Below are 52,033 nucleotides of genomic sequence, written 5' to 3'. Positions count from 1 at the left end.
TTATTCGATAATCGAAGAAACAATCCCTGCTCCAACCGTGCGGCCACCTTCACGGATAGCGAAGCGCAGCTTCTCTTCCATGGCGATCGGCACGATCAGCGTCACATCGACTGCGATGTTGTCGCCGGGCATGACCATTTCCGTGCCTTCCGGCAAAGTCACAACACCCGTCACGTCGGTCGTGCGGAAGTAGAACTGCGGACGGTAGTTGGAGAAGAATGGCGTGTGACGGCCACCTTCGTCCTTCGTCAGGATATAGGCTTCTGCCTTGAACTTGGTGTGCGGCTTGACCGAACCTGGCTTGGCAAGGATCTGGCCGCGCTCGACGTCTTCACGGCCAACGCCGCGGATCAGCGCACCGATGTTGTCGCCGGCCTGGCCCTGGTCGAGCAGCTTGCGGAACATCTCGACGCCGGTCACCGTCGTCTTCGTCGTCGGCTTGATGCCGATGATCTCGACTTCTTCACCAACCTTGACGATACCGCGTTCAACGCGGCCCGTTACAACCGTACCACGGCCCGAGATCGAGAAAACGTCTTCGATCGGCATCAGGAACGGCAGGTTGATCGGACGCTCTGGCGTCGGAATGTACTTGTCGACTTCCGCCATCAAGGCACGAACGGCGTCTTCGCCGATTTCCTTGTTGGAATCTTCGAGCGCTGCCAAAGCCGAACCCTTGACGATCGGAATGTCGTCGCCGGGGAAATCGTACTTCGACAGAAGCTCGCGTACTTCGAGCTCGACGAGTTCGAGCAGCTCGGCATCGTCAACCTGGTCGACCTTGTTCAGGAACACGACAATCGCCGGAACGCCAACCTGACGGGCAAGCAGGATGTGCTCGCGGGTCTGCGGCATCGGGCCGTCGGCAGCCGAAACAACCAGGATCGCGCCATCCATCTGCGCCGCGCCGGTGATCATGTTCTTCACATAGTCGGCGTGGCCGGGGCAATCGACGTGCGCATAGTGACGGGCTGGCGTCTCATATTCGACGTGTGCCGTCGAAATGGTGATGCCGCGCGCCTTTTCTTCCGGCGCTGCGTCAATCTGGTCGTACGGCTTGTACTCACCGAAATACTTCGTAATCGCGGCCGTCAACGACGTCTTGCCATGGTCAACGTGACCAATCGTGCCAATGTTGACGTGCGGCTTGTTACGTTCAAACTTGCTCTTAGCCATCTGAGCTCTCCGTTATATGTTCGCCTGCTCAGGCTTTACTTCAACTGTCACGCGCAACCTTATGGTTACGCAAACTTCTTCTGAATTTCCTGCGCGACTGCTGCCGGTACAGGTTCATAGTGATCGAACTGCATGGTGTACTGTGCACGCCCCTGGCTCATCGAACGCAGGTTGCTCACATAACCAAACATATTGGCCAGCGGCACCTGTGCATTGATGACGGTCGCAATACCACGCGGTTCCGTACCGAGGATCTGACCACGACGTGAGTTCAGATCGCCAATCACGTCACCGACGTAATCTTCAGGCGTAACGACTTCGACCTTCATGATCGGCTCGAGCAGCTGGGCACCAGCCTTCTGCGCACCTTCGCGGAACGCAGCGCGAGCTGCGATTTCGAAGGCGAGAACCGACGAGTCGACATCATGGTATGCACCGTCGATCAGCGTGGCTTTCACGCCCAGCATCGGGAAGCCTGCGAGCGGACCCGCACCCATGACGCTCTGGATACCCTTTTCAACACCCGGGATGTATTCCTTCGGAATCGCACCGCCGACGATCTTCGATTCGAAGATGAAATCGTCGCCGTCATGCGGCTCGAAGATAACCTTGATGCGGGCGAATTGACCCGAACCACCGGACTGCTTCTTGTGGGTGTAGTCGATCTCGGCCTTGCGGGTGATCGATTCACGGTAGGCAACCTGGGGGCTACCGGTATTTGCCTCGACCTTGAACTCGCGACGCATACGATCAACGAGAATGTCAAGATGAAGTTCGCCCATGCCCGAGATGATGGTCTGGCCGGACTCTTCATCAGTCCGAACGCGGAATGAAGGATCTTCAGCAGCAAGACGATTGAGCGCGAGGCCCATCTTTTCCTGGTCGGCCTTGGTTTTTGGCTCGACCGAGATCGAGATAACCGGCTCGGGGAATACCATGCGCTCGAGGATAACCGGCTTCAACGGATCGCAAAGCGTATCACCCGTTGTGGTTTCCTTGAGGCCTGCGAGAGCAACGATGTCGCCGGCAAAGGCTTCTTCGATGTCTTCACGCGAGTTGGAATGCATCTGCAGCATGCGGCCGATACGTTCGCGCTTTTCCTTGACTGTATTGTCGAGCGAAATGCCCTTGGTCAGCTTGCCGGAATAGATACGGCAGAAAGTCAGCGAACCAACGAACGGATCGTTCATGATCTTGAAGGCGAGCATGGAAAGCGGCTCGTCGTCGGACGACTTGCGGGTCGTTTCCGCATCGGTCTTCGGATCGATGCCCTTAATGGCAGGAACGTCTACCGGCGAAGGCAGATATTCAACAACGCCGTCAAGCAAAGGCTGTACGCCCTTGTTCTTGAAAGCCGATCCGCAGAACACCGGATGGAAGTCAACGCGGCATGTGCCGATGCGGATCAGAGCGCGCAGAGCGTCATTGTCCGGCATGTTGCCTTCGAGATAAGCCTCGGTGGCAGCTTCATCGACTTCTACAGCAGTCTCGATCAGCTTTTCGCGATACTCTTCAGCCTGGTCCTTGAGGTCGGCAGGGATTTCAACAACGTCCCACTGTGCGCCGAGCTGTTCGTCGCGCCAGACAAGTGCCTTCATCTCGATGAGATCGACAACGCCTTTGAACTCTGTCTCGGCGCCGATCGGCAACTGCATGACGAGAGCCTTGGCACCAAGACGGGTCTTGACCATCTCGACGCAGCGATAGAAATCGGCGCCGGTCTTGTCCATCTTGTTGACGAAGATCATGCGCGGAACATGATACTTCTCAGCCTGACGCCAAACGGTTTCAGTCTGCGGCTCGACACCGGCATTGGCATCGAGAAGCGCAATCGCGCCATCGAGAACGCGCAGCGAACGCTCTACTTCAATGGTGAAGTCGACGTGGCCAGGCGTATCGATGATGTTGAAACGGCGCATCTTGCCGTCACGGCCCTTCCAGAAGGTCGTGGTGGCAGCTGACGTGATCGTGATGCCACGCTCCTGCTCCTGCTCCATCCAGTCCATGGTTGCGGCACCATCGTGGACTTCACCGATCTTGTGCGACTTGCCGGTGTAATAAAGAATACGCTCGGTAGTCGTGGTCTTGCCGGCGTCGATGTGCGCCATGATACCGAAATTCCGGTAGTCTTCGATTTTATATTCGCGAGCCATGATATGGTGCCTCTGGGACTAATGTTTTCGCAATTACCAGCGGTAATGCGAGAATGCGCGGTTGGCTTCTGCCATGCGATGCGTGTCTTCACGCTTCTTCACAGCCGAGCCGCGGTTGTTTGCAGCATCGAGAAGTTCACCGGACAGGCGATCGATCATCGTCGTCTCATTGCGGCCGCGTGCTGCATTGATCAGCCAGCGGATGGCAAGAGCCTGACGACGCTCGGGACGAACGTCGACCGGAACCTGATACGTTGCACCACCGACGCGGCGCGAACGAACTTCAACGTGCGGCGCTACATTGTCGAGAGCCTGATGGAACAGGGCAACCGGCTCCTGCTTGCTCTTGCTCTCAACTGACTCAAGCGCACCGTAAACGATACGCTCGGCAATCGACTTCTTGCCATGATGCATGACTGCATTCATGAACTTGGTCAGAACGAGATCGCCGAACTTAGGATCCGGATTGATCTCACGCTTTTCTGCACTATGGCGTCTGGACATATTCTTTGTCTCTTATCTGCATCGGGTTGACCTACCTGGTGGCCAAAGTCCCGGAAAATCTTACTTCGGACGCTTCGCACCGTACTTGGAACGGCGCTGCTTGCGGTTCTTGACGCCCTGGGTATCCAGAACACCACGGATGATGTGGTAACGAACACCCGGCAAATCCTTTACACGGCCGCCGCGGATCATCACGACAGAGTGTTCCTGAAGGTTATGCCCCTCACCCGGAATATATCCGATGACTTCAAATCCGTTCGTCAGACGCACCTTGGCGACCTTACGCAGAGCCGAGTTCGGCTTCTTCGGGGTCGTCGTGTAGACGCGAGTGCAAACGCCGCGCTTCTGCGGGTTTTCCTGCAGAGCAGGGACTTTATTGCGCTTGACCGGCGCAGTGCGCGGCTTGCGGATCAACTGGTTTACGGTAGGCATTCAACCTTCCCTCTTTGTAATGCGTATCAAAGCGCTAGGCACTTCGGCACAAATCTCGTATCTTCGCCCGTCAGGGCCGTTTCAGCGCCATGCTCATGCACGAATTCGGGCAACTAAACCACCGCAAGGGTGGTTGCCCGAATAAAAGCAGAGGAAGCCCTAAAGGCCTCATGCGAGCGGCAAATTGCATTTCGATCGTAAAACGAACCCTGTTTGAGATGATCTCCAGAGCGTGTCGCTCCGAAACGGCCAATCTCACATCGGCTCAGATGGGCTGCTGATACTGTGTCCCCAGGCTTTCGTCAAGCCTGAAGCCACAATATTATTAAGGTTTGCAGCGTTTGCAGGCTCTTGCGGGCCCGAATGTAAGATAGTTTCGCCGGACGCGCATTAATTCAAGCAATATTTCGTCTCTTGCACAGGGATTTGCCCAGATTGATGACAGTTAGCCGCCTCATGCATACTCCGCCCGACATCACAGACCAGAATCGGGGAATCAGCGATCAATTCAGTACTAGGGACAATGCGAAGTAATTCACGCTACGGCTATTCAAACAAAACGAGTCCGCCTCTGCCTCTTAGTTAGTGATTCCAGAGAACCTTTGCCATCGGAGGTCATTTCAAGACCGTCAACCCACTAGGTGTATCCAGCAGGGCGCTAAAACAGGGGCGTGCGCCTTCTCTGACTTTTGGTGGCTCAACGATCCCCATCTCATTATAGAGCGCAATGATCTTGGATGGAGTCGGATGTTCAAGCACGAATTCTCTTAGTCGCACTCCCTGATCTACCAAGCTTGTCGCTGTGGGTGGATTATCACCTACGTCTATTACGGAAGGCAGAATCCCCCCCATTGGTAACTCTCCGCCCGCTGGCACCGAGAAATTAAAATGGTCGTCGAGCCATTTCGTGGACCCGAGGAGGTGGCCGTGCAACCTAAGAACCTTGTCAATTTCATTGGTCCTTGCAACCCAACCCCGAAGGCGTGCGCCTTTCGACCATTCAGTACGGACCGCCTCAATCTCATCAAGGCCAAACCACCGTGGACAGCTTGGTGAAGGCGCGTCAGGGTTAATGGCAATCACTTCGAGATAGCAGCTCTCTCCCAATTTGACTCGCCTATTGTGTGTACACATATCGGTATGGGTCGTTCCATTTATCAGATCGATTTCCAGGCAGTTAGAAACGTACTCAATGCCCTCTTCCAATGTCGGTGCGATGACTGTCATGTGATCGAATTGTAGCATTTACGCCCTCTCTCAAATGCACCAACGAATATTCTGATTTCATGAACGGCACGATTTCAGATAGACATAGAGCATAAAACTAGGAACCAATTCTATGCCATCGGACAATGCGGAAATAAAAACAGTTCATCTCATCGTTGCGGATGTCTGGAAGGACAAAGACGGCGAGCCGCGCCAGGTTCACCTGCTGCTGATGAACGACGATGCCGACGGGCTGGTAGAACTGGCGCTAAAGATCCTCGCCAATTCCGGCTATGAGGAAGCCGAGCTTCTGGAGATCGGTACGCTGACCGAAGAGCCCGAAGACGAACCGCACCTCTCCGCCTGGAAGAGCGCCCTCACCGGCCAGGCGGCGCTCATCGAGTTCAACGATTAAGATCGGGCTTTCTCGTCATACGTTCAATTATTTCTACCGCAGTCTAGGGTTGAGCTAACGGCATGGCGCCTCAGCTGAGTGCCCTTGGCCGACGCCGCAATTTATCTCCGCTTCGAACGGTTTGATTTTTGGATGACTCAAATCGATCCCTGCAAAGCTTTTGCATGAAAAGACTCAAATCTCACATAAGAACCGCCGAAACCTCCACAAGAAATGCCGAATCTGGTGCAAGAATTTCCACTCTCAGTAGAATTTTAGTTGCACTCGATTGAGACCGTCATGAAAAAGGCCGCCCGGGATTGCTCCGGGGCGGCCTTTTGGTTTGGTGTTGGCTACCAGCTTATTCGGCCGGCTGGCCTGTCATGTCCGTCAGCATCGGGCCGGCTTTCGCGGCGCTTGCTCCGGCTTCCTTGCGACGCTCGTCGATGATCAACTCGTCGCGGGCTCCGGCAATGCGGCGGATCTGCTTGACCGTTCCGCCGGTACCTGCCGGGATCAGACGTCCAACGATGACGTTCTCCTTCAGGCCCTGCAGAGCATCCATCTTGCCGGCAACAGCGGCTTCCGTGAGGACGCGCGTTGTTTCCTGGAAGGATGCTGCGGAGATGAACGACGGGGTCTGGAGCGAGGCCTTGGTGATGCCGAGCAGCACCGGAGTGCCGTAGCCTGGCTTCTTGCCATCCTCTTCCAAACGCTCGTTAATTTCGTCCAGCTCGATCCGGTCGACATGATCGCCGGCGATGAAGCCGGTGTCGCCTGACTCGGTGATCTCAACCTTCTGCAGCATCTGACGAACAATCACTTCGATGTGCTTGTCGTTGATCAGAACGCCCTGCAGACGATAGACTTCCTGGATTTCGTTGACGAGGTAGGAAGCCAAAGCCTCCACGCCCTTGATCGCCAGGATGTCGTGCGGTGCAGGATTGCCGTCGAGGATATAGTCACCCTTTTCAATGGCATCGCCGTCCTGAAGATGGAAAGGCTTGCCCTTGGGGATCAGATACTCGACTGGCTCCACGGTTTCGTCGTTCGGCTCGATGACGATGCGGCGCTTGTTCTTGTAGTCGCGGCCAAAACGAACCGTACCATCGATTTCGGCGATGATAGCGTGGTCCTTCGGACGACGGGCCTCGAACAGTTCCGCAACGCGCGGCAGACCACCGGTGATGTCCTTGGTCTTGGCGCTTTCCATCGGAATACGGGCAAGAACGTCACCCGCCTTCACATGCGAACCCGGCTCGACCGACAAGATCGATTCAACTGACAGCTGGAAGCGAGCATCGCCGCCCTTTGCCAGTTTCAGAACCTTGCCGTTCTTGTCCTTGACGACGATCGCCGGCTTCAGATCGGAACCGCGCGGTGTCGAGCGCCAGTCGATAACCACGCGCTTCGTGATACCGGTGGACTCGTCCGTCGTTTCCGTAACCGAAAGACCATCGACCATGTCTTCGAACTCGACATGACCTTCGACTTCCGTCATGACCGGGCGGGTATAGGGGTCCCACTCGGCAACACGCTGGCCGCGCTTAACATTATCACCATCATCGACATAGATGCGCGAACCGTAGGTGACACGGTGTGTTGCGCGTTCCTTGCCGGTCGCATCGACAATGACAACAGCCATGTTGCGGCCCATGACGACCAGATGGCCATCCGAGTTGCGCACCACGTTGCGGTTGCGGATCTGCACCGTGCCTTCATAGCTGGCTTCGAGGAACGACTGATCGACCACCTGCGCAGTACCACCAAGGTGGAACGTACGCATCGTCAACTGCGTGCCTGGCTCACCGATGGACTGAGCAGCGATAACGCCGACAGCCTCACCCTGGTTGACCGGGGTACCACGGGCCAGATCGCGGCCGTAGCACTTGGCGCAGATGCCGCCACGGGTCTCACAGGTGAGAGCCGAACGGATGCGGATCGACTGAACACCAGCCTTTTCGATGGCATCGATATCGAACTCGTCGATGATGTTGCCGCCCTTGACAAGCACGTCACCCGAAACCGGATGCAGGATGTCTTCAAGTGCCGTACGGCCGAGAACACGCTGGCCGATGGTCGCAACTACCTGACCGGCATCGACGATCGGCTGCATCGTGAGGCCCGTTGTCGTGCCGCAATCAACCGAAATGACGATGCAATCCTGAGCGACGTCAACGAGACGGCGTGTCAGATAACCGGAGTTAGCCGTCTTCAAGGCGGTGTCGGCAAGACCCTTACGGGCACCGTGGGTCGAGTTGAAGTACTCGTTCACGGTCAGGCCTTCCTTGAAGTTCGAAATGATCGGCGTTTCGATGATTTCGCCTGAAGGCTTGGCCATCAGACCGCGCATACCGCCCAGCTGGCGCATCTGGTTCGGCGAACCACGAGCACCCGAGTGCGACATCATGTAGATCGAGTTCATCTGCTTCTGGCGGCCAGTAACAGGATCGAACTCGACGGCCTTGATGCGCGCCATCATTTCGTCGGCGACCTTCTCGGTGCACTTGCCCCAAGCATCGACGACCTTGTTGTACTTCTCGCCCTGAGTGATCAGGCCGTCATTGTACTGCTGTTCGTACTCCGTCGCCAAAGCTTCGGTTTCAGCAACCAGCTTCGCCTTGGTTTCCGGAATGACCATGTCGTCCTTGCCGAACGAGATACCGGCACGGCAAGCATGACCGAAGCCAAGCTGCATGATGCGATCGCAGAAAATGACCGTCTCTTTCTGTCCGCAATGGCGATAGACCGTGTCGATCATCTTGGAGATGTTCTTCTTGGTCATTTCCTGATTGCAGATGTCGAAAGGCACGTTGTGGTGCTTCGGCAAAAGCTCGCCGATGATCATGCGACCAGGTGTGGTCTCGTAGATCTTCGACGTCGGCTTGCCGTCTGCATCGATGCTCTTGAAGCGGCCCTTGATCTTTGTATGCAGGGTCACTGCACCGCTGCCGATAGCATGGTGAAGTTCGCCCATATCGGCAAAGGCCATGCCCTCGCCCGGCTCCTTCGCCGCAACGATCGACAGATAGTACAGGCCGAGGACCATGTCCTGCGACGGAACGATGACCGGCAGACCGTTGGCGGGGTGCAGGATGTTGTTCGTCGACATCATCAGAACGCGGGCTTCAAGCTGCGCTTCCAGAGAAAGCGGAACGTGGACAGCCATCTGGTCGCCGTCGAAATCCGCATTGAAAGCGGTACAGACGAGCGGGTGCAGCTGGATTGCCTTGCCTTCGATCAGGATGGGCTCGAACGCCTGGATGCCAAGACGATGCAGCGTCGGAGCACGGTTCAGGAGAACCGGATGCTCGCGGATGACTTCGTCGAGAATATCCCAGACTTCCGGCTTTTCCTTTTCAACCAGCTTCTTCGCCTGCTTGACGGTCGAGGAGTAACCCTTTGCGTCAAGACGCGCGTAGATGAACGGCTTGAAAAGCTCGAGCGCCATCTTCTTTGGCAGACCGCACTGGTGCAGCTTCAACTCCGGACCAGTCACGATAACCGAACGGCCGGAATAGTCGACGCGCTTGCCCAGAAGGTTCTGACGGAAACGGCCCTGCTTGCCCTTGAGCATGTCGGACAGCGACTTCAGCGGGCGCTTGTTGGCACCGGTGATGACGCGGCCACGACGGCCGTTATCGAACAACGCATCAACCGATTCCTGAAGCATGCGCTTCTCGTTGCGGATGATGATGCCAGGAGCGCGCAGTTCGATCAGGCGCTTCAGACGGTTGTTACGGTTGATAACGCGGCGATAAAGGTCGTTGAGGTCGGACGTCGCAAAACGTCCGCCATCCAGCGGAACCAGCGGACGCAGGTCCGGCGGGATCACCGGAACGATCTTCATGATCATCCATTCCGGACGGTTGCCCGATTCCAGGAAGTTCTCGACGATCTTCAGACGCTTCATGAGCTTCTTCTGCTTCAGATCGGAAGTCGTTGTAGCAAGTTCCTCACGCAGATCGCCGGCGATCTTTTCCAGATCCATCGAAGCCAGAAGTTCATGTATAGCCTCGGCACCGATCAGTGCGGTGAAGGAATCCTCACCATACTCATCGACCGCGATCATGTATTCTTCTTCCGAAAGTAGCTGATGCTCCTTCAGCGCAGTCAGGCCCGGCTCGGTCACGATATAGTTCTCGAAATAGAGAACGCGCTCGATGCCCTTCAAGGTCATGTCGAGCAATGTGCCGATACGGCTAGGCAGAGACTTCAGGAACCAGATGTGCGCAACCGGGGCTGCGAGTTCGATATGGCCCATACGCTCACGGCGAACGCGTGACAGCGTGACTTCCACACCGCACTTTTCGCAGATGATGCCCTTGTATTTCATGCGCTTGTACTTGCCGCACAAGCATTCATAGTCCTTGATCGGCCCGAAGATCCGAGCACAGAAAAGACCATCCCGCTCAGGCTTGAAAGTGCGGTAGTTGATCGTCTCCGGCTTCTTGATCTCACCGTATGACCAGGACAGAATCTTCTCAGGGCTGGCGATCGATATCCGGATGGAATCGAATGCCTGCACAGGCACCTGAGGATTGAAAAGATTCATGACCTCTTGGTTCATGCCGTTTCTCCATGGGGCAAAAAGTGCCCTCTACTTGCGATGGATATCCGCCGCCGCGGGTCCATCTAGATCAAATGCCGCTTCCTCAGCGGCCCGAAAAACTGGTCGGGTGCGCGAACAATGCCGCGCACCCTTCCCTTTTTACTCTGCAGCGTCAGGCAATGCCTGCTGTTGCTGTTCTTGGGCACGAGTATCGTCCAGCTCGACATTGAGACCGAGCGAGCGCATTTCCTTGACGAGAACGTTGAAGCTCTCCGGAATGCCGGCTTCGAAAGTATCGTCGCCACGGACGATTGCTTCGTAAACCTTCGTACGTCCGGCAACGTCGTCGGACTTGACCGTAAGCATTTCCTGCAGCGTGTAAGCCGCACCGTATGCTTCCAGAGCCCAGACCTCCATTTCACCGAAGCGCTGACCGCCGAACTGGGCTTTACCACCCAGAGGCTGCTGCGTAACGAGCGAGTAAGGTCCGATCGAACGAGCGTGGATCTTGTCGTCGACCAAATGGTGCAGCTTCAGCATGTAGATGTAGCCGACGGTCACCTGACGATCGAAAGTCTCACCCGTACGTCCGTCATAAAGCGTCGACTGACCCGAAGAATGCAGGCCCGCTTGTTCCAGCATCACATTGATGTCCGGTTCATGCGCACCGTCAAACACCGGCGTTGCAATCGAAACGCCACGCTTCATCTGTTCGCCAAGACGAATGATGCTCTCATCGTCATAGTTGCGAACCGGCTCGTTGCGGTCATTGTCCGGAATGATCGATTCAATCGTCATTCTCAGCGGAGCAATATCGCCCTGTTCACCCTGTGCGTGCTGTGCCTTGTAGGCTTCGATCAGTTCCCCGATCTTCCTGCCCATTCCGGCGCAAGCCCAGCCCAGATGCGTTTCGAGGATCTGCCCGACATTCATGCGGCTTGGCACGCCAAGCGGGTTGAGCACGATGTCGACATGCGTTCCGTCTTCAAGGAACGGCATATCCTCAACAGCGGCGATACGCGAAACAACGCCCTTGTTGCCGTGACGGCCAGCCATCTTGTCGCCTGGCTGGATCTTGCGCTTCACAGCGACAAAGACCTTGACCATTTTCATGACGCCTGGGGGCATCTCGTCGCCGCGCTGGACCTTTTCGACCTTGTCCATGAAACGCTGCTCGAGCAATTTCTTGGAGTCGTCGTACTGGTTGCGCAGAGCTTCGATTTCGCCCTGGATCTTCTCGTCCTCGACAGCAAACTGCCACCACTGGGAACGCGGGTATTCACCCATGACGTCCTGTGTAACGACAGTGCCCTTCTTGAATGCCTTCGGTCCGGCAACAGCAGACTTGCCATCGAGAACGTCAGCCAGACGGCCATAGACGTTGCGGTCAAGGATCGCCTGTTCGTCGTCGCGGTCCTTGGCCAAACGCTCGATTTCCTCGCGTTCGATCGCCATGGCGCGTTCGTCCTTTTCAACGCCGTGGCGATTGAAAACGCGAACTTCCACAACAGTACCGTAGGTCCCGGGCGGCATGCGCATCGAGGTATCACGTACGTCCGAAGCCTTTTCTCCGAAGATCGCTCGCAGAAGCTTCTCTTCCGGCGTCATCGGGCTTTCGCCCTTCGGTGTGATCTTGCCGACGAGGATATCGCCAGGCTGTACTTCCGCGCCGATATAGACAATGCCGGCTTCGTCCAGGTTCTTCAGCGCTTCTTCCGAAACGTTCGGAATGTCGCGCGTGATTTCTTCCGGTCCGAGCTTCGTGTCGCGGGCCATGACTTCGAACTCCTCGATATGGATCGAGGTGAAGACGTCATCCGAAACGATCTTTTCAGAAAGAAGGATGGAATCTTCGTAGTTGTAGCCATTCCACGGCATGAACGCGACGAGCACGTTGCGGCCAAGCGCCAGATCGCCCAGATCGGTCGAAGGACCATCAGCGATGATGTCACCCTTCTCGATCCGGTCGCCAACACGAACCAGCGGACGCTGATTGATGCAGGTGTTCTGGTTCGAACGCTGGAACTTCATCAGGCGATAGATATCGACGCCCGACTTGCCCGGCACCAGATCTTCCGTCGCACGGATAACGATACGGGTCGCATCGACCTGATCGACGATACCAGTACGGCGAGCACCGATAGCGGCGCCGGAGTCGCGAGCGACGACCGGTTCCATACCCGTTCCAACGAACGGCGCTTCGGCACGAACCAGTGGAACGGCCTGACGCTGCATGTTCGAGCCCATCAGAGCGCGGTTGGCGTCATCGTTTTCCAAGAACGGAATAAGCGCTGCTGCAACCGAAACAAGCTGCTTTGGCGAAACATCCATCAGATCCACGTTTTCACGCGGCGCCATCAGAACTTCACCCGCATGACGGCAGACAACGAATTCATCCGTGAATGCACCGGAAGCATCCAGTTCCACATTGGCCTGGGCCACGTGATACTTGGCTTCTTCCATCGCAGACAGATAAACCACATCATCCGTGACCTTGCCGTCGATGATCTTGCGGTACGGGCTTTCAATAAAGCCGTACTTGTTGACCCGGGCAAAGGTTGCAAGCGAGTTGATCAGACCGATATTCGGGCCTTCCGGCGTTTCAATCGGGCAGATACGGCCGTAATGCGTCGGATGAACGTCGCGGACTTCGAAGCCGGCGCGCTCGCGGGTCAAACCGCCGGGTCCCAATGCCGAAAGACGACGCTTGTGCGTGATCTCGGACAGCGGGTTGGTCTGATCCATGAACTGCGACAACTGCGAGGAACCGAAGAACTCACGAACGGCAGCGGCTGCCGGCTTCGCGTTGATCAGGTCCTGTGGCATGACGGTATCGATTTCGATGGACGACATGCGTTCCTTGATGGCGCGCTCCATGCGGAGCAGACCAACACGGTACTGGTTTTCCATCAATTCGCCGACCGAACGCACACGGCGGTTGCCGAGATTGTCGATGTCGTCGATTTCGCCGCGGCCATCGCGCAGATCAACCAGCATCTTGACGACAGCCAGGATGTCTTCCTTGCGCAGGATACGGACAGTGTCTTCCGCATCGAGATCGAGGCGCATGTTCATCTTGACGCGGCCAACAGCCGAAAGATCGTAGCGCTCACTGTCGAAGAACAACGACTTGAACATTGCTTCGGCGGAGTCGATCGTTGGCGGTTCACCCGGACGCATGACGCGGTAGATGTCGAACAGTGCGTCCTGGCGGTTCTCGTTCTTGTCAACGGCAAGGGTGTTGCGGATATACGGTCCGATATTGACATGATCGATATCGAGAATGTTGATCTCGGAAACGCCCGTGTCGAGCAGAACCTTGAGTGTCTTCTCGTCAAGCTCGTCACCGGCTTCGAGATAAACTTCACCCGTCTCCATATTGACGATATCTTCGGCGAGATAAGTGCCGAGCAGATCGTCTTCTGTCGCCTTGATGAACTTCAAGCCCTTTTCAGCGAGCTGCTTGGCACTGCGTGCCGTCAGCTTCTTGCCTGTTTCGAGAACAACCTCGCCCGTATCGGCATCCACGACGTCCGTGGTAGCCTTGAACCCGCGGAAGCGATCCACGGAGAACGGAATACGCCAGGTATCGCCATCGCGGTTGAATGTGAGCATATTGTAGAACGTCGACAGGATTTCTTCCGAATCCATGCCAAGCGCCATCAACAGTGACGTCGCAGGGATCTTGCGGCGGCGGTCGATACGCGCATAGACGACGTCCTTGGCATCGAATTCGATGTCGAGCCAGGAACCGCGATAAGGGATGACGCGCGCAGCAAACAGCAGCTTGCCGGACGAATGCGTCTTGCCCTTGTCGTGATCGAAGAAGACGCCCGGCGAACGATGCATCTGCGATACGATCACGCGCTCGGTGCCGTTTACAATGAACGTGCCGTTATCGGTCATGAGCGGCATATCGCCCATGTAAACGTCCTGTTCCTTGATGTCCTTGATCGACTTCGCGCCTGTATCCTCATCGATATCGAACACGATGAGGCGCAGCGTCACCTTGAGTGGCGCAGCATATGTCAGATCGCGCTGACGGCATTCGTCAACGTCGAATTTTGGAGCTTCGAACTCGTACTTGACGAATTCGAGCATGGAAGCACCCGAGAAATCCTGGATCGGGAAAACAGACTTGAACACAGCCTGCAGACCTTCATCCAGACGCCCGCCCTTGGGCTCTTCCACCATCAGAAACTGATCGTAGGAAGCTTTCTGAACCTCGATGAGGTTCGGCATCTCTGCGACTTCCGGAATCTTACCGAAAAACTTGCGTACGCGCCTACGACCATTGAAAGAATGGGTCTGAGCCATCGTCGCTCCTCGTCTTTATGCCAGAAACTGGCCTGTTTCTTAAAACCGCTCATGCGGCCCCGTGAACGGGACAAAACCCGTTTCCTGAAAGCAGTGAAATTGCCATCAGGAAAAGGGTTGAGTACCGGGCCCTCCGTGGAGGGTAGCCGGCGGACAGGTTGCCCTGCCCGCCAATAGTGCAAGGTTTACTTGAGTTCGACCTTGGCGCCAGCTGCTTCGAGCTGTGCCTTGATCTTGTCAGATTCTTCCTTGTTAACGCCTTCCTTGACTGCCTTAGGAGCAGCTTCAACGAGGTCCTTGGCTTCCTTGAGGCCGAGACCGGTGATAGCGCGGACTTCCTTGATCACGTTGATCTTGTTAGGTCCGGCTTCGGTCAGAACGACGTCGAATTCAGTCTTCTCTTCAACTGCAGCAGCAACTGCACCACCGCCAGCAGCGGCAGCAGCAGCAACCGGAGCAGCAGCAGAAACGCCCCACTTCTCTTCCAGAAGCTTCGAAAGTTCAGCAGCTTCGAGAACAGTCAGGTTGGACAGGTCATCTACGATCTTTGCGAGATCAGTCATTTTGGTATTCCTTTACAAGGTTCGATATATTGACAGCGAGAACGGCCTTATGCCGCTTCGTCCTTCCGGGCATAGGCGCCAAAAACGCGGGCGAGCTGAGCTGCCGGTGCGTTGACGACCTGAGCAATGCGAGAAGCCGGTGTCTGGATCATACCAACCAGCTTTGCGCGCAACTCGTCGAGCGATGGAAGTGCGGCAAGTGCCTTTACCCCATCCGGGTCGAGAGTTGTTGCTCCCATCGAACCACCGAGGATGACGAGCTTTTCGTTACCCTTGGCAAATTCAATGGCGATCTTTGGTGCCGCTATCGGATCGTTGGAATAAGCAACGAGTGTCTGACCTGTGAACAGGTCAGCGATGCCTTCCGAATCCGTGCCCTGAAGAGCGATCTTGGCAAGGCGGTTCTTCGCGACTTTAACGGTGCCACCAGCATCACGCATCTTCGAGCGAAGATCGCTCAGTTGCGCAACGGTGAGACCGGTATAGTGGGCCACGACAACTGAACCAGAGTCCTTGAAGACCCCATTCAGCCACGCGACGAATTCGCGCTTTTCCGCTTTTTCCACTGTCTCTCTCCATTTGGCAGAAACGCGAGATTGCGTCACTGCCGGGTTGCCTTTTGCTGCAAGACTTCAGTCCGAAGACCGAAACCACACAGCACTTGAGGATCCTGTCCCCCCTGCTTCGCCGAGATCGGCTGCAAGCGAAAGGCAACTACGGTTCGAACCTTGTTCATCGGGCTAAGCCCTCTAAGCAAAGTTTTTCCACGTCTCATGCGGGTTCTGACGAATTAAGGCGAACCACCCGCAATCTCGGACAGGATAACCGGACTTGCATCCGGTTATCCAGGCCCCGAAGGGCCTGGAATTCTTTTCGTTTCAAACAGCTAAGCTTGAAACTTCAATCAACACTTACGCAATGCGCACTGTTGCTGGATCGATCTTTACGCCAGCACCCATCGTCGATGAAATCGCGACGCGCTTGACGTAGTCACCCTTGGCGCCAGCTGGCTTTGCCTTGGTGACGGCATCAGCGAATGCCTTGATGTTCTCTTCCAGCGCCTTGGCATCGAAGGATGCCTTGCCGACGCCGGCGTGAATGATACCGGCCTTCTCGACGCGGAACTCGACTGCACCGCCCTTGGAAGCCTTCACGGCAGCTGCAACATCGGTTGTAACCGTGCCAACCTTCGGGTTCGGCATCATGCCGCGCGGGCCGAGAACCTTACCGAGACGGCCAACGAGAGGCATCATGTCCGGGGTTGCAATGCAACGATCGAAATCGATCTTGCCGCCATTGACGATCTCGAACAGGTCTTCCGCACCAACGATGTCTGCACCTGCGGCCTTGGCTTCATCAGCCTTCGGACCACGAGCAAATACGGCGACGCGAACTGTACGGCCAGTGCCATTCGGCAGATTGACGACACCACGAACCATCTGGTCCGCATGGCGAGGATCAACACCGAGATTCATTGCAACTTCGATCGTCTCGTCGAACTTGGCAACAGCACGCTCCTTGACCATGGCAATCGCCGAGGTCAGGTCATACAGCTTGTTACGGTCAACGCCTTCACGAACTTTCGCTACACGCTTTGATAGTTTTGCCATCGTCTTAGCCCACCACTTCCAGGCCCATCGAACGGGCAGAACCTTCAACCATGCGCATGGCGGCTTCAACGTCCGCTGCGTTCAGGTCTTTCATCTTCGCCTGAGCGATTTCACGCACCTTGTCGCGCGAGATCTTGCCGGCAACGACCTTGCCCGGCTCTTTCGAACCCGACTTCAGGTTTGCGGCCTTCTTGAGAAAGTAAGACACCGGCGGTGTCTTCATCGCAAATGTGAAGGACTTGTCCTGATAATAGGTAATTACGACCGGAATGGGGGAACCCTTTTCCAGTTCCTGCGTGGCCGCATTGAAGGCCTTGCAGAATTCCATGATGTTGATGCCACGCTGACCAAGCGCCGGTCCGATCGGCGGGGACGGTGTTGCCGATCCTGCCGAAACCTGCAGCTTGAGCTGGCCTGCTACTTTCTTAGCCATAACTTCCTGCCTTTAATCAAAGTGCCGGATAACCGGCGGTTGCAGTTTGGTGGTGCGGATCGAAAGCCCGGCTAAAGGCTGCCTTACCTCCCACCATGTTTGCCGCTGACGCAGCAGGCGACTTCAGAGAGCCGCCGATTGATCAGACTTTTTCAACCTGACCAAATTCCAGATCGACCGGCGTGGCGCGGCCAAAAATCGAAACTTCTACCTTGAGGCGCGAACGCTCTTCGTCGACTTCCTGTACAGTGCCGTTGAACGAGGCGAACGGACCATCGGCAACGCGAACACTTTCGCCGATCTCGAACGAGATCGAAGCCTTGGGACGCTCGACACCTTCCTGAACCTGCATCAGGATGCGGTCGGCTTCCTTATCGGAAATCGCAATCGGCTTGTTGTCCGAACCGAGGAACCCCGTCACCTTCGGTGTGTTCTTGATCAGATGATAGGCATCATCCGTCAGATCGGCACGAACCAGGACATAACCCGGAAAGAACTTGCGCTCGGCATCGACCTTGCGGCCACGGCGCACTTCGACCACCTTTTCAGTCGGCACGAGAATCTTCTCAAAAAGATGCGACAGACCCTTCTGTCTTGCCTTTTCTTCGATCGACTCGGCGACCTTCTTTTCAAAGTTCGAATAGGCGTGAACGATATACCAGCGCGCGGTCATTGCTATTTCCCAATCCCGATTTTCTTGTCAGCCTGCGTTAACGACCAAGACCGAGAATCATATCGATTCCGTATGCCATCAACTGATCAGCTGCGAAAAAGAAAATCGCAGCAAAAAACGCCATTACCATCACCATTGCGGTGGAAATGAGCGTTTCGCGACGCGAAGGCCATGTGACCTTTGCGGTTTCAGCGCGCACTTGCTGAAAAAAAGTTATTGGATTCGTTTTGGATGCCATTTACCGCTCGTGCATGTCATGTTGCTGTAAACATGCTGTGCTGCAAACTAAACAACACCATCTGTCCACACCATTGCGGCCCGTAAAGCTGATCGTTCAGCTCCACGCACCGCGTGTCTGTTAAGCCTACATAGAACCGATTCCGGAAAAACACAAGGCCCCCGGATTCGTTTCTTTCCAAACATCTGCCCATTGCACCATCCAATCGTGCACCGGCAGACTATGTGTTGGCAGGGGAGACAGGATTCGAACCTGCGACCTACGGTTTTGGAGACCGCCGCTCTACCAACTGAGCTACTCCCCTATGTTCGGGGCGTACATTCCACAAAGCGGAGAGCTTTTCAAGTCCCAAAGGTATGATCAAGCTGTCATTGACAAACTTCTCGAACTGATCCCACTGCCGAGACGCTCGATAATCGTTTATTTAGTGACGATTGCGCTTAATTCAATACAGTTTGCAGGTTTTGGCTCTTGTGCGCAGGTGCTCGCGCTGGAGAAATCGCCCACATCGCCGGGACCAGTTGTCATTCGAAAATTCAACAACTCGTCATGGTCCAGAATGGAAATATCGCTTGCCGGAATTGAAAGCATTTTAGCGACAATGCCAGCGTCGACACCCATTTCATTGAAGTAAGCGTTGAGTCGTTTGCGATAACCTTTGGATAATTCGGTTGTCTTATACGTTCCGGCCGATCTACGCCCGATGATTCTCGTATCGACGATTTTCTTTTTGCCTTTTACGATCCGGTAGCGTGTCTGATATTTTACCATCGTTTTGGTAACCGTGGTGGTGATTTGGTGGACACCCAGCTCTGCCCACAAACCGACAAAACGTTTGGTGCCGCCGGCAACGATAAATGGGCAAGCTGACATGCAGGCTGCCCAGCCGGGATAGGCGAAGCCGGCATATGCGCCATCCGAATATTTTGGCTTGCACCCTTTCTGGTCAGGATCACATTCATAGAAGCTGGTTTTTCCAACCGCAACGTCGAGCCCCCGCTTTCGGATCAAACGTCCTATTTCCATGGCCGCGTCCACCGCACCGCCATTCGATTCGATCACAATGGGCAATCGCCGCTTGCCCAGCTGTCGCAGGACCTTGCGCAATCTTGAGGGGCTATCCGCTGTAATCGTACCCGAGGCCATTATCCACTCGGGACAGGCTGGTTCGCAGCTTGCGGAAGCGTTCCGCACGATAGCAAATCGCATGGCCTGATCGGCGAGCTTGAAGGGCTTGGGAGCCTTGTCTGGGGTCGAAAGCTTCGCAGGAGCTTGCGGCTCAGAAGGTACAGCACTTTTTGTCGGGAGATCGGGTAGTCGAACCGGCGCATAGGGTACAGAAGAAATCCCATTACTCTTGGGGAGATCCGGAAGCCGGACGGGTGTATAGGGCTCAAAAAGCACCACGCCATTTTTTGGAGGCCGAACCTGCTTGTGGGGACGATTGGTCTCGGAGGGCACGAAGGAACGTCCCAATAGTCCGCCAGGAGTGTAAGGGCGGCTGATATTTCCTGGTGTGGTAAAGCCTGGCTGATCCTCCGCCATGGCAGCAAGCGCCGGCACCGTCGCAATGTACTGCAGAACAGGGATCATCAGGAAGACGAGGCAGAAAAACGCGTAGCGATATTTAACGGGTACTATCTGGAACACTCTAACTCCGCAAATATCTGGACTGGCTTTGCGTCAATTAGATACCAGAAGCTGTAACGGAGAGAAGTTAGACTTTGGTGCTAAGGCCAGCATAAAAAAAGGGCGGCCCGATGGACCGCCCTTCCCGATTCTAACGATCAGAAAATCTTATTCGATAATCGAAGAAACAATCCCTGCTCCAACCGTGCGGCCACCTTCACGGATAGCGAAGCGCAGCTTCTCTTCCATGGCGATCGGCACGATCAGCGTCACATCGACTGCGATGTTGTCGCCGGGCATGACCATTTCCGTGCCTTCCGGCAAAGTCACAACACCCGTCACGTCGGTCGTGCGGAAGTAGAACTGCGGACGGTAGTTGGAGAAGAATGGCGTGTGACGGCCACCTTCGTCCTTCGTCAGGATATAGGCTTCTGCCTTGAACTTGGTGTGCGGCTTGACCGAACCTGGCTTGGCAAGGATCTGGCCGCGCTCGACGTCTTCACGGCCAACGCCGCGGATCAGCGCACCGATGTTGTCGCCGGCCTGGCCCTGGTCGAGCAGCTTGCGGAACATCTCGACGCCGGTCACCGTCGTCTTCGTCGTCGGCTTGATGCCGATGATCTCGACTTCTTCACCAACCTTGACGATACCGCGTTCAACGCGGCCCGTTACAACCGTACCACGGCCCGAGATCGAGAAAACGTCTTCGATCGGCATCAGGAACGGCAGGTTGATCGGACGCTCTGGCGTCGGAATGTACTTGTCGACTTCCGCCATCAAGGCACGAACGGCGTCTTCGCCGATTTCCTTGTTGGAATCTTCGAGCGCTGCCAAAGCCGAACCCTTGACGATCGGAATGTCGTCGCCGGGGAAATCGTACTTCGACAGAAGCTCGCGTACTTCGAGCTCGACGAGTTCGAGCAGCTCGGCATCGTCAACCTGGTCGACCTTGTTCAGGAACACGACAATCGCCGGAACGCCAACCTGACGGGCAAGCAGGATGTGCTCGCGGGTCTGCGGCATCGGGCCGTCGGCAGCCGAAACAACCAGGATCGCGCCATCCATCTGCGCCGCGCCGGTGATCATGTTCTTCACATAGTCGGCGTGGCCGGGGCAATCGACGTGCGCATAGTGACGGGCTGGCGTCTCATATTCGACGTGTGCCGTCGAAATGGTGATGCCGCGCGCCTTTTCTTCCGGCGCTGCGTCAATCTGGTCGTACGGCTTGTACTCACCGAAATACTTCGTAATCGCTGCCGTCAACGACGTCTTGCCATGGTCAACGTGACCAATCGTGCCAATGTTGACGTGCGGCTTGTTACGTTCAAACTTGCTCTTAGCCATAACTGTCGTTCTCTCGTCATCACAACCGGTCTAGGGCCGGCACCATGTTTGTAGCTCAGACGAGACAGCGCGCCGTCCGTCAGCAAATCTGGAGCGGGTAGCGGGAATCGAACCCGCATATTCAGCTTGGAAGGCTGCTGCTCTACCACTGAGCTATACCCGCATATCTCGCTGATCTGTGCATCCTTCTGGGCGCGGCAGAATACAGCAATACATAGATAGCGCATAACTGTTCCAAAACCGAATCGGGCTTTGGCCTATGCGCCAGGCGGTCGGTTCCGGCAGTGGTGGAGGAGGTTGGATTCGAACCAACGTAAGCCAAGCTAACGGATTTACAGTCCGTCCCCTTTAACCACTCGGGCACTCCTCCGGTCACTGCCGATGGAACCGCGCCATTTGGCACTCTGCAAACAGCTTTCCGGAAGTCGTATCTGGGCCGCTGCTTGCGGAGGGCCTTATGCCGACTAGCCTCCATGGTGTCAACACTTCCCTGCAGAAAATGAACGGCATGTGGAAATAGACTAAAGAAATATGACGGCGGAGCAGCCAGCACGCGCAAATTCAGCCACAAGCATGTATCGCCCGGGGCCGTGAAAGGTTATATGTCGCGCCATGGCCGATCAAAAACCCACACACACACAAAAAGATTCACACTACGCGACACTGCGTCGCCAGTTCCGCGATCAAAAGGCTGGGGGACCACCGCAGCAGGCCGAACGCGCCTCACGACCAGCTGTCAGCGGCACGCCTGCGCCGGAAGGACTCGTACGGCTTTACGGCCTGCATACGGTGCGTGCAGCGCTGGACAATCCCGCCCGCAAGATCAAGCGGATGCTCGTTACCAAAAACGCGCTGGACCGGCTGGAAATCAACAACACCGACGCCCTGCCCTTCGATGTTGACATCGTCGAGCCTCGCGCCATCGACAGGGAGACCGGCTCGGAGGCAGTGCATCAGGGCGTGATGATCGAAGCTCAACCGCTGAAGCCACAATCGCTGAAGGCGCTGAAGGAAAGTCCGCTGCTACTCATTCTTGATCAGGTAACCGATCCGCACAATGTCGGCGCCATCATGCGCTCGGCCGTCGCCTTCGGTGCCGGTGCCATCATCACCACGGCTCGCCACAGCCCTCAAGAATCGGGTGTTCTGGCCAAAGCCGCTTCGGGCGCCCTCGAACTCATCCCCCATGTCGAGGTACGAAATCTAGCTGACGCCATCGCTGAGCTACATGAAATCGGATTCATCACCATCGGCCTTGATTCGGAAGGCCCGCTGGAGCTGGAAAACACCATGTCCAATGGCCGGATCGCCCTGGTCCTTGGCGCCGAGGGTAAAGGCCTGCGGCAGAAAACACGTGAAACCGTCACGCACCTTGCGCGGCTCGATATGCCCGGTGCGATCAAATCGCTGAATGTATCGAACGCAGCGGCCATTTCGCTTTATGCAGCGCAACGCCTCTTGAGCAGCAAAGATTAGAGGGCGTGAATAACGGGGCCAGGTATTTATTTCTGGCAAATGATATTTTTCATTTTACAGACGGAAGGTTTGTGCTAATCGGACGCCGCTGCCCTTGTAGCTCAGTTGGTAGAGCATCTGATTTGTAATCAGAGGGTCGGGAGTTCGAGTCTCTCCGGGGGCACCATATTCTTTTTGCATAATCCGTTTTTGTTGCCTTTTTCGAAAAATCGTCAAGTTGCATCCTCCTATCAATTTGCCAGAATAAGATCGGATGAGTGTTCGACACCGCTGGAACAGCTCCAATCACATCTGAAGGTCCATTCTTATCTCCCGATCGACCGACTGGAGCCTTTTAAAGATGCTATAGCGTATTTTGTGGACCCTCTTGAGTGTGCCTTGGGCGGGCTCGAAGACGCTCGATATCCTTGACATGGCAGCCATCGCATCGGCCAAGTTCGCGCGATGACCAGAAGCCACCGCAGCCAGCATGGCCGAGCCGAGCAGAACAGGTTCAGGGTTGTCAATTACCGCCACCCGGACACCTGTAGCGTCGGCCAACAACTGCCTGACGAGGTCGCTTTGCGCCGCGCCGCCGCTTGCCATGATCAGATCGATCGGAATTCCATCTTCGCCCAACTTGACCAGAAGCTGTTTGAGCCCGTAGCAGATTCCGCAGAGCCCGGCGATGTACAATGCGACGAGGTCGGGTATTCCCGCATCGAGGCTCAAACCAGCGATCACTGCGCGTGCATCCGGATCGGCGTTTGGCGATCTGTTTCCCAGAAATTCCGGAACGACATGGATCCGATGTGCCAGAGCCACAACATCCTCTTGTTTGCTGCACATTTTGGACGCCTCTGCCTCAAGCCAACCGACAAGCGATGTCCCGGCCGCTTCGGCAAGCTCGATGGCCGATGCCGACGCTGGATGCATTGCCACGAGATGGTCGATCGCGGCACCGGCGGCCGATTGTCCGCCTTCGTTAAGCCAAAGATCGGGAACCATGGCGGAAAAGTATGGGCCCCATACGCCATCTACGAAAACGGGCTCTTGGCTGGAAGCCATGGAACAAGCCGAGGTGCCGAATACGTAGGCAAGGCGGCGACCGATGTCCGAGGTCACCCCCTCTCCAGCCGCCCCCAAAGTCCCGAGGCCGCCGGCATGCGCATCGATCAGAGATGCGGCGACGGCGGTCCCCGGATGCAAGCCCAATTCAACAGCGGCCGTTTCAGTCAAACCGGAGGCCAGCGGTGTACCGGGCTGCACGATTTCAGTCCCAATTCTGGCGAAACGTTCTGCAACCAGCTCCTCCAACCCGATCTTGTTGAAATACTCCGAGTCCCAGCGATTTTCGTGGGCAAGGTAGGTCCATTTGCACGTGACCGTGCAGGTCGAGCGCGTCAACGAGCCGGTTGCCCGCCATGTCAGATAATCGGCGAGGTCGAAAAAATGCCCGGTGGCAGCAAAGGCGTCCGGAAGATTGCGCTTCAACCACAAAAGTTTCGGCGTCTCCATTTCGGGTGAGATTCGTCCACCTACGTAGCTCAGGACTTCGTGCCCGCCGGCGTTGATCTCTTCTGCTTCGCCAGCGGCGCGGTGGTCCATCCAGACAATGATGTTTCGCTTCGGATCGCCTGAACTTCCGACCGCAACCGGGGAGCCATCCGCTGTGACGGCGACGAGCGAACATGTGGCGTCGAATCCCAGACCTCGAATGTCGGCCGTATTCACGCCAGAAGCCGCCACTGCCTCCCTCACGCTCGTGGACACTGCATTCCAGATATCTTCGCTTGATTGCTCGACGACGTCGCCTGCCTCTTGCCAGATGTTGATCGGGCGCTTCGCCACGGCAAGCAGAGTGCCGTTCTCGTCAAAGACCCCCGCGCGAGCGCTGCCCGTTCCGACGTCGACACCGATAAAGTGGGCGGCCATCTTCACAAGTCCGAACTGAAGGGCAGAATGACCAAATCGCGGATGGTGACGTTGCGTGGTCTGGACAACATGAACAGCACTGCCTCCGCCACTTCGCTTGCTTCCATCAGCCCTCCCGCCGCGATCGCATCGTCGAGCTTTTCCTTGGGCCAGTCGCTTATCAAAGCGGTAATTACCGGGCCTGGCGCTACCGCACCCACCCGGATGCCGTGCTTTGCCACTTGGCGTCGAACCGTATGGACGAATGCTTGCACCGCATATTTTGATGCTGTGTAGATCGGTTCGCCTACCACCGGAACCAGACCGGCGATGGAGCTGGTCATGATGATATCGCCGGTTTTGCGCTCCACCATATGAGGCAGCACGGCTTGGACCGAACGGAATGCAGCGTTGATGTTCAGGTTGAGCATTCGGTCCCAGGCGTCCGGGTCTCCATCCACAACTTCCCCGCCTACGTAAGAGCCGGCATTGGCGTGGAAGATATCAAGATGCCCGAACTTCTCCAGGATACGTGGCAGCATTGTCGAAACTTCAGCTGGCTTCGTCAGGTCGACGACCACGGGATGGGCTTGTGGCCCCAGTTCGGAACATAATTTGTCCAACGTGTCCCCTGCCCGATCGACGAGTGCGACATTGACCCCCTCGCGCAGTAAATATTTGGCACATTCGAGGCCGATTCCAGAGGCTGCCCCGGTAATGGCTGCGACCTTTCCTGACAGTTCCTGTTTCATGGCAAACCTTACTTGTTAGAACGTTGCATCAAGCGCGACCGTGGGAAACTCTCGACCGGCGCGCCAAAGAGTCGACGATGACGGCGATTGCGAGGACACCGCCGGTGATCATGTACCGAAGTGAAGATGACAGATCGAGAAGCGTCAGTCCGTTGGCGATGGACTGGATCACGATGATGCCGAGCAGCGCCGAGTAGGCATTGCCCCGTCCGCCGAACAGGCTCGTTCCGCCGATAACAGCCGCTGCTATCGCATTGAGATTGACGTCGCCGGTACCCGCTTGCTGGCTTGCGGACGCCAGGCGGGACGCCGAAAGCACGCCGCCGAGTGCCGCCAACATCGAGCAGAGCACGAAGGCGCTGGCGTAGATGCGCCGGACGTTGATGCCGGCACGGCGAGCAGCCTCGCGGTTTCCGCCAACCGCTGTCATAGAGCGGCCCCACTGTGTCCGCGTCAACGCATAGTTCATCAGCATCACCAGTCCCACGAAAAGACCGAACATCCAGGGAATACCGCGATCCTGATTCAGATAGAGAACGATGATCTCCAGCACCAATGTTGTGGCGGCGGCGCGAAGGACAATGCTTCCCAGCGACGGTGCAGATAGATTGGCTTCGCGGCGACGAGAAATCGTGCGAACGCCCGTCCAGAGCATCACCACGCCGGGGACCACAGCCAGGATATGGGCCAAAAGGCGGGGCATCACCAACATCTGCCCGAAATTGACCATGGCTGACCCATACGGCAGGTTGATCGAGCCGGTGGAGCCGAGAATATAAAGCTGCATCCCCAAGACCGCCAGCAAGCCGGAAAGTGTCGCAACAAAGCTCGGCATGCCCAAACGATTGTAGAGAAGCGCATAAAGCGACCCGATGAGGCCCCCGACGGCCACGGCGGCGAGGATGGCCAGCACGACCGGCCACCCCTGGTTGACCCATAGCGTGCCGACAATGGCCGAGGCAAAGCCGCTGATCGATCCGACAGACAGATCGATCTCACCTACCATAAGCACGCACACGATACCCAGTGCGATGACGCCGACTGTGGAGCAGTCGAACAGCAGGTTCACGAGATTGTTGCTCGACAGAAATATCGGATTGAGGCTTGCAAATACGGTCCATATCAACGCCAGCCCGACGACGACCGGGAGCGAACCGAGGTCACCGGACCGCACGCGGTCGATGAAGGCGCGGACGGCACCGCCAATACCCGCTTCGTGCTTCAGGCGCTCGTCGCTGCGATCCAACATTGTGGCTGGGAACGCATTGTCTTTGACGTTGCCGGTCATGGCTGTCCCCCTTCAGAAAGCTGCTGTTCGGCGTGACGCCGGTCTTCCCTTCGCGTGACAGAGTTGTCGACTGCGCCGGTGATTGCACCGACCAGTTCCTGGTTCGTCGCATCAGGATAGAACACGCCATTGTTGCGGCCGAGCCTCAGGACGACGATCCGGTCGGCAACGGCACGGACGTCTTCCATGTTGTGGCTGATCATGATGACGGCGAGGCCGCGATCGCGTACTCTTTCGATCAAGTTCAGTACTTCGGCAGTCTGCGCTACGCCCAGCGCAGCAGTTGGTTCGTCCAGGAGAATAAGTTTCGGTTCGAGCAGTAGCGACCTGGCGATTGCAACGGTTTGGCGCTGCCCCCCGGAGAGCGACGCGATTGGAATGCGGACGCTCGGGATTCGCGCAGAAAGTTCGTTCAGCAGCGTCCAGGACCTGACTTCCATCGCCGTTTCGTCAAGCTGCATCGGTTTAAGCTCGCGCCCCAGAAAAATGTTGGCGACGACGTCCAGGTTCTCGCATAGCGCCAGGTCCTGGAACACCGTGGCGATGCCGAGATTGAGCGCTGCGCTCGGGTCGGTCATCGTGACGGGCTGGCCGCGGAACGTGATCGTTCCGGCTGTCGGTTGATGCACGCCCGCGAGCGTCTTTACCAAGGTTGATTTCCCGGCCCCGTTGTCGCCGACGAGGGCCACGACCTCGCCCGCATGGACATCGAGATCAATGTCGGTAAGAGCCGAAACAGCGCCAAAACTCTTGGAGATGCCCCGCAGGCTAAGCACCATTTCGCCCGCAGGCGTTTTCCGGTCGATGGTTTCGGTCATTCGCGCCATGCCTTCCCTGCTGGACAAAGGAACATCCAGCCGCGCACACCGCGGCCGGAACTTCCACTTCATCAGTTCATCCACCAATGCCCAACTTCTTGCATCCCTCTGCATAGCGATCGACGCAAAGCTGTTCGGCTTTCATGATGTTCTTGTCGATGATCTCCGCTTTCAGGTTCTCGGCTGTAACGACGGCGGGAGTGAACAGCTGCGAGGGGGTATCGTACAAAGTGACGTCCGCCTTTGGCGTCTCGCCTGCCAGCAATTTCACTGCGGCATTGGCTGCTGCCGCCGCGACGATTTCGCTGGGCTTGGAGATCGTGTTGTACTGGTCTCCCGAGATGATCAGCTGGAGCGCTGCAATCGTCGCGTCGTTGCCGGTCACCGGCGGAACCGGATCTACACCAGCTGCCTTCAGAGCTGCTATGGCCCCACCGCCTGTGCCGTCATTCGCGGCGACAATGCCCACGATTTTCTTTCCGAAGCGTGTGACTTGCCCGCTCGTCCATTGCTGCGCCTTTGGCGGAGCCCATTCAGGCGTGTCGTATTCGGCCAGGATTTTATAGCCGCTGTTGTCCAGACCGGCATGAATACCCTTTTTGATCAGTCCCGCCGCAGCGTCGGTCGGGGAGCCGTTGATCTGCAGCACGCCACCGTCTGCAGCAGCCACCCCCTTTGCCTTCAAATGCTCGATCAGTGAATCGGCGATCGCCTTGCCGATGGCTTCATTGTTGAACGAAACGTAGAAGTCGGCCTTTGCGTCCGGAATGGGCCGGTCGTAAGCAATGACCTTGATACCCTGCGCCTGGGCCTGCTTGACCAGCGACGCTGCAGCCGTTGAGTCGACGGGATCGAGGACAATGACTTTCGCGCCTTGCGAGACGACGGAATTAAATTGCTGTTGCTGACGTGAAGCGTCCGCATCGGCGTTCTGATAAATTACCTTGCAGTCAGCGCATAGTTTTTTCATTTCGGCGATGAAACCGGGGGCATCGTGCTCCTCATATCGTGTCGAAGCTTGGTCCGGCATGAGAAAAGCCACTGTAGAGCCGGACTGGGCAAATGCAGATGTTCCCACGAGAAGACCAGCTACTAGCGCGGCGGCACCGGTCATTCCAATTGCGATTTTTGTCATAGAATTTCTCCCTTATCGTTTGATGATGGTCTTTTGCGTTCCCGCTTTCATTCTGAAGCACGTTAAAGCTGGCCATCGGTGATCACTTGCCTTGTGCCATGCCAGCGAACAGGCATAGCAATCCCCCCGGCTCGCAGCTGCGCTCCGTAATTCTCACTGATTTGGTCCTCCCTTTTCCTCCTCCTATGCGGCCTCCGCCGCTCTGACGTTCTGTGCCAACAATGTTTTAAAGCGCGAAGGGGCCATCCCCTTTTGCGCCAGGAAATGGCGATTGAAGTTGGAAATATTGTTGAAGCCAGCTGCGAAACAGATGTCAGTAATGGTCATCGCGGGCTCGCTCATCAGCAGATGGCACGCGAAATTAATGCGCAGCCGATTGACGTACTGGACCAGCGCCATACCCGTGTGGCGGCGAAAACTGCGCGAAAAAGCACTGGCGCTTTGTCCTGTCAGGCCAGCGAGATCCCCTTCGCTGAAGGGCTCAGTCAAGTGGCTATTGATGTACAAGAGAGCCTTGTTGACGCCAGCCGTCATGAATCCAGATGGATCGGGCATGTATCGCGAGCTTGCCAGTGAACGCGTTCCCTCTCCGGAACTCATTGCATTCAACACTCCGATAAAAAGTTCAATGCGCCGCAAGCCTTTGGCTGCTACTAGTTCCTTCAGCATCGGTCCAACCGTGTCGGCCGTCGCTGCGGAAAACAGCGCTCCACGCCGACTGAGCTCTAACATGGGCAGGCACGCCGTAAGCTCGGGAAATACGTTGGTGGCGTCAGTTATGAACGCCTCGTTGAATTGCACCACCCTGCCCCGCAAAGGTATGCAGGTGCCGGCAGGAATGTTGCTTACCCAGTTATGCGGCAAATTGGGGCCCGTGAGAACCAGATTGCCCGGTTCGAACTCCCCGATGAAGTCGCCTACGAAATATCGCCCGCTTGTCGCGACGACGTGATGTATTTCGTATTCCGGATGAAAGTGCCAGCGCACTGTGTGGAAAGGATAGCCGTGCTCCCAAGCCTTGAACGACTCGCCGCGGCCGATCTGGACTACTTCCAAATCTGGATTCACCTGAATCTCCTCCCTGCGCCCTTCAATCTTGTGGTGCTCCTATTGGGACGCCTCCTCCCAGAAGCGTTTGCACAAGCAACTTGAAATCTAGTCGTCATATGGCCCGAAGGCTACTACAGTAGCGCCACGTCACTGATACTTTTTTGACATTTTGCATCGGAAGAAGCGCCATTTCGCACATGCGAACATGCCATCAAGCCAAGGGCGCTGCCGTAGTGCACTCCCTTTGGGGCAGTCGGTTTCCGTTGCAAAAAAGCTAACTGTTATTGTAATTTAAGCGCGACCCTCAGCGCCGCAACGGTGCCCACTCTCTCCACCAACTTATAGCAGGACAGCTCAGGTTCGCTCGTCTGCACAGGATGTTGGTTGGATAAAGACGCCTCCGTCGCCTGAAATCAGCGCGCGGAAGACGCCACGACCGGCGGAAGGTTCCGAATCATGCATCAGCAGCGCGTTTTCCTCGGCAAGTACGAGGCACGCACGATGCCTCATGAGCTTCAGCGAGTGACTCAAGCCAGGCTCCCACCTCTACAGGAATTTTTTCTTTTTCGTTTGCCCAAGCTTCAACCAACGAGATGTCACATCCGAGCACCTCGGCAATCTGGGTCGGCGTCCAGTGCACGCATTGGAGTGCCTCTACAAAGCGTTGCGGCGTCATTGCGCCATTCTACTCAAAACAATGAAAGTTTCAAATTGCCCACAAGGTCGACCTTATCGGACCACCGAGGAGAACCGTTCTCAACCGCAATCGTTGAGGCGCGATGCGCCGAAGGATTTCTCATATGGGTTGGTTATTGGTAGGGTCAGCGCGGATGATTTTTGCGATCAGTCTTTGCGTGGCCAGCGCCTCTTCGCCGGTGACCAGAGGATCGCGGCTCTCGGCAACAGCCGTCAAAAAGTCGGCAATGAGGGAGCGGTGTGCATCATGCGGAAAATCCATGATGTTGCCGCCGCTACCGGACTTGCCTTCGGATTCGACGATCTCTTCACGGCCATCAAGCCAAGAAAGTCGTAATGCACCGCCGGACAAATAAGCGGAACCGAGTGAACCAGTGATCTCCAAGGTCTCCGGAAAGCCCGGAAACGCAGCCGTGGTGGCAAGCAGCGAGGCCGGTGCGGCGTTGCCGAGAGTCATCAATGCCGTCACGTGATCTTCCGCTTCCATCCGGTGAAGCGAAGTGGTGCGGATTTGAGATGCAATGACCTCTTTCACGTCAAGAAGCGAACGAAATAAATCGAGCGCGTGGATTGCTTGTGACAAGAGAACGCCGCCGCCATCTCGGGCGAAGCTACCTCGTCCACCGACATCATAATAGGTCTGCGGCCGCCACCAAGGGACCCGCAACGACGCCGCCTCAATTGCTCCGAGACTGTTGTCTTCAAGCGCTTCGCGCAGGCGCAGACTCGCCGGGCGAAACCGATGCTGCAGCACCACACCGAATGTCCTGTCGTTTTCGCGGCCAAGCGTGACAATCCGCTCAGCCCGTTTCAACGTTATATCGAGCGGCTTTTCCAGAAGCACGTGCTTGCCAGCAGCAAAGCTCTTTTCAGCGATTTCCAGATGCGCATTGGCCGGCGTCAGCACCAGCACGATATCGACGGCAGGATCATTGATAGCCGCATCGATACTGTTTGTCACCGGAAACGGGAAGGACCGCGCGAATTCGTTCGTCCGGTCCTTCGTGCGACTGGCGGCCCAGATTACATCCACCCGATCTTTCAAGTCGACAAGACTCTTGGCATGAGGCAGTGCGGCAGGGCCAAGTCCGATAATTGCAAGACCGGGCTTTTTCATGATGGGTTGGTTCCCTCCCCTGACCGCGATATGGACGCTGCGTGTCAGCACCGTCCCACGTTCCTGGGCATCAAGCGCGAGCCTGCTGACCGTAAAAACATGCTGCTGTTTCATCGCTGTTTCGGTGCGATCACGCACATCAGCGAGGAAGCTTTTGAAATAGGTAATTGGTTCCTTGCTCGTATATCAGGGCTACGGTTCAGCTACAACCGCAGTGATCAGACGTCCCTTTACAGGGAAGGCATCTGAGCCGAGACCAATTGCAGCACTCCACGTTTCTATAAGGCGAGCTCCCGTCGCAACGTCTCCAGCCGTTCCATGGCTATCACTCCATCATGAATTGTCGGGGCAACAGTCGACGCACCGCCGAGGGCCGGAACCGCATCGGCCAAGAGTGAATAATAACCCTTCGGATCTTCATTTGCCGCTGCCGTAAAATTTGGCTTCCATGTCAGAGTGTCGACATCGTCGGCGAGTGTCGCGTCAGGATCGTCGATTTTGAAGGGCGGATTGCGGTTCCACCGCACCTCAATCACGTCATCCACCTCGAGACGCTGGTGGTCACTCATCAACTCGATGCGTTCGACCGGCGTGCCCCGCGACTGGATCGTACCCATCGCGATATTTCCAATGGCGCCGCACTCGAACTCGAACCCGACGTGGAAAAGAAGCCTGCCCGGTGTTTTTTCCACCTTTCGCGCTGAAATGGTTCGCACCGGCGACACGAAGAATGACACTAGATCCATATAGTGCACGCAGTGATGCAGGAAAAAGCCGGTGTAATCGACATTGCCGGTAAAATAACCCGGCGCCGTCATGTAGTAGCCGGTAAGGCCAAGCACCGGGCCGAACCGCTCGGACTTGATGATGTTATGGGCAATCTTGTTGCCGACCGAATAACGTTTCATGAAACCGACGAGCAACGGCTTTCCAGCGCGCTCGGACGCAGCACGAAGCTCGCGCGCGCCAGCCGCTGTTCCTGACGGGGGTTTTTCCATAAACACAGGCAGACCCCGATCGAGCGCAAGCTTGCCGAAATACAGATGCTGGTCCGGTCCCACGGCCATGCCGATGGCATCGATACCGGGCATGCGGATCAACTCCTCGGCGTCGCTGGTCAGGCGCGCAACGCCAAACTGCCGGCCGGCATCGCCTAGACGCTTGCCATCGATATCGCAGAGCGCGACGATTTGGACGTCATGGCGGACCAATTGGGGAAGTAGCATCTGGGTTGCGTGAATGCCGCAACCGATCCAGCCGATTTTCAATGTCATCGCCGATATTCCGTCAGTGTGAGATGGGATTTGATAAGGGCAGCGCTCGCCGCGAGGCGCTCGCTTTCGTCCTCATGCGGTGGACGCCACTGCGCGAATGGAACGCCAAAACGATCGTCATTGCGGCGGAAAGGCTCAAGCGATACCGGCCCCTTGTAGTTCACCTCGTGCAGCGCACGACAAACTGCAACCCAGTCCGTCGAACCGGTACCGGGAAAGCCGCGATGATTTTCGTTGGCCTGGAAATGCACGAGATGATCGCCGCCAAGCCGGATGGCCTCGGGGATCGACGCCTCCTCCATGTGCATGTGAAATGTGTCCAGCATCAACTTGACCGCCGGATGGTCCACTGCGTCGAGCAGCTCGATGGCTTGTTGCGTCGTGCACAACACATCGCTTTCGAAACGATTGAGCGGTTCGACGGCGAGCAGAATACCGGCTTTTGCAGCGTGATCGCCCGCTTCCTTCAGACCCGCGACACAGCGGCCCTTACGCGCCAGCCGCTCCTCCTCGGTGACTGGTACTGGCGCACGCCCGGCAAACACCAATGGATTGCCGGTCAGAGGGCCGCCAACAACGGTCGCACCGAGTTCCGCTGCGCAGTCCGCCGTATAGCGCAGGTAGTCGATGCCGGCACGGTGGGCATCTTTCTCGTGTGATGAAAGATTGCGTTGCATATTGACCCGCGCGGCGAGGACGACGCCAAGTCCTGCATCGTCCAATGCACACCGCGCTTCGGCAAGGTCGATTTCGCCGGGTTCGGGCACCAGCAGTTCGACGAAGTCAAAGCCAAGCTCGCGCATTTTCTTGAAGAGATGGAAATGCTCGGCAGTGAATGGCCTTGCATATTGCATCGAGATCAATCCGATGGGATTCATCATGGGTCCTTCTTTGATATTAATAAGAGTCATCCCTTCACTGCGCCTTGGGTGAGGCCGCCGATAAGCCGGCGTTGAACGAGAAGGAAAAGCAGAGTGGCGGGAAGCGCACCGACGACACCGCCGGCGGCGAGCAGCCCCCATTCGATCTGGTATTCACCTATCAGCGTCTGGATGGCGACGGTAACGGGGCGAACATTGCGGCCGCCAAGCGTCAGGGCGTAGAGATATTCGTTCCACGCGGTAATGAAGATGTAGATGCCTGTCGAAATGATGCCCGGCATCGCGAGCGGCAGAACGACGCGACGCAACGCCTGCAGCCGGGAACAGCCATCGATCATGGCCGCTTCGTCGAGACTGCGGGGAATAGCGCCGATGTAACTCCGGAGCATCCAGACCGCAAATGGAATGGCGACAGTTGAGTTGGCGAGGATCAGCGCAAGGTGCGTATCGAGAAGGCCGATCTTCCGCATGAGGATAAAGAGCGGCAAGATCAGGAGCACGATCGGAAACATGTTGACCAGCAGAAACTGCAGCATGACCAGCTTGCGGCCGGGGAAGCGGAAACGCGACAGCGCGTAGGCCGCAGTGACTGAAACTGCAAGGCCGAGAACGACAGTACCAGCAGCAATAATCAGACTGTCCAGCATATTGCCGAGAAACGAGGTCTGTTCCAATAGGCGGATATAATTGTCCATGCTCCACCCCGCCGGCGACAGGGATACGCCGGACGCAGATAATTGCGCGGTCGGAGTCAGGGACGTCAGGATCATCCAGACGAATGGCCCCATGGCGAGCATTATGATGAAGACGACAGGAATATCCGTCGTGAGAATCCGGCGGAGCGTCGAGGGTTTGTTCATCGTTCCACCTCACGCATGGTCCGGACGATATAGACCGCCACGATGGCACCAAGAAGGATCGTGAACGTAACGGCAATGGCGGTGCCATAGCCGAAATCGAGATTTTGCCGGGCCTTGATAAACGCATAGAGCGGCAGTGTATGCGTGGCATAACCCGGGCCGCCACCTGTCATGACGAAGATGACATCCATGGAATTTGCGACCCAGATAATACGCAGCAGGCCCGCCGTCGCCAGCACGGGTGCGATTCCCGGAAGTGTAATATGGACGAACTGCCGCCACGTGCTGGCCCCGTCGATAGAGGCGGCTTCATACTGGCTTTGAGGTATCCCCTGCAAACCGGCAAGGATCATCACCGCGAAGAACGGAAAGCCCTGCCAAGTCAAGGTTGCAATCACCGCATAGAGCGCAAGATGCGGATCGGCAAGCCAGGGCACGGTTGAATGAATGATTGACAGGTAAAGCAGGATGTCGTTGAGCACCCCGGTGGTTGGATCATAAATCCAGCGCCACATCAGCGCGATGACAACGCTCGGCAAGGCCCAAGGTATTATGACGAGAGCACGCGCCAGACCGCGCCATGGGAACTCGCGATTGAGCAGGAGCGCCGCGACCAGGCCAAGACCCATCTGCAAGGGCACCGTCAAGCCGATCCATATGGCCGTGTGGCCGAGCGAAGTCCAGAATACCGGGTCGTGCAAGAGCTTGATGTAGTTGCCGAAGCCCACGAACCGGCTGGCATTGGGCTTCCACAGGACCAGGTCGTAGAAGCTGGTGACGACCGCCTGAACCATCGGGAAGAACACGATGAACAATGTCACGAGCACTGCCGGCGCCAGCAGGGCGTACGGCATCAGCCGGCTGCGAAGCGGGCGGACCTGCGTGAGATCGTGCGGTGCTGATGGTGCAAGCGTTGACATTTACAATCTACTTTCGGCGGACGTCGACCAGTAATGGGAAACCCCTCCGCACTACTGCGCGAAAAGGCTTTCAAGCTGTTGCATCATCTGTTGCGAGGTGATCTGGCCGGTGAGCGCCTGCTGCATCGACGTCTGCCACGCGGTATTGACGAACTCCGCTGTCGCGGTGCTTTGCGGCAGCACGTGAGCAAACGGCAGAGACTGGACCGTGGCGTCAACGAAGCGGCGTTCATGCAGGGTCCAATGCTCGGAACCGCTCTTGGTTACAGTCATCTGGCCCGTCGCCTTGTTGAAAGCTACGTTGTTTTCACCCTCGGCGAGAAAGGATATCCACTTCCAGGCAGCGTCCTTCACCTGTGACGATGAGAAAATCGCCAGGGATTCATCGCCATAGGAGGTCCATTGCTTGCCGCCGCATTTGGGGGCGGGAACAGCGGAAACCTTATCCCCCAACGCTTTGACCAAATCATTGGATGAGCCAATATGATGAATGGTCATGGCCGTCTTGCCAGCCTTGAACGCTGCGACAATTTCCTGGAAGCCGTCATTAGGAGCCGATGGCGGGATAACCTTGTCTTTCTGGAACAGATCAATCACCCACTGATTGGCCGCGACAGCTTCAGGGTTGGTAAGGCCGCCCGGCTTGAGTTCCGCGCCTTGCGAAAAGACAAATGTTCCCCACTGGTCCCAGCCGCCCTTGCCACCGCGCAGGCCAAAACCATAGGTGTCGGGCGCTTTGGTCAATTTCTGTGCCGCCGTGCGGAAGTCTTCGCATGTCACCGGTGGATTGAGGCCCGCCGCCTTGAAGAGATCGGCGCGGTAATAAAGATACAGAACGACGTACTGGATCGGCAGGTAATACTGCTGGCCATCCGGCCCCTTGTTCAATTCCAGCAGATTATCGAGAAGATCGGCTTTGCCCGGCCACGCGTTGATACGGTCGCCAATCGGCTCCAGCGCGCCCATTTCAGCCAGTCGCGGCTGCGCAAAAAGCTTGACCATCCCGGCGTCCGGCGCATTGCCACCAACCAGGGAGGTATACAGATTGTCGTAGTAACTGTTCCACGGAACATTTTCCGCTTCAATTTTGATATCAGGATTTTTCGCCTCGAACTTCGCCACGAGATCCGACATCGGATTTTCCGGATTGTCGAAATGATACCAGAACCGCACCGTTTCGGCCGCATTGGCGGCGCTCACCGCCAGGCCGGCCATGAATGCGCAACTGATACCCAGTTTCTTGAGAATGCTCATTGTTTCCTCCACCTTTGTTATGGGTCGTCAACTGCCGCGGATCATTCCTCGAGCAGCCTCCCCGGCCGCCACAAGCGCCTCCCGCGCAGCAGCCAGTTCATTCGTGTTTTGCAGAAATCCATGCGTTACCCCCGGCACAACAGCGAGAGGATCGTTGCGGCCAACAGCCTTCAGCCGATCAGCGAATAGAAGCGTGTCGGACAATAGGGGATCGATGCCCGCGGCCAGCAGATAGAGCGGCGGCAATGCGCGCAGTACAAGGTCATCGGCATGTAGCGGTGCCACCAGCGGATTGCGGCGGGCATCCTCATCCGGGCAATACCAGTTCCAGTATCGTTGCATCTTGCCGCGCGTCAGACCGGGGCCCTCGGCAAACTGGCCATATGACTCCGTGGTGAAGTCGGCACCAAACGCGCCGTAGAACAGAAGCATGCCTGACGGCAGTGAACGTCCAGCTCTCTCTTCATGCATGACGGCTGCAAGCGCGAGATTGGCCCCCGCCGAATCTCCAGCGATGATAAGCGGTCCCGTGGATACGCCTGCTTCTGCAGTCGCCGCGAATGCGGCACGCAGGCAGGCGACAACGTCGTGCAGGCCCGCTGGAAATGGATGTTCCGGGGCAAGCCGATAATCGGGAACGAGTACGGGCAACCTGATCTCGTTGGCGAGAACCCGGGCACAACGCTCATGCGTTTCAGGACTGCAGAACGCGAACCCTCCGCCATGAACGAACAGGACAGCGCCGGCACCCGCATCATGCGGCACAAGCACGCGCATGCGGCAATCCTGGGAACCAAGATCTGTGTTGGCGGCGACGATGATGTCTCGCGTCCGAGCAAGCGCCGGCAGGTTTACATTGTTGCGCTGGTTTGAACGTTCGGATTGGGCCCTGCCCTCTTCCGGTGGCAGCAATGTGGGATCAGGTAGCGGGCCCAACTCCTCTTCGACGCGCAGCAACAACGCGCGCATTTCCGCTGAAAGTTCATTGGAAAAACCAGCGCCGTTCATTGATCAGCGTCCGGAAACACAGTCGGCCCGAAGTCGACGATCGTCGCGATATGATGATGCAAGGCTTGCGTTGCAGCGACCACATCGCCCTGCTCTATGGCTTCAATTATGACGCGGTGCCGTAGTGCTGTCGCCATCAGATCGCGGGAACCGATACTTCTTGAGATCTTGAAGCGATGGTTGTGAACGAGGCACCGGTGCAGGATCGGATCGAGCGCCGGCAGGTCGGCATCGCGAAAAATCCGCCGATGGAAATCCCGGTCGAGCGCCGCCAGCTGGAGCTCGTCGCCGCTGTTTGCAGACTCTGCCATATCGTCGGCAAGTTCCTGAAGATCGGAAACGAGAGTCCGGCTCTTGTGGCGCAGCGCGCGAACGATGCCATTACATTCGATCTGCTGGCGCACGCGGAACATTTCAACGGCTTCATCGACTGTGCAGGCAGACACCTGGGTGCCCCGGTGCCCCTGGCGTCGCACCAATCCTTCTTCCTGCAACTGCAGCAGGGCCTCGCGAATGGTACCCTGACTGCACTGAAACCGCGCCGCCAGATCAAGCTCCGTCAACGGCTCGCCGGCGCGCAACTCTCCCAGCATTATATCCCGCTTCAATTGATCGAACGCCACGGCCGCTTTTGCTGGAAGCGGACTATAGGATGGGCGATTTGATCTGCGAGTGATGGAGTCGTCGGGCACTGCAAGCTCTCCTCTTGGTTGCAGATGACGCTAATTATCATTATTGATATTGATATCGATAATGAAAGTCAATAACGTATCAAGCGGAGGAACAATCGAAATGACAGCGATCAGTCTGAAGCAGATCCGAAAACTCTACGGGACAGTTCCCGTGATCCACGGGGTGAATATCGATGTCGCGAGCGGCGAGTTTCTCGTTCTTGTTGGTCCGTCCGGTTGCGGGAAATCCACCCTGCTCCGAATGATCGCCGGGCTGGAGGAAATCAGCGCGGGTGAATTGAGGATTGGCGACAAGGTCGTCAATGCCCTGCCGCCCTCCGATCGCGACATTGCCATGGTCTTCCAGGATTATGCGCTCTACCCCCATATGAGCGTTGAAGAAAACATGGCGTTTGGCCTGAAAATGCGCGGCGAGACCACCAATGAAATAGACACGCGCGTGACAGGCGCAGCCGATATCCTCAAGCTTCAGGATTATCTTGAGCGTCGACCGGCACAACTTTCGGGCGGCCAGCGCCAGCGTGTTGCGATGGGCCGCGCCATCGTTCGCCGACCGAAGGCATTCCTTTTCGACGAACCGCTGTCGAATCTCGATGCCGCACTTCGCGTCGAGATGCGCCTTGAAATTGCCAAGCTGCACCGCCGCATGCAGGCGACGACCGTCTACGTCACGCACGATCAAGTGGAAGCTATGACGCTCGCTGATCGGATTGTCGTTATGAACGCGGGTAACGTCGAACAGATCGGGCATCCGCTTGACCTCTACCGCAAGCCGGCAAGTCTCTTCGTGGCTCGTTTCATCGGCAGTCCGACCATGAATACCTTGCAGGTGAATGTCGTTGAATCCACCCCGAACAATTTCGTTCTGCAATTGCCGGCAGGCAAGGTCGCTATGCGTACTGGGGACGGCCCGGCCGTGGCAGCAAAGACGGTTACCTTCGGTATCCGTCCAGAAGACCTCACCGTCTGCGACGCCACCGAGAGGTGGTTCAGCGGCGAATTGGCGGTGGTCGAACGGCTTGGCAGCCAGACCTTCGGTTATCTCGATGCCGGAACCGAGAAACTTGTCACCATCGAATTCCCAAGGTCAGCTGAAATCCGGGTCGGCGAGCGGCTGTCGGTAAAGGGTGATATTGCCAACGCTCACCTCTTCGACACCGATAGTGGCCAGCGGATCAATTGAAATACGCTATGTTGCCGACCGCACTTTCTGGTCCGTATCATCGCCCTCAAGCGGTAAGGTTGTCGCCGGCCGGTCCATGTTGCTATGATGTTTCGGACCAGCCGATTGGCTATTGGAGGTTGCCATGACACCCGCAAGCAGCAAGACCGACAGCGAAGCTTACGAGCTGGCTAGCACGACAGCCGATGCACAGCGCGCCAAGCTTCCCGACTGGCAGCGCAATCAAATCAGCGATGCTGATATGCAAACTGGAGAAACATGGTTTGTCTGGGGTTTTTACGGCGCGATGACCGATGACATCGAGCGGCGGAAGCGGCTTCTGGCTGCTTACGTGAACACCAAGTTTGTCGACAGGAAAAATAGCCAGCAGGTCTTCGACGAAATCTCCAAAGCAACGCAAGAAGGAAACCGTCTGTTCGATGCGATAGCGGCAGCGGGCGGTCAGGCGTACCGGGAAGGCGGTGATGGCCATCTGGCGAACATCGCGACAATCTTTCTGAACGTGAGCAGGAACCACTAGCCACGCGCTGCAGACGAGACCCGCCATATGGTGCTTCTGCAAAAATCGGGAGGAAAAAGACGTAACGTTTGCGCCTCTTCTCCTCCCAGCTAGGCTGACCGTTAAATCGGGGTGCAATCGAGGTCGAAAGGTCGGTCAGTCCGCCGAGAATACACCCGTTGCGGGTCGCCGTATGTGTAGCCCTAAGGCTATCCACCGAAAGGCGTATTTCCGCCTCCTGGACGGCCTTCTCAGAGGAAAAAGGGAGGAGAGAGACAAACGCATGGCGGGGGGATGCTGTGCGTTCGTAGATCTCTATCTCCTCCCAGTCCGGCCGATCAGTGGCCCGACTTGCGAGTCCTCCCGATCGACCGGAGGAATAATACAATGCTGCATTGAGAACGTATGTGTGACAAAGCAACTCCCTATCTCAAGTTGCATTAATCCTAATGCTGCAACTTGCCGGACGGTCGCCATAAGCCGTTTGGACGAAAGTGATACTGCGCGCGCACAAAAAATCTCCGACACTTGCAAAAATATAGTGGTTATCCGCCTCCCCTACCCACTATGGGTTGATTTCGGACGGCCGAATCAGGTCAAATCCTGAAATGACGCGACAACTGCGGCTGGAAGGATTGAAGAAATGACCATGAGCTTCGAGGAGTTTCAAGGTTCGCGTGACTATAGTGACGATCTCCATGCGAAAGGTTTGTGTGAAGGCGAGGGCTTTGTCTACGCCGATGGACTTTGTTGCATCGAGAAGAGTGGTGCGGTGTACTTGCTGCACAGCGATGGCCGGACACTGGTGAATACGGATCTCGAGGAACTTGAGCGGGAGCTGTATCAGCGATTTTATCTGGCTGCAGCGGCTTAGCCACGCTTTCGCAGCATGTTAACGATTCATCCATTGGCGGCGATCACCTGCCGCCTCATTGGCTTGTAACAGCATCCTTCGATGTCGTCCTGTAGCGCTGCCGTCTCCAGAATACTTCATGGTCTTTTTGCCAGATTGCTTCCGGCGTGTTAGGCACGTTGCCAATCGTTCGGATAAGCAGGCAGCCATGAACCGGAAAATCGAAACATTTGCTTTTCTTTCCTCCGGTACGCCGGATTCCGATGAGGCGCTACACGATCTCACAAAGATTTATGGGCAGGCCGAGGCCAAGGATGCCGATGTCATCATTGCACTTGGCGGCGATGGCTTCATGCTGCAGACACTGCAGAACTACATGAACCAGGGCAAAATGATCTATGGGATGAACCGTGGGTCGGTCGGCTTCCTGATGAACGAGTTCAGCGACACCGCGTTGAAGGAACGAGTAGAAGCCGCGCAGTCGGAGACAATCCGGCCATTGAAGATGGTAACGGAGTCCGCCGAAGACGGTACGTTCACGGCATTTGCGTTGAATGAAGTCTCATTGTTGCGACAGTCATACCAGGCTGCCAAGATCAGGATCAGCGTTGATGACAAGGTGCGGCTGGAAGAACTGATCTGCGACGGCGTCATGGTCGCAACGCCTGCCGGCTCGACCGCATATAATCTTTCAGCGCAAGGACCGATCCTGCCACTCGATGCACGGCTCCTTGCCCTCACCCCGGTTTCCGCTTTTCGTCCAAGGCGCTGGCGCGGTGCATTGCTGCCGAACAAAGTGACAGTGCGGTTCGATATCCTCGAGCCCGAGAAACGACCGGTAAATGCCGTCGCCGATCATATGGAAGTAAAATCCGTTCTATCGGTCACAGTTGAAGAAGCATCTCAACTCAGGGCGACCATTCTGTTTGACAAGAACCATTCCTGGAACGAACGAATTCTCAAGGAACAGTTCCTTTATTGACAACATCAGAATAAAATGATGCACAATTGTAACGAACTCTTAAATCTGAGCTGATCCAAGAGTTGACTTTTGCTGGCATGCGCCGTAACGCCATTGTCAGCAAACGCTGTGCAAATCGAGAGTGCCTGATGCTTTGATGCAGATGACGCCCTAGCCGACAACAGGCATGCGCAGCACCGACTGCAGATAGAAAGTTAAATCTCCATTGACCACCTTTGCTGACCTGGGCCTTTCGCCGAAAGTGCTCGATGCTGTAGAAGCAGCAGGATATACAATACCAACACCGATCCAGCTTGGCGCGATCCCGCATGCGCTGCAGCGCAAGGACGTTCTTGGCATCGCCCAGACCGGAACCGGCAAGACCGCCTCTTTCGTTCTACCGATGCTGACGCTGCTTGAACAGGGCCGCGCACGCGCTCGCATGCCACGCACACTCATCCTTGAACCGACGCGCGAACTCGCAGCGCAGGTTGAAGAAAACTTCGTCAAGTATGGCAAGAACCATCGCCTTAACGTTGCGCTCCTGATCGGCGGTGTTTCCTTCGACGACCAGTTGCGCAAGCTTGAACGCGGCGCTGATGTGTTGATCGCAACGCCCGGACGGCTGCTCGATCATTTCGAACGCGGCAAGCTGCTTTTGAGCGCCGTCGACATTCTCGTCATCGACGAAGCCGACCGCATGCTCGACATGGGTTTCATTCCCGATATTGAACGCATCTGCAAGTTGATCCCCTTTACGCGCCAGACGCTGTTTTTCTCGGCGACCATGCCGCCGGAAATCACCAAACTGACGGAACAATTCCTGCACTCTCCTGTTCGCATCGAAGTTGCCAAGGCAGCGACGACGGCGAAAACCGTAGAGCAGCAACTGGTCAAGTCAGGCAAGAAGGATTGGGAGAAGCGCGCTGTGCTGCGCGATCTCATCCGCGCCGAAGCCGACGGACTGAAGAACGCAATCATCTTCTGTAATCGCAAGAAGGATGTGTCCGAGCTTTTCCGCTCGCTGGTGAAGCACGAATTTGATGCCGGCGCCTTGCATGGCGATATGGATCAGCGTGCGCGTACGACAATGCTGGCGAACTTCAAGGACAACAAGTTGAAGATTCTCGTTGCGTCCGACGTCGCCGCGCGCGGGCTGGACATTCCAGATGTCAGCCACGTGTTTAACTTCGACGTGCCGATCCATTCCGAAGATTACGTCCATCGTATTGGCCGTACCGGCCGCGCGGGACGCTCCGGCAAGGCTTTTACGCTGGTGACGCAGTCAGACGTGAAATACCTCGCTTCGATCGAAAAGCTGATCGGCGAGGATATTAACTGGTACGACGGTGATCTGTCGACTCTGCCTGTTTCGACTGAGCCGGATGAAGCGCCGCGCCGTGGCCGCAATAGTCGCGACAAGAGCGCGCCAAAGCGCCGGCAACGCAATGAGGGCCGTGAACGCGAACGCCCCCAATCCGAAATCGACATCATCGCGGCGGCAGAAAAGGCCAAAGAGGTTGATGCGCAGCCCATGATCGATGATCAACCGATCATTCGTACCGCTGAGAAGCCGCAAAAAGCCGCGATCAAAGCGGAAAACGAGCAGCGTCGTGCCCGCGTTCCGCATACCGAGCCGCGCCGTGATCACCGACGCGACCGCGATGACATGGGTTCGGCACCGATTGGCTTCGGCGATGAAATCCCGGCATTCATGCTGATTGACACCAAGGTCTGAATTTTTATTGCAAGGCGCGAGCGTTATTTGGCGACACGCAGTGACGCTTCGTACGCCCGTTTTGCCCATTCGGTCATGATGTCGGGGTCATCGAAAGCCTCTGCCGGGACAGACCAATAGGGCATACCGACGGGCTTTTTGCCCTCGCGCGCATAGGTCCATTGTCGGCAGTTGGCTGCTTCAAATTCAGGCGCTGAGACCTTATCTGCTTTCAAGAGAATTTCGTCACTGACTTCGAGCGCGATAATCGTGCCCTCGAAATAGATGCCCTTGCCGCCAAACATGCGTTTGATCGTGACCGGCCCTAGTCCTGAAAACAAATCCTGAATTGCGTCATTGTCCATGACGAAAAGGTCAGGAAGCGGCTGATGCCAGCGCTTCCGGCTTGACCGGCGTCAATTCCACAGACTCTCCACAACCACAGGCTGAAGTCTGATTGGGATTGTTGAAGACGAAGCCCGTGCGCAGCTTCGTCACTTCAAAATCCATCTGCGTGCCCAGGAGGTAGAGCACAGCTTCCGGCGCGACAAAAACCTTCGAGCCGTCTTTTTCGACCACATCATCACCGGCTTTTGCTTCGGTAACGAGATCGATCATATATTCCATGCCTGCGCAGCCGCCCTTCTTGATGCCGACGCGAATGCCGAGCGCATTTTCGCGCGTCGCCACGATCTCGCTCACGCGCTGTGCGGCGGCGTCGGTCAACGTCATGACAGAAAAACGACCCATTTCTCATCTCTCTTGTTCGAGATCGGTGGAACGATCACTCGAATAACATAGTTAGTGTTACACAACCGTCACTGCAAGTGTTCAAACTGTGATCGACTGATAAACATGACTGGCAGAGGGCTGAAAGCATGAATTATCGCCATCTCGTTGTTTGCAGCGCAGCAGTGTTATCGCTGCATATCGTACCAGGGTTCGCGCAGGAAGCGAAACAGCCTGAAGCGACCACACCTGCACCTGCCGAAACGCCGGTACCGAAGGAACAGGCGGCAACCGCAACGCAGACGCCCCCGGAATATCTTGATGACCGGAGCAATCCCGAGGCCCTGATCAAGTCGTACTACAATGCCATCAACCGGCAAGAATATGCTCGCGCATACAGCTATTATGCTTCGGACAGCCCGCCACAACCATTCCCGCAATTTCAGGCGGGGTATGAAACCACCGCAACGGTCAGCGTGCTGTTCGGCAAGGCTGTCGGCGAAGGCGCAGCGGGTTCCGCCTATTGGAGCCAGCCGATGGCGATTAAATCCGAGGGCAAGGATGGCAGCGTGACGGTGTTCAACGGCTGTTATCGTCTAAGATTGGCAAACCCGGCGATCCAGGGCGTTCCCTACGTCCCGCTCTCTATATTGGACGGAACACTGCAGAAATCAGATCAACCATTCGAACAGAGTGTGCCGGAAGGCTGCGAGGCGCCTTAGAACAAAAGCTGCTTGAGGATCGCAGAAAAATGCCGTTTGCAGATCGTCAGGGCGCGAATATCAACCCACCCTAATACCAGCCCACCGCGACTTGCGCCTCTTCCGACATGCGATCAGGCGTCCAGGGTGGATCGAATGTCATGGTGACATCGACAAAGCTCACGCCTTCTACGGCGCTGACTGCATCCTGCACCCAGCCAGGCATTTCGCCGGCAACCGGGCAGCCAGGTGCCGTCAGTGTCATTTCGATCTTGACCGAGCGGTCGTCCTCGATATCGATCTTGTAGACCAGACCGAGCTCGTAGATATCGGCGGGAATTTCCGGGTCATATACGGTTTTCAAGGCACCGATGACATCATCGGTCATCCGCGCGAGCTCATCTGCCGGAATAGCCGACACAGGCGCGGTCTCGACCTCGGCCTTTGCAGAACCGGGTTCAACGACTGGTGTCTCAGCTTTTTCCAGTGTCTCGACTTTGTCAGTCATGGTCATCACCCAAAGAATTTCCGCGCCTTTTCCAGCGCATCGGCGAGAACATCGATCTCGTCTCTTGTATTATACATCGCAAACGATGCACGGCATGTGGATGTTACGCCGAAACGTTTCAATAGCGGCTGTGCGCAATGGGTACCCGCCCGCACGGCAACGCCTGCACGGTCGATCACCATTGATACGTCATGGGCATGGATGCCCTGCAGTTCGAAGGAAATAATCGCACCCTTGCCCTTTGCATCGCCAAAGATACGCAGCGAATTGATTTCGCGCAGACGTTGGTGCGCATAATCGCGCAAATCTTCTTCGTGGGCGAGAATAGCTGCGCGGCCGATCTTCTCGACATATTCGATCGCTGCGCCAAGCCCGATAGCCTGGGCGATCGGCGGGGTGCCAGCTTCAAACCGGTGTGGCGGGTGGTTGTAAGTGACGATATCCTCCGTCACCTCCTCGATCATTTCGCCGCCACCCTGGAATGGCCGCATCGCTTCGAGCATTTCCTTGCGCCCATAAAGTACGCCTATGCCCGACGGTCCGTAGATCTTGTGGCCGGTGAAAATATACCAGTCGCAACCGAGATCCTGCACATCGACCGGCAGATGGACCGCACCCTGGCTGCCATCGACCAGCACCGGAATACCGCGAGCATGGGCAATGCGGACGATCTCCTTGATCGGCGTCACTGTACCGAGCACGTTTGACATATGGGTGATCGCGACAAGCTTGGTGCGGTCGGTCAGCCGCTTTTCAAATTCCTCGATGTGGAATGCACCCTGTTCATCGACGGGCACCCAGACGAGCTTGGCCCCCTGGCGCTCACGAATGAAATGCCAAGGCACGATGTTCGAGTGGTGCTCCATGATGGAAAGCACGATCTCGTCACTTGTTCCGATATTCGGCATACCGTAGCCATAGGCGACAGTATTGATCGACTCCGTCGCGGATTTGGTGAAAACGATTTCATCAACCGACGCCGCATTCAGAAACCGGCGGACGCTTTCCCGTGCCTTTTCATAGGCATCGGTCGCAGCGTTCGACAGGAAATGTAGCCCGCGATGCACATTGGCGTATTCGTTGGAATAGGTTTGCGTGATCATATCGATCACAGCCCGCGGTTTCTGGGCCGAAGCGCCATTATCGAGATACACCAGCGGCTTGCCATAGACTTCGCGCGACAGGATCGGGAAATCCTGGCGAATTGCCTCTACGTCATAGCCGCTTTGAATGATCCTTGTATCCATGATAGCCGCGCTTTCCATATAGGTTCAGTCGATCAGACGTGTACCGCAAGCCATTTGTCGAGAATGTCTTCAAGCGCCTCGACAAGGGGTTCGTTTTCCAGCTCTTCGACGATTTCGGCAACGAATGCCTTGATCAGAAGACCTCGCGCTTCATTTTCCGGGATGCCGCGTGCACGCAGGTAGAAAAGATGATTGCCATCGATCTCTGTAACCGTTGCGCCATGGCCGCAGGCCACGTCATCCGCAAAAATCTCCAGCTCCGGCTTGGCATCGAATTCGCCGTCGTCCGAGAGAAGCAACGTGTTGCATGCCATGCGCGCGTCGGTCTTCTGGGCGATCTTGTTGACCTTGATCTGACCCTGGAACACGCCGCGCGCGCGATCAGTGACGACATTTCGGATGATCTGCACCGATGTTGTGTTTTCGACCAGATGACCGAGTGTCATGGTGACGTCCGTGTGGCTGTCGCCGCCGAGCAAATTGACGCCGCGGAGCTGGAAGTCGGAACCTTCACCCTTCACCAGCACATGCACCTCCTGACGGACGAGCTTGCCGCCGGCATTGACAACATAAACCGTCAATTTGGCATTGGAGCCAATCGTGGCGATGAACTGCGCCAGCTGCGTTGCCTCGACGCCCTGCTCGCGCAGGATGATCCAGGTGATTTCCGCATCATCAGCGACGGTTACATTGCTGACGCTGGTTGAAAAGCCTTCGCCCTCGCCGCCGGTTTGGCGCTCGATGATTGTTGCCTTGACACCCTTGCCGAACTTGACCGGAAAACGCACATGCCCCTGGCCGCGAAGCTGGGCGTTCTGCAATTCAAGCGGCGTTTCCAGTTCTACACCATCGGCAAAGGCAATCGCCCAGCCATCGGTGACATAGGCCGCATTGATCTGGCCGATCGCGTCGTCGCCGTCACGAATGGCAAGCTCGCGGATCACCGAACCATCGGACAGTTTATCACCGAACCTGGTGAATTCGACACCTTCGAGACGCGGAGAGGTCAGCGCGACGCCGTTGGAGACTGTCGCCACCGCCGATCCTGCGATAATCGCTGGCAGGGCGTTGGTTCCAGCTGTCCCGTCATAGGCGGGAACGTTGCGTAGCAGTGTTCGCAGATCAGTATAGTGCCAAGCCTCGACGCGACGCGACGGAAGGCCTTGCGTCTTCAACGCTTCAATCGCGTTGTCGCGGGCGCTGGCGATCTCGCCGTCGCCCGGCAGTTCGCCCATCCGGTCGACGAAAGCGTCGACCAGTGCCGATTCAGCAGGTGTGGGTTGGCGTCCTGTATGAACATTCATGACGTTATTCCTCAGGCTGCCTCACCGATAATATTGGCATAGCCATTCTCTTCCAGCTCGAGTGCAAGATTCTTGTCGCCCGACTTGATCACCTGCCCCTTGTAGAGAACATGGACAGTGTCCGGCACGATATAGTCGAGCAAACGCTGGTAGTGGGTGATGACGACCACTGCGCGATCGGGCGACCGCAATGCATTGACGCCATCGGCAACGATCTTGAGCGCGTCGATGTCGAGACCGGAATCGGTCTCGTCGAGAACGCAGAGCTTCGGCTCGAGCAGCTTCATCTGCAGGATTTCCGCACGTTTTTTCTCGCCGCCGGAGAAACCGACATTGAGCGGACGTTTGAGCATGGCGATGTCCATGTCGAGCGACGCAGCTGCTGTCTTTACGCGCCCGATGAATTCGGGAATTTTCAGCGGCTCTTCACCGCGTGCCTTGCGCTGCGAATTCATAGCTACCTTCAGGAATTCCATCGTCGCAACACCCGGTATCTCCATCGGATATTGGAACGCCAGGAAAATGCCCTTGGCTGCACGCTCGGACGGGTCGAGCTCCAGAATGGATTCGCCGTTGTAGAGGATATCGCCCTCGGTGACTTCGTAGTCAGCACGACCCGCGAGAATATAGGACAGAGTCGATTTCCCGGAACCGTTCGGCCCCATGATCGCAGCGACTTCACCAGCCTTGACGGTGAGATTCAGGCCGCGAATGATCTCGGTGTCCGTGTCTGCGATCTTCGCATGAAGGTTTCTGATTTCCAGCATATTACTACCTTTTGGATTCCGGGGATCAGCCTTGGCGATCCCTAACTTTCAATCTTGGTTCTGTCGGCCAATGACACGTGCCGTGCCGACTATGATGAGCTCTCGCCGCTGAGGGTCTTGAGGCGCTCGACCACAGATGCGAGTTCCTTGCGCGCTCTAATCAGTTCCGGCTCAAGAACGCTCTCGGTCGCGGTAGACGAACGCGCAATCGTATCAGTCAACTCGTCGATCACTTCGCCCAATTCTTCATAACGTCGGCGAAGCCTGTCGAGTGCGTCAGTAGTAATTGGTGCCATTATCCGACGCTCCCCTCGAGGCTGATGCCGATTAGCTTCTGCGCTTCAACGGCAAATTCCATCGGCAGTTCCTGGATGACTTCCTTGACGAAGCCATTGACGATGAGTGCAATCGCCTCTTCTTCCGGAATGCCGCGCTGCATTACATAAAACAGCGCATCTTCCGAGATCTTCGAGGTGGTCGCCTCGTGTTCGAATTGCGCGGTCGCATTTTTGGCTTCGATGTACGGCACCGTATGCGCGCCGCAATCATTACCAATCAGCAGCGAGTCGCACTGGGTGAAGTTGCGGGCGTTCTCGGCCTTGCGATGGGCTGAAACCTGACCGCGATAGGTGTTGTTCGACTTGCCCGCTGAAATACCCTTGGAGATGATGCGGCTCGATGTGTTCTTGCCGAGATGCAGCATCTTGGTACCGCTGTCGATCTGCTGGTGACCATTGGAAACGGCAATCGAGTAGAACTCGCCGCGTGAATTGTCGCCGCGCAGAATGACAGATGGGTATTTCCAGGTGATCGCGGAACCGGTCTCGACCTGCGTCCACGAGATCTTGGAATTGACGCCGCGGCAATCGCCACGCTTGGTGACGAAGTTGTAAATACCGCCCTTGCCTTCCGCATCGCCGGGGAACCAGTTCTGCACGGTGGAATATTTGATCTCTGCATCGTCAAGTGCAATAAGCTCGACAACAGCCGCATGCAGCTGGTTTTCGTCGCGCTGCGGTGCCGTGCAGCCCTCAAGGTAGGACACATACGCACCTTCTTCCGCGATGATCAGCGTCCGCTCGAACTGGCCAGTATCCCGCTCGTTGATGCGGAAATAGGTGGAAAGCTCCATCGGGCAGCGCACGCCCTTCGGCACATAGACAAACGAACCGTCAGTGAAGACAGCCGAATTCAGCGTCGCGTAGAAATTATCCGAAACCGGAACAACCGTTGCGAGATACTTCTTCACCAGATCCGGATGCTCGCGGATCGCTTCGGAGATCGAGCAGAAGATGACACCGGCTTTTGCCAGTTCGGCCTTGAATGTCGTGACCACCGAGACGCTGTCGAACACAGCATCGACCGCGACGCGGCCGGACTTGTAAACGTTGTCGCTGGCTTCCTCGTCTTCGTCGCTGGGGCTCGCCTCGCCAACCTTGCGCACACCCGCGAGGATTTCCTGCTCTTTCAGCGGAATTCCGAGCTTCTCATAGGTGCGCAGCAGTTCCGGATCGACATCGGCAAGCGACGTCGGGCCGGTCTGGTTCTTCGGACCGGCGTAATAAACCATATCCTGGAAGTCGATCTTCGGATAATTCACGCGCGCCCAAGTGGGCTCTTCCATCGTCAGCCAGCGTTCATAAGCCTTCAGACGCCATTCAAGCATCCAATCCGGCTCATTCTTCTTGGCAGAGATAAAGCGAATGATATCTGCATTAAGGCCCTTCGGCGCCTTATCCATTTCGATAAGGGTTTCAAAGCCGTATTTGTACTGGTCCACGTCAAGCGTACGGACCCGGTCAATGGTTTCCTGCACTGCAGGCATTGGCGTTCTCCATCCACGCGGGGTTCAAGGTCCCGCAGTTGCAAACGTCAAGGCAGTATGTCGTCTTGAATATCTGCCTCTATGTAGTGCGCAATCGCACGATTTAACACCGGTATTCACCGGATTTTTTTCAATTAACGGCGATAATCTGCCGATAATCGAATTTCTTTACGCGGCATCGGCCGCGGCTGGTTTCGAGCGGTCGCGTCGCGCGACCATAATCTTCAGCGCTTCCAGAAAAAGCGCGATCTCTTCGTCACTGGTATCCGGCGCCGTCGAGACCCGCAGACCGCCTGTTCCATCGCCATATCCCATCGCCGCAAGCACGTGACTTGGCCCGACTTTTCCGGATGAACAGGCGGACCCGGCGGATAGCGCGATTCCTGCGAGATCGAAAGCGATCTGTACGGTTTCCGCTTTCATATCAGCCAGCGAAAACATGGTGGTGTTCGGCAGGCGGTCAACAGCCTCACCATAGATAAAGGCGTCAGGCGCGATCGTCCGGACGCTCTGTTCGATCATTTCGCGTTTTTGTGTTGGCCAGCCACCAGAATCCAGGCGTTCCTTGGCCACGCGTGCTGCTGCACCGAATCCGGCAATAAGTGGCAATGCCTCCGTACCGCCGCGATGGCCCTTTTCCTGTCCACCGCCGCGGATAATGGGCTTCGGCATTGCCAGATCAGACACTGCCACAATCGCGCCAACGCCTTTTGGACCACCGATCTTGTGCGACGACAGGATGAGATAATCCGCAGAACTTGTTGTAATATCGAGCGGAATTCGTCCTGCAGCCTGCACCGCGTCAACAACGAACAGCCCGCCGAATTCCTTCACCAGCGCTCCAATCGTTTCGATCGGCTGCAAGACGCCAGTTTCGTTGTTGGCCGCCTGTACGGCAACAAGCGGCAGCCCTTGGCTGCGATCATGGGCAACAAGAAGCGCACGCAGTTGCTCCAGATCAGCCAGGCCGCTGTGGTCAACACCAATTACGTCAACCTGATCTGCCGGAAACTGTCCGCCGGCTAGGATGCAAGGATGCTCGCTCGCGCCGACATAAAGCCGCGACAGGCGCATCGCCGCTCGCCCCATCGTATAATGTGGCGTGAGGAGGGTTGAAGCTGCCTCGGTCGCACCCGATGTAAAGACCACATGATCAGGCTTGGAGTTGACCAGCGCGGCGACATCGCGGCGCGCAGCTTCAAGAATTGCCTTGGTCGCACGGCCTTCCAGATGAACGGATGACGGATTGCCGGTCTGCATCAGCGCATTGACCACAGCATCGCGTGCCGCCGGGATAAGCGGTGCACTTGCATTGTAGTCTAGATAGGCGCGATTGCGGGCCATGCTTCTCCTGATTCCTGTTCTTTTGGCAAAAAGCGCAATTTTCTTGAAATTCGGCCT

At 56.4% G+C, this 52,033-nt stretch carries 45 protein-coding genes, 4 tRNA genes and 2 pseudogenes; 10 read left to right on the top strand and 41 right to left on the bottom strand.

Going from position 1 to position 52,033, the window contains the following annotated elements:
* From tuf (C7476_RS08315) to C7476_RS08290, 5 genes are all read right to left on the bottom strand, one after another.
* The gene (tuf, locus tag C7476_RS08315) at positions 1-1,176 is read right to left on the bottom strand and encodes an elongation factor Tu (protein ID WP_114429373.1); all 1,176 of its coding nucleotides are present in this window, start codon (positions 1,174-1,176) and stop codon (positions 1-3) included.
* A 65-nt stretch (positions 1,177-1,241) separates the two neighbouring features.
* Complete coding sequence (gene fusA / locus C7476_RS08310) at positions 1,242-3,329, bottom strand: elongation factor G (protein ID WP_114429381.1); 2,088 nt, start codon at positions 3,327-3,329, stop codon at positions 1,242-1,244.
* Positions 3,330-3,362: 33 nt separating this feature from the next.
* Complete coding sequence (gene rpsG, locus C7476_RS08305; protein ID WP_099999168.1) at positions 3,363-3,833, bottom strand: 30S ribosomal protein S7; 471 nt, start codon at positions 3,831-3,833, stop codon at positions 3,363-3,365.
* Between the two features lie 60 nt (positions 3,834-3,893).
* A complete protein-coding gene (gene rpsL / locus C7476_RS08300; protein ID WP_008121760.1) occupies positions 3,894-4,265 on the bottom strand; it encodes a 30S ribosomal protein S12 in 372 nt (123 codons plus the stop codon).
* A 615-nt stretch (positions 4,266-4,880) separates the two neighbouring features.
* Positions 4,881-5,510: a VOC family protein gene (locus tag C7476_RS08290; RefSeq protein ID WP_114429379.1), complete on the bottom strand. Its 630-nt coding sequence runs from the start codon at positions 5,508-5,510 to the stop codon at positions 4,881-4,883.
* A gap of 94 nt (positions 5,511-5,604) precedes the next feature.
* Here C7476_RS08290 and C7476_RS08285 point away from each other — a divergent pair, with 94 nt between their 5' ends.
* Positions 5,605-5,886: a hypothetical protein gene (locus tag C7476_RS08285; protein WP_114429378.1), complete on the top strand. Its 282-nt coding sequence runs from the start codon at positions 5,605-5,607 to the stop codon at positions 5,884-5,886.
* Positions 5,887-6,226: 340 nt separating this feature from the next.
* Here C7476_RS08285 and rpoC read toward each other — a convergent pair whose 3' ends face one another.
* From rpoC to C7476_RS08220, 13 genes are all read right to left on the bottom strand, one after another.
* Positions 6,227-10,435: a DNA-directed RNA polymerase subunit beta' gene (gene rpoC, locus C7476_RS08280; protein WP_114429377.1), complete on the bottom strand. Its 4,209-nt coding sequence runs from the start codon at positions 10,433-10,435 to the stop codon at positions 6,227-6,229.
* A 141-nt stretch (positions 10,436-10,576) separates the two neighbouring features.
* Entirely contained in the window at positions 10,577-14,734 is a 4,158-nt protein-coding gene (rpoB, locus tag C7476_RS08275) for a DNA-directed RNA polymerase subunit beta (protein WP_114429376.1), read from the bottom strand.
* A 185-nt stretch (positions 14,735-14,919) separates the two neighbouring features.
* Positions 14,920-15,297 (bottom strand): 50S ribosomal protein L7/L12, encoded by a 378-nt coding sequence (rplL, locus tag C7476_RS08270; RefSeq protein WP_112531268.1) that lies wholly within the window; start codon positions 15,295-15,297, stop codon positions 14,920-14,922.
* Between the two features lie 47 nt (positions 15,298-15,344).
* A complete protein-coding gene (gene rplJ / locus C7476_RS08265) occupies positions 15,345-15,863 on the bottom strand; it encodes a 50S ribosomal protein L10 (RefSeq protein WP_112531269.1) in 519 nt (172 codons plus the stop codon).
* 345 nt (positions 15,864-16,208) lie between these two features.
* Positions 16,209-16,907: a 50S ribosomal protein L1 gene (gene rplA, locus C7476_RS08260; protein ID WP_114429375.1), complete on the bottom strand. Its 699-nt coding sequence runs from the start codon at positions 16,905-16,907 to the stop codon at positions 16,209-16,211.
* A 4-nt stretch (positions 16,908-16,911) separates the two neighbouring features.
* The gene (gene rplK, locus C7476_RS08255) at positions 16,912-17,340 is read right to left on the bottom strand and encodes a 50S ribosomal protein L11 (protein WP_112531271.1); all 429 of its coding nucleotides are present in this window, start codon (positions 17,338-17,340) and stop codon (positions 16,912-16,914) included.
* Positions 17,341-17,482: 142 nt separating this feature from the next.
* Positions 17,483-18,013, bottom strand: a complete 531-nt coding sequence (gene nusG / locus C7476_RS08250; protein ID WP_112531272.1) for a transcription termination/antitermination protein NusG — start codon at positions 18,011-18,013, stop codon at positions 17,483-17,485.
* A 37-nt stretch (positions 18,014-18,050) separates the two neighbouring features.
* Complete coding sequence (gene secE / locus C7476_RS08245; protein ID WP_106716822.1) at positions 18,051-18,251, bottom strand: preprotein translocase subunit SecE; 201 nt, start codon at positions 18,249-18,251, stop codon at positions 18,051-18,053.
* A 228-nt stretch (positions 18,252-18,479) separates the two neighbouring features.
* Positions 18,480-18,555: transfer RNA gene (locus C7476_RS08240), tRNA-Trp, on the bottom strand.
* A 116-nt stretch (positions 18,556-18,671) separates the two neighbouring features.
* Positions 18,672-19,358: a COG3904 family protein gene (locus tag C7476_RS27825; RefSeq protein ID WP_147274635.1), complete on the bottom strand. Its 687-nt coding sequence runs from the start codon at positions 19,356-19,358 to the stop codon at positions 18,672-18,674.
* Between the two features lie 690 nt (positions 19,359-20,048).
* The gene (tuf, locus tag C7476_RS08230) at positions 20,049-21,224 is read right to left on the bottom strand and encodes an elongation factor Tu (RefSeq protein WP_114429373.1); all 1,176 of its coding nucleotides are present in this window, start codon (positions 21,222-21,224) and stop codon (positions 20,049-20,051) included.
* Between the two features lie 89 nt (positions 21,225-21,313).
* A tRNA-Gly gene (locus tag C7476_RS08225) sits at positions 21,314-21,387 on the bottom strand.
* A 122-nt stretch (positions 21,388-21,509) separates the two neighbouring features.
* Positions 21,510-21,594, bottom strand: a tRNA-Tyr gene (locus C7476_RS08220).
* A 242-nt stretch (positions 21,595-21,836) separates the two neighbouring features.
* Here C7476_RS08220 and rlmB point away from each other — a divergent pair.
* Together rlmB and C7476_RS08210 are read left to right on the top strand one after the other, a co-directional pair.
* Entirely contained in the window at positions 21,837-22,700 is an 864-nt protein-coding gene (gene rlmB / locus C7476_RS08215) for a 23S rRNA (guanosine(2251)-2'-O)-methyltransferase RlmB (RefSeq protein ID WP_114429372.1), read from the top strand.
* A 90-nt stretch (positions 22,701-22,790) separates the two neighbouring features.
* Positions 22,791-22,866: transfer RNA gene (locus tag C7476_RS08210), tRNA-Thr, on the top strand.
* A gap of 119 nt (positions 22,867-22,985) precedes the next feature.
* Here the strand turns inward: C7476_RS08210 and C7476_RS08205 are convergent.
* The 14 genes from C7476_RS08205 to C7476_RS08135 all read right to left on the bottom strand — a co-directional run bounded on the left by C7476_RS08205 (position 22,986) and on the right by C7476_RS08135 (position 38,338).
* Positions 22,986-24,614: an FGGY-family carbohydrate kinase gene (locus C7476_RS08205; RefSeq protein ID WP_114429371.1), complete on the bottom strand. Its 1,629-nt coding sequence runs from the start codon at positions 24,612-24,614 to the stop codon at positions 22,986-22,988.
* Positions 24,615-24,616: 2 nt separating this feature from the next.
* Positions 24,617-25,345, bottom strand: coding sequence for an SDR family oxidoreductase (locus C7476_RS08200; protein ID WP_114429370.1), 729 nt, complete (start codon positions 25,343-25,345; stop codon positions 24,617-24,619).
* Between the two features lie 28 nt (positions 25,346-25,373).
* The gene (locus C7476_RS08195; RefSeq protein ID WP_114429369.1) at positions 25,374-26,633 is read right to left on the bottom strand and encodes a sugar ABC transporter permease; all 1,260 of its coding nucleotides are present in this window, start codon (positions 26,631-26,633) and stop codon (positions 25,374-25,376) included.
* Positions 26,630-27,451 carry an ATP-binding cassette domain-containing protein gene (locus C7476_RS08190; protein ID WP_114429490.1) on the bottom strand — a complete coding sequence of 274 codons (822 nt, stop codon included), beginning with the start codon at positions 27,449-27,451 and terminating at the stop codon, positions 26,630-26,632. Before C7476_RS08190 ends, C7476_RS08195 begins: the two co-directional genes overlap by 4 nt.
* A 76-nt stretch (positions 27,452-27,527) precedes the next feature.
* Complete coding sequence (locus C7476_RS08185) at positions 27,528-28,586, bottom strand: ABC transporter substrate-binding protein (protein ID WP_114429368.1); 1,059 nt, start codon at positions 28,584-28,586, stop codon at positions 27,528-27,530.
* A gap of 183 nt (positions 28,587-28,769) precedes the next feature.
* Positions 28,770-29,654, bottom strand: coding sequence for an AraC family transcriptional regulator (locus C7476_RS08180; RefSeq protein WP_114429367.1), 885 nt, complete (start codon positions 29,652-29,654; stop codon positions 28,770-28,772).
* 778 nt (positions 29,655-30,432) lie between these two features.
* Positions 30,433-31,563, bottom strand: a complete 1,131-nt coding sequence (locus C7476_RS08170) for a Gfo/Idh/MocA family protein (protein WP_245426222.1) — start codon at positions 31,561-31,563, stop codon at positions 30,433-30,435.
* Positions 31,564-31,727: 164 nt separating this feature from the next.
* Complete coding sequence (locus tag C7476_RS08165; RefSeq protein WP_114429365.1) at positions 31,728-32,723, bottom strand: Gfo/Idh/MocA family protein; 996 nt, start codon at positions 32,721-32,723, stop codon at positions 31,728-31,730.
* Complete coding sequence (locus tag C7476_RS08160; protein ID WP_114429488.1) at positions 32,720-33,601, bottom strand: sugar phosphate isomerase/epimerase family protein; 882 nt, start codon at positions 33,599-33,601, stop codon at positions 32,720-32,722. The genes C7476_RS08165 and C7476_RS08160 overlap by 4 nt, the downstream gene beginning before the upstream one ends.
* 29 nt (positions 33,602-33,630) lie before the next feature.
* Complete coding sequence (locus C7476_RS08155; RefSeq protein ID WP_114429364.1) at positions 33,631-34,464, bottom strand: carbohydrate ABC transporter permease; 834 nt, start codon at positions 34,462-34,464, stop codon at positions 33,631-33,633.
* Positions 34,461-35,384: a carbohydrate ABC transporter permease gene (locus C7476_RS08150; RefSeq protein WP_114429363.1), complete on the bottom strand. Its 924-nt coding sequence runs from the start codon at positions 35,382-35,384 to the stop codon at positions 34,461-34,463. Before C7476_RS08150 ends, C7476_RS08155 begins: the two co-directional genes overlap by 4 nt.
* A gap of 51 nt (positions 35,385-35,435) precedes the next feature.
* On the bottom strand, positions 35,436-36,638 hold the full coding sequence (locus C7476_RS08145) for an ABC transporter substrate-binding protein (protein ID WP_181872381.1): 1,203 nt from the start codon (positions 36,636-36,638) through the stop codon (positions 35,436-35,438).
* 27 nt (positions 36,639-36,665) lie between these two features.
* Entirely contained in the window at positions 36,666-37,646 is a 981-nt protein-coding gene (locus C7476_RS08140; RefSeq protein WP_114429362.1) for an alpha/beta hydrolase, read from the bottom strand.
* Positions 37,643-38,338, bottom strand: a complete 696-nt coding sequence (locus C7476_RS08135) for a GntR family transcriptional regulator (protein ID WP_245426218.1) — start codon at positions 38,336-38,338, stop codon at positions 37,643-37,645. Before C7476_RS08135 ends, C7476_RS08140 begins: the two co-directional genes overlap by 4 nt.
* A 100-nt stretch (positions 38,339-38,438) precedes the next feature.
* Here C7476_RS08135 and C7476_RS08130 point away from each other — a divergent pair, with 100 nt between their 5' ends.
* The 6 genes and pseudogenes from C7476_RS08130 to C7476_RS29365 all read left to right on the top strand — a co-directional run.
* The gene (locus C7476_RS08130; protein ID WP_114429361.1) at positions 38,439-39,521 is read left to right on the top strand and encodes an ABC transporter ATP-binding protein; all 1,083 of its coding nucleotides are present in this window, start codon (positions 38,439-38,441) and stop codon (positions 39,519-39,521) included.
* 124 nt (positions 39,522-39,645) lie between these two features.
* Entirely contained in the window at positions 39,646-40,041 is a 396-nt protein-coding gene (locus C7476_RS08125; RefSeq protein WP_114429360.1) for a hypothetical protein, read from the top strand.
* A 622-nt stretch (positions 40,042-40,663) separates the two neighbouring features.
* The gene (locus C7476_RS08120; RefSeq protein WP_114429359.1) at positions 40,664-40,894 is read left to right on the top strand and encodes a hypothetical protein; all 231 of its coding nucleotides are present in this window, start codon (positions 40,664-40,666) and stop codon (positions 40,892-40,894) included.
* Between the two features lie 187 nt (positions 40,895-41,081).
* Entirely contained in the window at positions 41,082-41,855 is a 774-nt protein-coding gene (locus tag C7476_RS08115) for an NAD kinase (protein ID WP_114429483.1), read from the top strand.
* Positions 41,856-42,060: 205 nt separating this feature from the next.
* Positions 42,061-43,251 (top strand): annotated as a pseudogene (locus C7476_RS08110) (DEAD/DEAH box helicase); the annotation flags it as partial.
* Positions 43,252-43,419: 168 nt separating this feature from the next.
* Positions 43,420-43,572 (top strand): annotated as a pseudogene (locus tag C7476_RS29365) (DEAD/DEAH box helicase); the annotation flags it as partial.
* A 23-nt stretch (positions 43,573-43,595) separates the two neighbouring features.
* On the opposite strand, the gene C7476_RS08105 reads toward C7476_RS29365, so the two are convergent.
* Positions 43,596-43,916 (bottom strand): TfoX/Sxy family protein, encoded by a 321-nt coding sequence (locus C7476_RS08105; RefSeq protein ID WP_114429357.1) that lies wholly within the window; start codon positions 43,914-43,916, stop codon positions 43,596-43,598.
* 10 nt (positions 43,917-43,926) lie between these two features.
* Positions 43,927-44,301 (bottom strand): Fe-S cluster assembly scaffold SufA, encoded by a 375-nt coding sequence (gene sufA, locus C7476_RS08100; protein ID WP_114429356.1) that lies wholly within the window; start codon positions 44,299-44,301, stop codon positions 43,927-43,929.
* Positions 44,302-44,429: 128 nt separating this feature from the next.
* Between sufA and C7476_RS08095 the strand changes: the two genes are divergently transcribed.
* Positions 44,430-45,002: a hypothetical protein gene (locus tag C7476_RS08095; protein ID WP_114429355.1), complete on the top strand. Its 573-nt coding sequence runs from the start codon at positions 44,430-44,432 to the stop codon at positions 45,000-45,002.
* A gap of 70 nt (positions 45,003-45,072) precedes the next feature.
* Here C7476_RS08095 and C7476_RS08090 read toward each other — a convergent pair whose 3' ends face one another.
* From C7476_RS08090 to C7476_RS08060, 7 genes are all read right to left on the bottom strand, one after another.
* Positions 45,073-45,489, bottom strand: a complete 417-nt coding sequence (locus C7476_RS08090; protein ID WP_114429481.1) for an SUF system Fe-S cluster assembly protein — start codon at positions 45,487-45,489, stop codon at positions 45,073-45,075.
* Positions 45,490-45,494: 5 nt separating this feature from the next.
* Positions 45,495-46,736 carry a cysteine desulfurase gene (locus C7476_RS08085; protein WP_114429354.1) on the bottom strand — a complete coding sequence of 414 codons (1,242 nt, stop codon included), beginning with the start codon at positions 46,734-46,736 and terminating at the stop codon, positions 45,495-45,497.
* Positions 46,737-46,768: 32 nt separating this feature from the next.
* Complete coding sequence (gene sufD, locus C7476_RS08080; protein WP_114429353.1) at positions 46,769-48,040, bottom strand: Fe-S cluster assembly protein SufD; 1,272 nt, start codon at positions 48,038-48,040, stop codon at positions 46,769-46,771.
* An 11-nt stretch (positions 48,041-48,051) separates the two neighbouring features.
* Positions 48,052-48,807: a Fe-S cluster assembly ATPase SufC gene (gene sufC, locus C7476_RS08075; protein ID WP_114429352.1), complete on the bottom strand. Its 756-nt coding sequence runs from the start codon at positions 48,805-48,807 to the stop codon at positions 48,052-48,054.
* 89 nt (positions 48,808-48,896) lie between these two features.
* Positions 48,897-49,103 carry a hypothetical protein gene (locus C7476_RS08070; protein ID WP_112530945.1) on the bottom strand — a complete coding sequence of 69 codons (207 nt, stop codon included), beginning with the start codon at positions 49,101-49,103 and terminating at the stop codon, positions 48,897-48,899.
* On the bottom strand, positions 49,103-50,632 hold the full coding sequence (gene sufB, locus C7476_RS08065) for a Fe-S cluster assembly protein SufB (protein ID WP_112530944.1): 1,530 nt from the start codon (positions 50,630-50,632) through the stop codon (positions 49,103-49,105). Before sufB ends, C7476_RS08070 begins: the two co-directional genes overlap by 1 nt.
* A gap of 168 nt (positions 50,633-50,800) precedes the next feature.
* The gene (locus C7476_RS08060; protein ID WP_114429351.1) at positions 50,801-51,976 is read right to left on the bottom strand and encodes a cysteine desulfurase family protein; all 1,176 of its coding nucleotides are present in this window, start codon (positions 51,974-51,976) and stop codon (positions 50,801-50,803) included.
* Positions 51,977-52,033 lie beyond the last annotated feature (57 nt).

Source organism: Phyllobacterium bourgognense, from assembly GCF_003337575.1.
In the GTDB taxonomy this organism is placed as follows: Bacteria; Pseudomonadota; Alphaproteobacteria; order Rhizobiales; family Rhizobiaceae; genus Phyllobacterium; species Phyllobacterium bourgognense.
This window is presented reverse-complemented; position numbering and strand designations above follow the sequence as displayed.

Coding starts and splice junctions, on each gene's coding strand:
- fusA (WP_114429381.1), bottom strand. CDS start 3,329: ATGGCTCGCGAATATAAAATCGAAGACTACCGGAATTTCGGTATCATG.
- C7476_RS08120 (WP_114429359.1), top strand. CDS start 40,664: ATGACCATGAGCTTCGAGGAGTTTCAAGGTTCGCGTGACTATAGTGAC.
- rplK (WP_112531271.1), bottom strand. CDS start 17,340: ATGGCTAAGAAAGTAGCAGGCCAGCTCAAGCTGCAGGTTTCGGCAGGA.
- rpsG (WP_099999168.1), bottom strand. CDS start 3,833: ATGTCCAGACGCCATAGTGCAGAAAAGCGTGAGATCAATCCGGATCCT.
- C7476_RS08145 (WP_181872381.1), bottom strand. CDS start 36,638: ATGAGCATTCTCAAGAAACTGGGTATCAGTTGCGCATTCATGGCCGGC.
- sufA (WP_114429356.1), bottom strand. CDS start 44,301: ATGGGTCGTTTTTCTGTCATGACGTTGACCGACGCCGCCGCACAGCGC.
- C7476_RS08170 (WP_245426222.1), bottom strand. CDS start 31,563: ATGAAACAGCAGCATGTTTTTACGGTCAGCAGGCTCGCGCTTGATGCC.
- C7476_RS08140 (WP_114429362.1), bottom strand. CDS start 37,646: ATGAACGGCGCTGGTTTTTCCAATGAACTTTCAGCGGAAATGCGCGCG.
- secE (WP_106716822.1), bottom strand. CDS start 18,251: ATGGCATCCAAAACGAATCCAATAACTTTTTTTCAGCAAGTGCGCGCT.
- C7476_RS08105 (WP_114429357.1), bottom strand. CDS start 43,916: ATGGACAATGACGCAATTCAGGATTTGTTTTCAGGACTAGGGCCGGTC.
- tuf (WP_114429373.1), bottom strand. CDS start 21,224: ATGGCTAAGAGCAAGTTTGAACGTAACAAGCCGCACGTCAACATTGGC.
- C7476_RS08285 (WP_114429378.1), top strand. CDS start 5,605: ATGCCATCGGACAATGCGGAAATAAAAACAGTTCATCTCATCGTTGCG.
- C7476_RS08185 (WP_114429368.1), bottom strand. CDS start 28,586: ATGACAAAAATCGCAATTGGAATGACCGGTGCCGCCGCGCTAGTAGCT.
- C7476_RS08165 (WP_114429365.1), bottom strand. CDS start 32,723: ATGACATTGAAAATCGGCTGGATCGGTTGCGGCATTCACGCAACCCAG.
- rplL (WP_112531268.1), bottom strand. CDS start 15,297: ATGACTGATCTCGCAAAGATCGTAGATGACCTGTCCAACCTGACTGTT.
- C7476_RS08290 (WP_114429379.1), bottom strand. CDS start 5,510: ATGCTACAATTCGATCACATGACAGTCATCGCACCGACATTGGAAGAG.
- sufB (WP_112530944.1), bottom strand. CDS start 50,632: ATGCCTGCAGTGCAGGAAACCATTGACCGGGTCCGTACGCTTGACGTG.
- rpoC (WP_114429377.1), bottom strand. CDS start 10,435: ATGAACCAAGAGGTCATGAATCTTTTCAATCCTCAGGTGCCTGTGCAG.
- nusG (WP_112531272.1), bottom strand. CDS start 18,013: ATGACCGCGCGCTGGTATATCGTTCACGCCTATTCGAACTTTGAAAAG.
- C7476_RS08190 (WP_114429490.1), bottom strand. CDS start 27,451: ATGACCGAAACCATCGACCGGAAAACGCCTGCGGGCGAAATGGTGCTT.
- rplA (WP_114429375.1), bottom strand. CDS start 16,907: ATGGCAAAACTATCAAAGCGTGTAGCGAAAGTTCGTGAAGGCGTTGAC.
- C7476_RS08150 (WP_114429363.1), bottom strand. CDS start 35,384: ATGTCAACGCTTGCACCATCAGCACCGCACGATCTCACGCAGGTCCGC.
- C7476_RS08085 (WP_114429354.1), bottom strand. CDS start 46,736: ATGGATACAAGGATCATTCAAAGCGGCTATGACGTAGAGGCAATTCGC.
- C7476_RS08060 (WP_114429351.1), bottom strand. CDS start 51,976: ATGGCCCGCAATCGCGCCTATCTAGACTACAATGCAAGTGCACCGCTT.
- C7476_RS08115 (WP_114429483.1), top strand. CDS start 41,082: ATGAACCGGAAAATCGAAACATTTGCTTTTCTTTCCTCCGGTACGCCG.
- rpoB (WP_114429376.1), bottom strand. CDS start 14,734: ATGGCTCAGACCCATTCTTTCAATGGTCGTAGGCGCGTACGCAAGTTT.
- C7476_RS08160 (WP_114429488.1), bottom strand. CDS start 33,601: ATGAATCCCATCGGATTGATCTCGATGCAATATGCAAGGCCATTCACT.
- rlmB (WP_114429372.1), top strand. CDS start 21,837: ATGGCCGATCAAAAACCCACACACACACAAAAAGATTCACACTACGCG.
- C7476_RS08070 (WP_112530945.1), bottom strand. CDS start 49,103: ATGGCACCAATTACTACTGACGCACTCGACAGGCTTCGCCGACGTTAT.
- C7476_RS08130 (WP_114429361.1), top strand. CDS start 38,439: ATGACAGCGATCAGTCTGAAGCAGATCCGAAAACTCTACGGGACAGTT.
- C7476_RS08195 (WP_114429369.1), bottom strand. CDS start 26,633: ATGACCGGCAACGTCAAAGACAATGCGTTCCCAGCCACAATGTTGGAT.
- tuf (WP_114429373.1), bottom strand. CDS start 1,176: ATGGCTAAGAGCAAGTTTGAACGTAACAAGCCGCACGTCAACATTGGC.
- C7476_RS08125 (WP_114429360.1), top strand. CDS start 39,646: ATGACACCCGCAAGCAGCAAGACCGACAGCGAAGCTTACGAGCTGGCT.
- C7476_RS08090 (WP_114429481.1), bottom strand. CDS start 45,489: ATGACTGACAAAGTCGAGACACTGGAAAAAGCTGAGACACCAGTCGTT.
- C7476_RS08095 (WP_114429355.1), top strand. CDS start 44,430: ATGAATTATCGCCATCTCGTTGTTTGCAGCGCAGCAGTGTTATCGCTG.
- C7476_RS08155 (WP_114429364.1), bottom strand. CDS start 34,464: ATGAACAAACCCTCGACGCTCCGCCGGATTCTCACGACGGATATTCCT.
- C7476_RS08200 (WP_114429370.1), bottom strand. CDS start 25,345: ATGAAACAGGAACTGTCAGGAAAGGTCGCAGCCATTACCGGGGCAGCC.
- C7476_RS08205 (WP_114429371.1), bottom strand. CDS start 24,614: ATGGCCGCCCACTTTATCGGTGTCGACGTCGGAACGGGCAGCGCTCGC.
- rpsL (WP_008121760.1), bottom strand. CDS start 4,265: ATGCCTACCGTAAACCAGTTGATCCGCAAGCCGCGCACTGCGCCGGTC.
- sufD (WP_114429353.1), bottom strand. CDS start 48,040: ATGAATGTTCATACAGGACGCCAACCCACACCTGCTGAATCGGCACTG.
- sufC (WP_114429352.1), bottom strand. CDS start 48,807: ATGCTGGAAATCAGAAACCTTCATGCGAAGATCGCAGACACGGACACC.